Below are 57,671 nucleotides of genomic sequence, written 5' to 3' on the forward strand. Positions count from 1 at the left end.
AGATGCTTTTACGCCCATAGCTTCACTGAACTTCAGAAAGATTTGTTCCAGCTTCAGGTAGTCACGTTCAACAGTAAGGTCTCCCGGGAAAAAACCTGCAAGTAGTCCCGCCCTCAGGATGTGAATGTCCAGAATAGCGACATCATCCGCACAGAGCCAGTTACGTGCTATCCATGATGCCGTTTTATGACCAATACCGGGAATGGAGGTCAGCCAGTCTCTGAGAGCACGGCCCGAATCCGTCGGCGGCATCTCTACATCCAGCCTGTTTAGCGCAACCGAGAGATAGCGCGATTTTTGCCGAGCGAAGCGGTAACGTACTGATTTTTTACCAGTTTTAATGGGCTCTGATAGCCATTCGTAAAGAGTGGCTTCAGATGGTGGCTGAGCATCAAACGCACCGCAATCCTTCAGCTTATTGAATGCGGCAAGGCCTATCGCAGCTGGTATGCCGTGTCCACCCAGCAGGCAGGCACCCACTTCCTCTTTGAGCGTTCGCCCAAGCTTGTAATTGACGGCGTTGACTTCCAGACGACGGGCGAGTATTTGATAGGCCCAGTACGCTGGCGATGGGAACGCCTCAATTCTTCCCCACTGAACACCCGGCAGGATATCCTGTTCCGGAGCCGGAAAGTCAAGATTGATAATTGTCGGTCCAATGAAGACCGCTCCGCGCTGTGTCATACAGCCTCCAGACCATAAGTTGCGTTCAGCCAGTTGATCAGTTCGTTGCGCTCTGCGGGTTCCATTCGTTCTATGCGGTCATAAAGCCGAGTGCGTCTGCGGGCCAGAGTCTGTCTTTCCCGATAACTGCTGCCCATGTATCGCGCGTCATGCAACCTGTCAGGAACATCAAAGTTCATCCATACGCATTCTTCACGCACGTTCGTATGAGTCTTGGCGTTAAATCGCTCGCAGCGCCATCCGCTGAGCATTTCGTCATAGATAGTATTTCCGTAACCGGATATCATGACCATGCAGGGCAACTTGGCAAGCACTTGCAGCAGCCGGCGATGATCGTCATCTGAATATTCATGACGATAGATTTTGCTACGTTTACGCGTGCTATGAACATAGGGTGGGTCGGCGTAAACTAGCTCACTACCCTGATACGGAAACGTACTGAGATACGCTATAGCGTCATCCTGAATGAGTTCGCAGGGAATATCCCCGCCGCGCCATACATCAATAACCTGTTGATCAATATCGATTCCAATATTACGGGCTGCGGGCCGTTTGTTGCGCATCACAGCTCCTCCACCAAGGTGGGTTTCAATATATGTCTCATGCACTGGCATCAGGTTGATGAGTCTCTGATAGCACTTGCCTTTACCACCGGGATATCTCATGCACTAATCATCGTCATTTCTGACGATGATGTCAATTTCAATCGATATTGGTGTTCGCGCTCCTTTACTACAAAGTACATAATCAATAACCTGATAGTTCGTTTTTTATAAACTCTATTGCAGAGCTGTTCACACTAACGCATAGCAACGTGATGATTTTAAAAAATAACTTTTCTCGTTACAGGAATAGATGTGATAGATAATTTATTCTGCTCAATGATGTATGCGACGGATGCATTTTCACTTCCAGAGTGCAGCACGGACGATCGCTCGCCCGGAACTCTTTAACGATGATAAAACCTGGGTAGTTTGCTGGCACAGAGGATTCATTCCGAATAACAGGGACGAAACTCAGCCCCGGGTTTACATTTCTCACGTCTGCACTTAAGCAGGCTGATTGCTATATCCTGCCCACAGGAGCCTGTATGACACACAGCAAAGAACAGATCTGGTCTGAACGCCAAGGGAGCAATACCCGTAGGCCAGATGAAATAAGGTCGGAATACGAACGCGATCTTTCCCGACTAATCCACTCTTCCGCGTTCAGGCGATTACAGTCGAAGACGCAGGTGCTGGGTCTGGGCGAGAGCGACTTCTACCGCACACGGCTGACTCACTCTATGGAGGTAGCGCAGATTGGCAGCGGCATCCTGTCGCAGCTGAATATACGCTATCCCGTTGGGATAGCGACTGAGGCGGAATTCCTGCCTCACCCAAGCCTTATGCAGGCTATCTGTCTTGCCCACGATATCGGCCATCCCCCCTTCGGTCATGGCGGTGAAGTTGCGCTTAACTACTGCATGAGAGCCTATGGAGGCTTTGAGGGTAACGGACAGACGCTGCGTATACTCACCCAACTGGATAAGTACACCGAGTCCAACGGGCTGGATCCCACGCGCAGGCTTATTCTAGGCGTGCTGAAATACCCGGCAAGCTACTCTGAGGTAGTCAACGAGAGCGCTTACGGCCAGCCACAGGCAGGAAGCCGTGAATGGCTGTTTAAATCCTCCGGCTTTAAGCCCCCGAAATGCTATCTGGACTCCGAAGCGGATACTGTCAGCTTCGCACTCCGACCTTTTGATGATGATGATGCGCTGTTATTCAGATCCGGAAGAAAGACCACCAAGCCGGTTGAGCACAGAAAAACGAAATATAAAGCGCTGGACACAACGATTATGGACTTAGCTGATGAGATTTCCTATTCACTCCATGATCTTGAGGACGCGATTTCGCTGAGAATGATCGACAAAAGCATGTGGATGGACTACTTCAGTGACAAGTCACACCTGTTTGAAGCATGCCAACGCAGCTCGTTTTACCTGACCGCTGAAGACGTAGCCGATAAGCTGTTCGGCAGAAGCTACCTTCGCAAGGAATGCATCGGAACGCTGGTCCACCTGATGATCACAAGCGTCACGCTTCAGGTGCAGCATCCTGATTTCAAGTGCGGAATGCTTCGCTATAAAGTGGCACTACCTGCCGAAGTCGAAGCCCTACGTGAGGCCATTTTCAGTCTGGTTGAGGACAAGGTGATCCGGCACGAAAACGTTCAGCTACTGGAGTTCAAAGGTCAGAAGCTGATTGTAGAACTGTTCAATGTGCTGGCAAGCGACCCCACACGTTTTCTCCCGGCTGAGACGTGCAAGAAGTATAGAGAAGCTGAAAAAGCTGACGATAAAAAAATGCGGGTCATCAGCGACTATGTTTCAGGTATGACGGACGAGTACGCGACTCGGCTGTATGAGAAAATCTTTGTTCCGCGCAAAGGATCAATCTTTGACAGACTCTGATGTTCCCTCTGCACATGGCAAACCGTGAGCACGATGAAATAGAAGTTGACCCTGGCCCTGTTTTCAGGGGGGCTCAATCCTTATCAGTATTGTCGGGTTTTATGGTTTTTTTGGATAGCATAAGCTCTATTGCTAACTCAGCATCCTGCGCGTCACTGGGCCGAAAGTCACGGTTACTGAATAAGTACCAGATACAAAAAAAGCGGGGGTAGCACCCCGCTTTGGTATTTTTGGTAAGTAGCAACCCGGAGGCGGGAAGCTTTGATTATCCTAACCTCAACTGCGCTATGTATACAAATTTTTGAGCCTGTCTGTAAGTTTGTGTAGATGTTCATTTGTTAAATGGTGATCGATCAGGAGGTTTCGGCACCGCAAGCCACTCCATTAAAAATCATTTTCCCACTACAGCACATCTGACTTTTTTCATCTGTTTTAACTTAAAATCATTTCTAATCAATTAGATACTATTTGGTTCGGACGATGTGCTGTAGCGGGATGTATCAATTATCTATTAATAAAAGATAGTTGAATTATTTTTACTAATACTGATTAGTGGAATGATGCGTACTAAATGGTTTGAAATCATGTGATATAAGTTGTTGATATATAAGTATAGTTATAGAAATGATGTGTGATGGTACTAGCGGGGGAGCTCCAATGATCCAGACAATTATTGAGAAATGCGGAGATAGCCCGGTATTCAAAATACCAGAAGCAATTATGGAAAAAGCTGGCTTCAGTATCGGCGATGCTATTGATATTGAAGTCAAAAATGGCTGTATCATTATTGGCCCAGCGGAACTGGTTAAATATTCCCTTGAAAATCTTATTGAGGGAATTTATGAGGTTAATCTTCACAACAGAGTTGACTTCAGGCTGCTAATAGGCAAAGAGTTGCTCTGATTCTCTTTTAGACTAATTCCAGAAAATTGGAATGATTGCGGTGAGCAACAGCCAAGAGAGGAAAGTAAAGTTTTTAGTCGTAATAAAGGCTATTTTTTACTAAAAACTTCACATAGTTAATAACTTATTATATAACAATATGAAATTATTATATTTTTTGTTTTATTTTCCACTATCAGGTAATTAGAACCGTTCTAGGATTTGAATAATTTCAATTGCGCCTGAACTGGACTGCGCCCCAAAAGTTGGATACCCGACTGATTAAGGTGCAGTTTTTTTTGGGTAAATCCGAGATTTATATATCGAAAAAAACACGATATTTCACATAAAATCAGCGAGATAAAGGGAAGATACCTGGTCAGTCTGGTATGGGGTGAGGTATAATGGCTGTGGCGCTTGAGGCTTTTTGCCTCATGACGTTTCAGATGTTGTGTGGCAGAAAGAAGAAAGCCCCGTAGGAAGTTAATTAAATTAACCAACACACGAGGCGATCTGCTTGACTAGACACCAACAGAATAGCCTCTTAGATGCCGCAAGGCAAGGAGAAGAAGGCTATGAAACTGCCACGAAGTACCCTGATTTGGTGTGTATTGATAGTGTGTCTCACATTGTTAATATTCACTTACCTGACCAGGAAATCGCTCTGCGAAATCCGCTACAGGGACACGAACAGGGAGGTGGCGGCTTTTATGGCTTACGAATCCGCTAAGTAGCTAACCCCGGCGGGGGGAAACCCCCGCCAATCAGGGGCTGTGGTGGTTTGGTTATGCCTGAAGCGCCTTTATGAAGGGGTTGCCGGTTCGCTTGCAGCCCCTTTTTCCTCTTCTGGTGCGATCGCAAGCATGAACAGCCAGGAAGGACGGTTCCCTCCGGGAACGGGGCAGGGCGGCAGCGCCTGCGGCGCGCCCGCTCTCTTCCCGCCCTGTCCATTGTGATTTACTGATTGCGGATCATTTATCTACTGTCTGCATGGTTCTGTTCTATTCCTCTGGTCTCAGTAATAACAGACTGATGGCCCCCTTCGGCTCCTGACCAGCTGACGCTGTCCAGTCGTCGAGCCCCACTCCGCCAGGGCAGCTGCTGCGCACCTGCCAGTCTCCGCCGAACCCCTGCGGGTTTCGGGCCATACGGCTAGGGTCTGATGGCGAAGGTCAACCCCTGCGGCTTGCTGCGCCCGTGCCGGTCGCGCCGCCTCCACCGCGCCGGCGATGCCGTCGCTCTGATGCCGCCACGCCGTTCCGACGTGTCGGGTGTGTGCATCCTGTTCATCCGGTGAGGTCATCGCCCTGTGTGTCCTCACGCGGAGGGCTGCTTGTAGCACCGTCATCCGCCTGCCCGCAAGGGTACGCTTCGCCGTTCCTCGCCCGTTCGCACTCGCCTGTCGGCTCGCTTGCGCTGCGGCCTGCGGTGACGCCCCTGCGTTCATTCGTCAGCCGTTGCTCCTTTGCCCTTTGCCGCGAGAGAACTCACCAGGGAGATGGAAAACCATTACCACAGGAGAAAACCAGGATGCACACACAAAACGTCAACGTCAAAACCGCCGCTCAAGAATCTTCCGGAAGATGGATGAAAAAAATTGCGTGGATCATCGACAGAGCGCACTACAACGTAGCCTCAGCTCAGGAGGCTCATGCTCATTATGCCGACACATTTACCCGCACTGATGCCTGTCTGTACTTCATTCGTGGCGCGCTGTCTGCAATTTTTCATAAATCCTGAACGATAAGGTGAACAGTTATGAACCGTAAAAATGTAACTCTGCGTACCGATGGTTTTGTGCGGAATTTGCAATCTAGTAACCCGTTTGACGTTATTCGCTCAGATGTGGTGCTGGCCCGTATGGAAAAACAGGCTAACCGGGGTTGTGGTTTGCACTATGAGATTTATGAATCCCGTCTCTTGAGTATGGCCATGAATTACCTTGTAAAGCTGCCACTGAAAGATCGTCCGGTATTCATGGGTGCTGCAACAAAAAGAGGCTACATGTTGACGATGTCAGAAGCAGAACGTGCAGATCGTGAGTGTGGGTCGCTGATGAACGAACTGGCAGCCGATTACTGATCCCGAATATGGTCGTTATGACCATGCCGGAAAACGCAGCGGTAATAAATCCTGCCGCTGCTAAGGAGTACTAAGATGGCAGAAAATACAATGTATAATGCACCCGCTAATCTACTGAAAGTAATAGGCAATATAGATACTGGAACCGCAGGGCAATGGTGTGTTAATTCAAATCAAAAAGCTCCGGCAGAAGAGGGGCACATCATTGCGCTGCAGGTGAATGCAGAAATTGACCGAATCGTATCCGAACGCCAGTTTGTCTGGATTTGCGATTACGACTATAAGACAGAATTAAGGCGTCTTGTCAGTATAAAGGCTTTTCCTCTTCGGGCTGACCGACAGGCCTTTTATGGCCCGGATTTCCTCGGATGGATACGGCAGACAGCGTTAAGCTTGTGGGAAAAAGGATATGTTCCAAAAGATTGATTGTCTGACAACATTCCCCCTTAAAAATAAGGCTCCTTCGGGAGTCTGTATAAAGTGAGGGAACCTTACGGTTCCCTCATGCTCACACTCCCCGCCTTATGCAACATAAGGTTGTTAAATATGAAATTGATTTCCCCGTTTTATTTCTGGTAGCAGCATAACTGCTGGTCAGTTTTTCTCTGCAAAAAACTCCGGGTACTGGCCCCCTTCGGCTCCTGACCAGCTGGCGCTGTCCAGTCGTCGAGCCTCACTCCGCCAGGGCAGCTGCTGCGCACCTGCCAGTCTCCGCCGAACCCCTGCGGGTTTCGGGCCATGCGGCTAGGGTCTGATGGCGAAGGTCAACCCCTGCGGCTTGCTGCGCCCGTACCGGCCGCGCCGCCTCCACCGCGCCGGCGATGCCGTCGCTCTGATGCCGCCACGCCGTTCCGACGTGTCGGGTGTGTGCATCCTGTTCATCCGGTGAGGCCATCGCCCTGTGTGTCCTCACGCGGAGGGCTGCTTGTAGCACCGTCATCCGCCTGCCCGCAAGGGTACGCTTCGCCGTTCCTCGCCCGTTCGCACTTCGCCTGTCGGCTCGCTTGCGCTGCGGCCTGCGGTGACGCCCCTGCGTTCATTCGTCAGCCGTTGCTCCTTTGCCCTTGGCCGCGAGAGAACTCACCAGGGAGATGGAAAACCATCACCACAGGAGAAAACCAGGATGCACACACGAAACGTCAACGTCAAAACCGCCGCTCAAGAATCTTCCGGAAGATGTGAATCAGAAATCACAGCTGAACAAATCGTTGATCTGTTTTGCTTGGTCATGGCTGCGACGGAAGGGGAATTACAACCTCTGATTTTTGAACCGCCAGTCGGGAGTTATGAGTTGTCATTAATCAATGAGAACTGCATTGATTATCTCTCTGTCTGGATCCTGGACGGCTATCCGGTAGCTGTTGCTGCACCAGTAGATAATTTCTTTCGCACAATTACGCCAGTAAGTATTAACTAAAGGGGAATGTTATGATCAGTTTTGCTAATCGTTATCGCGCACCGTCCTCTATTCGTCAGAATCGTCCGCTGACTAATGATGAATTACAGCGCATTGTACCCAGTGCATTTTCTTCCGAAAAACATGATTCACGTTCAGAACGCTATACCTATATTCCAACTATTGAAATACTGGACCGTCTTCGTGAAGAAGGCTTTCAACCTTTTTATGCAACACAGTCCCGTACACGCGATATTGAAAAGCGTGAGTTCACAAAACATTTATTACGTCTGCGTCGCCATGATCAGATTGCGGGGAAAGAAGTACCAGAGATTATTTTGCTGAACAGTCACGATGGTTCCAGTAGCTATAAAATGATTCCAGGTATGTTCCGCCAGATTTGTACCAATGGTCTGGTAGCGTGGAAAGATTTTGGCGAAATTAGAGTACCGCATAAAGGTGATATTGTCGGACAGGTGATTGAAGGCGCATACACTGTGATGGATACGTTCGATACCGTGATTGAAAATATTGATATCATGAAAGGTATTCAGTTGACTGAGCCGGAGCAACGTTTGTTAAGCGTTGCAGCCCTTGAGTATAAATATGATGGCACTCATTCACCTGTGACACCTGACCAGTTATTACAGGCTCGCCGTTGGGAAGACAGAGGTTTGGATCTGTGGAGTACATTTAACCGTATTCAGGAGAACGTCATCAAAGGCGGAATTTCAGGAAAGACAGCAAAAGGAAAAAGAACAAAAACAAGAGAAGTCACTGGTATTGATGGTGATGTAAAACTTAACCAGGCACTCTGGAAAATGGCAGAGGAATTCGCAAGACTTAAAGCCTGAATAATAGCCGCTCAAGTGAGCGGCTTTTTTTATTGGTTTTTACTTACATCGATTTCTTTTATCTCTTCAATAGATAGGGAGTCTCGATCTCCCGATGAGCCTGCAATGATTATTTTTCTTGCAAGGAGAATTCGATAGATGTTCTTAATGTCTGTGGCGTAAGCTTTTCGTTTTTTTATCATCTCATCACGAGGTCCCGTGTTATATATTCCTACGCTATCCCAGTTTCGCCCATAAGACTGAAAGTTACGTGCTAGAACCCATGCACCTGAATACACACATATACATGGATCGCTTAATAATCTTTCGCGGGTAATATTAAACTTTTTAAGTTTTCCGTAATGAGAACTGTTTACCTGCATACCACAGACATCTTCCGTTCCATTACCATTAGATCCATTAATCGCTGCAGGTTTAAGACGGCTCTCTTTAATTGATATTGCCATAAGTAGAAGTGGATCTATTTGGTAATCTCTCCCCGCCTGGTCGAAACACATTTGAGGAGTAGCCGTTGCTGAGAGCGAGAACGCCAGCAATAAGGCCGGGGTTTTAGTTATTTTCATCTTGTGGCCCTTATGTCTACCATAAGCCTGTGCATGCTATGCAATAAAAAATATCCCGCCAGATCATTTTAATCAAGATAATTTCCTACAAACGCGCGGAAGCGCTTCAAATCATGCATTTAGCCACAGCCTCAAATAAGGGAATCAACCATGACACGGTTATTAACTTGCCGCTCTTTGCTCACCCATTAAAACATCACACCCCACGCAAGATTTCATCTTGCAGTTTTTCTCTTTGAATTCAGTGAAATAACTTATGCCGTTATGCGGAAAGTTGGAATATGTGGGAAAAAGGTGTGTGGATTACCACACCTTGCAGTGCCTGATTACCACACATTGCAGTGCCTGATTGCCACACCTTGCAGTGCCTGATTAGGCACTGTAAAGTGTGGGGATTGTGTGTATCCTGATAATAGAGTAGGTTAGTGATATGCAGTGCCTAATCCACACACCTGATGGTGCCTGATGCACGCACATCACAGTGCCTAATCCACACACCTGATGGTGCCGGATGCACACACATCACAGTGCCGGATTAACACACACATTTAAGTCAGAACAGGCTTTATATGAACGCATTCTTCAGGTTGAGGGTGAATTTACTCACATGAAAAATGGTCGACAGTGCCGTATCCGGCACTGCATGAAAAAATCAGGGAAATATTATGCCGCGCAAGAACATATACTTCAAAGATAAAATCGACAGGGAAATACAGGATATACTGGATATTGAACTTCAGAAGGGCGCAACCACCTCTGAAATGAACTATTCTTCAATAGTCAATGAACTTGTCCGGCTTGGTCTTATGGTTTATAAATCCAAAGAAGAGGGGTCAACCTTCGACCTTGATGGATTCCGCCGCGACCTGATAAAGAAAGTATCAGGCTCCCGGGAAGGTATTATGATTCTGACCGCACTGGTCTCTGAAATCTATGTTAACCTCAAGGGGCAACAGGCGGGAGTTTCACTTGATGACCTGATAAACAATAACATCAGCGCCATTAATGTTGCTGAAGACGCAGCAGAGAAACAGCACTTCATTATCGATGATAAATAGCACGAGAGGCCGGACGACCCGGCCTCCGTCGATCACTGCGCGCCATCCTTATCCCACGGAAGCGCGCTTTTTTCTGCCTCATTAATTTTTTCTTTTAAGTAACTCTCAAATTCCATGCACAGCACTTTCAGGGCTTGAGCATCCTCATTCTGTTCAAGTACCCGCCCTGTAAAATATTTCAGTGTACTCATCAACCTCGTCAGCATTTCATCATTCAGACTGCGCCTGTGAACCCTGGCCATTGTGCGAATCTCTTCGGCAAGATTCCCCGGAATACGCATACTATATCCTGTTGTCTTACCCGGAAGTAATATTCGCTCACCCTCACGCCACACCCAAAGATGCTCCGCAGGGGGACTATCCCTTTTATTTACCTCCCCGCAACGTGTATCCACATCAAGCAGGTTATGCAGCCAGTCTTCAAACTTCACCGCCAGAGAAATCAGTCTCTCACCTTTCGCCGTTTTAATAACAGGAATATCCGGCTGATAATTCAGAGACAATAACAGGCGTGCAATAATTTCGTCATTAACACTTCTCTTTCCTGCTCTGGCACATACTCTCAGCTCCATCAGTAAATTATCCGGCGCCCGCAGTCGCCACTCAACAGCCTCACCCGGGCGGAACTTACGCGGCCTTCCCCGGGCACCCCACATTTTCTCTTTTACTTTCATTGCTATAGATCTCGCATTCAACACTCCAACAACCTGAATGACCAAGCCTACTCACTTATATATTCAGAAAAATCCTAAATATTTTAAATAATGTGACATGCGTCACAGTTTTTTTTTTTTAGAGTCATGGGACAATATCGCGTGCGTAAACAAGCACTTACGTACACTCATTTTGTTTACATCCGGAGAAACAAGCATGTCCACAAACGGTAATGCCCTTAATATCATGAAGGGATGGGCGGTAGCGTCTTTATTTCGTAAAGCTCGCGAAAACCGACAGTTAAAAAAATTTATTAAAAACGGAGGGTTGATTTTAATTTCACTTATGGTCGCACACCCAGCTCTGGCCAGCGGAACTGATTTACTTGCATCACAAAACACAACCGTTAACTCAACCTTCGGTTCTGGCTCTTCCATTGTAAAATGGTTTTATATTGCCGAAATTATCATGGGCCTGTTTATTTACATCAAAGTACGCTCGCCGATGGTCTTTGTCGGTATTGTTATGTGTATCATTTTCACCCGCGTTGCTTTCAGTATTGCGAGCTGACCATGAACGGGGAAGAGGATAAATACTACTTCCCGGAAACACTCAATCAGCAGGAACGCTATTTCGGTCTCCCTCTCGATGAACTGTTAATTGTCGCACCTTTAATTATCCTGGGTGTGCTGAACAATATGTCACTGGAGCTTTCTGTTATCGCGGGCCTGCTGTGGGCAACCATCAGATATCTGAAAAAAGGTCAGGGGTCATTCTGGCTGCTGAATTTCTGCTACTGGCATCTTCCCTCTTTTTTATTCAGGGTGACCTTCAGGCAGATACCTGATTCAAGTTTCCGGCACTGGAGAGCGTAATTACTATGAAGCTTAAAATTAAAGGTGAGCGCGATAAACAACTCAGTTATGCGTTTATTGCGCTGGCCTCATTGCTTCTGCTGAGTGGGGTGGGAAATGTGCTGACCGGCTCTCTGGCGTGGCATTTTGCCACCACACAGAAAACCGTCACCACGCCCATGTCTTTTAATCAACCCTTCACCTCAGATGCTTCCGGCGCAGATGCCACCGGTATGACCATGTTCGCCTCTGCCTTTATATACTGGCGACTGAATGTCAGCCCGGAGAACGTCGACAATAACCAGAAAATGCTGCTCGGTTTCGTCCCCTCCGTCGAACGGGATGAACTGAAAAAAGCGCTCGATATTGAAGCTAAAAAAAAAAAAAAAGGGGGGATAACCACCCGCTTTGATACGAAAGAAATCCGTGTCATGGATGCGCCTGGTGTGGTCGAATTCAGCGGTACGCTGAAATCCTCCACAACAAACGGCGCCATCACCATTCCGCTTAAAGACCTGGAAAAAACATACCGACTGAAAATCCGTTACATCGACGGGCTGGTCACACTTCACCAGTTCGAAGAACTCCAGCCGGTCACCACCACAAACTGACAGGACTGCCCATGAAAAACGCAATTTCACCGGCAGCTGCTGCTGTGTTACTGGCAACGGGACTTTTTACCAGCGGCCTTCTGGCCGCTTCCGCTCCCGCCGCCATTCCGTTTGAGAACGACGCCGCCTTTAATGTCACGCTCAGCAACACCAACCCGACCAAAGTTGTTGTTAACGGAGAACTTATCACCAGCATCAGCGGCCCATCCGGTGCCTATGACCAGAGCCAGACCGATGACGGCGCCCTTATTCTGTCGCCACTTGTCGGCCAGAACTTCACTGTCTTTATCCAGACCGACCACGGGTCTTCCCTGAGCCTGAACGTCCGGCCTCAGCCCGGAAACGGAAAAACACTGCGCTTTACCCCGATGTCACCGCCACTGCGCAGGAATGACGATGCAAAAGCCTGGGAAGAGGGACAGAGCTACGAAAAAACGCTGGTCTCTCTGTCCCGTGCCATCGTTAACGGCCAGGTGCCTGATGACTATCAGGAATACCCGGTCAGCCGCATGACGGCATACCACCCGGGCGCAACCGTTCGTCTGACGCCGGAACGTCAGTTCGTGGGCAACCATCTGCGCATTGTGCGTTTTCGGATGAGCAATCCCGGCAATATCACACAGAGTCTGCGAGAGCGTGATTTCTGGCAGAAAGGGGTCCGCGCCGTCATGCTCTCACAGCATCAGCTTTATGCGGGCGGAGAAGGATATGCCTGGATTGTGTTTTCAGATGACGGAGAACCACGTTCATGAGTCTGAATGAAAACCTGAAAACCCGCCGCAAACAGATCGCCATCCTGGCGGCAGTAGTTGCCTCCGGGGCCGCGATGGCCGGTGGCGTTGCCTGGTACGGGCATTATCAGGAACAGCAAAAAGCGCCTCCGCCCGCTGCTGTGCCGAATATGACCGGTGTGGTGACTGCCACGTTTAATGAACAGGTGAACGATGCTGCACTGGCACAACAGCAGGCCAAAACGTCAGCGCTGGAGCAGAATTTCGCCACATTGTCACAACAGTTTGAACAGAACAAACTCGACACGAACGAGAAAATAGCCCGGAAGGACGCTGAAATTCAGCGCCTGACTGAGCAACTTAACCAGCGACCTGCCGGCAGTAACCCGCAGACACCACCTGCAGACCAGAACGGAACACCGCTCCCGGGTCCCGTTGCCGCCGGCCAGTCCCGCCCCGCAGAATACTCCGTGACCCCGACAGGAGCGCCCCCCGCCAGTGGTGCAGTCAATATGGGACAGGGCGCAGCGTTCTATCCGGGGGGCTCCGGACAACGTATGACCGGAGGTCTTACCACCTCAAAATTTACCTACGAGAACCTTAAAAAGAAAACCACGAAACTGCCGTGGATACCTTCGGGGTCGTTCTCTGACGCCATTATGATTGAAGGGGCTGACGCCAACGCCAGCGTCACCGGTCAGCAGAATACCCGCCCCGTGACTATCCGGTTGCTGGGGAATATCCAGATGCCCAATAACAAGGAATACAGTGCTGATGGCTGTTTCGTTGTGGGGGAAATATGGGGGGATATTTCCAGTGAGCGCGGTGAGGTCAGAACCCGGTCTATCAGTTGCGTGCTGAAGAACGGCAAACATATCGATATGGAGTTTGACGGACACGTCAGCTACCAGGGCAAAGGGGGCATCAGAGGGAAGCCGGTTATGCGTAACGGTATGATTGTCGGTTATGCCGGTGCCGCCGGGTTGCTCTCCGGTTTTGGTGAGGGGATTAAATCGGCCGCCACGCCATCGGTCGGCCTCGGGGCCACTGCCGATATCGGTGCCGGTGATGTGTTTAAACAGGGGCTGGGTGGCGGTGCGAGTAAAGCCGCTGACACCCTGAGCCAGTACTGGATAAAACGTGCTGAACAGTATCATCCGATTATTGATATCGGGGCCGGGAACCGCGTCACTGTGGTGTTCCAGAAAGGCTTCCGTCTTGAAACGCTGGAAGATGCTGAGGACGCGAAGGCGAAAGAAGAGCTGCAGAAAGCCGGTAACGCCGCACAGGGTTCTGTGACTCCGCAGCCTGTCAACCAGACCGCCACGCACAGCACCACATCGGTGGGCAACATCAACCCGGATGACGTTCTGCGCCAGGCCAGCCAGCTGCGGCTCGGTGACACAATAAACTGAGGTGGAAGATGGATACAAACCGAAGACTGCTGAACGATATTCGGGTGGACCTGCATATGTGGCAGGCTAACCATTATCCCCCACATCAACAGTGGGTTTACACCTTTTCATTGATATTCGCTTTTGCGAACGGCGGGGTATGGATGTATCTGGACATCACCTGGTGGCTTCAGTGTACAGCCAGCTTTGGGGGAATAATCTTATTTCTGTGCTTATTCAAGCGGCTTTTCGACAGTAAACCCCGGACATGGCCTGATGCTCTGGACAGGAAACTGGCCCGGTATAAACCGCTTGACCCTGTGGCATGGCGGGAGTTACAGGCCTCGGTTGTGGAGAACCGGGTACTTACACGTGAAGCTGTGGAACGCTGGTATGAAAAGGAAAAAGCAACTCAGGTGGAAAGGCTGTCTGGTAAATCATCCGTAACGGGTCGCTTTCAGTTCCTTCATAACCATCCCGACAGCAACCCCGGCAAGGAGAGGAACCAGTGACGTTAAATTCCGAATCCTCCTGCATCATGAAATGTGCTTCTGACCTTCGCCATGTGTTCATTCCTTTTATGGTCTACAGCACTGAACTGACTGTCTGGGCGGTACTGATACGTAAAGGGGTGGTGACGTATGAGTGGAGTAGCTGGCGTGTTGGTCTGCTTGTTGCGCTGTTCCTTCTTTTCTGTACAGCAGCCGTTACTTTCGGGGAACGAATCGAAGGGATTATTTTCACATCCCTGGGGGTTATAGCGCCTTGGCTGATACTGCTTTGCTGTTCTTTGATTTGGGCGTTTATTGATATGAGCATGGCGCGTATGAATGTCGACCTCTTTCTGGCTGGCACTATTTTAAGCGCAGTGGCCCAGGCTGTTTTTATATTAGTCCTGCACCAGAAAAATTAAATCAACCTTATCCGCCCCCATTCCTTACTGGTTCTGCCATAAATTAACCGGAGTTATCCCATGAAAAAACTGATGGGCGCTGCACTGCTGTGCAGCGCGCTGACCGGCTGTGCCGGCATGAATTCTGATTTCGACTGCAATAAAACTGCAACTGACCAGTGCCTGACGACCGGCGAGGCCAACAAACTCGCCGCTCAGGGCAAAAGCCTGGACGAACTTAACGCCGGTAAAACCGCAAAAAAGCCTGCGGGTGAAACCCTGCCGGCACTGCGTAACGTGGCACCTGTCGTGAATGCGTCACGTCCTGTATCAGTCGCAGCAACCGGAACCCCGGCTACTCCGCTCATCGCGCCACGTCCGCTGGCCACGGCACCGGCAGGCACCATGCTGGCGGGCGTGATACCTCGCGTGAGTCCGCGTCCCGTTGTTCCGGTCACCCCTGTTAATACGGCCGGACGCGTACAGGTCCAGCGTATCCCGGATGCGACCCAGCGTCTGTGGATTGCACCGTGGGTGGATACGGACGACAACTTCCATCAGCCTTCTGTGGTTGAGTTTGTGAAAAACAAATCCCACTGGGACGAAAGCTTCCGTGTTATCGGGGAGGGCGGGGAATGAGCAGTGTCCTGGACAGCCTGATGGGGCTGATTGAGAGCGGGCGGCGTAAGGACGGTGCCGCGACCGCGCGTGCCAACCTTGAACAGACCTGGGATTATCCCTCCCTGGTGGCCAGTCTTCCTTATCGCTATTACGATGAAAAAAATGAGCTTTTCATCAATACCGGTACTGCAGGATTTGTTCTGGAACTGGCGCCGTTGCCGGGTGCCAATGAGCAGGTGATGGCTGCGCTGGATGACATGTTGCGTAAGAAACTCCCACGTAAAACACCGGTCACCGTTGTTCTGACCGCCAGTAAATGTGTGGGCGAGCGCATTGCGCGGGGTGTCAGTACCGACATGTGGAAAGGTCAGATGGCCGATCATCTGAATAACATTACCCGTGCGTTCTGGGAGCGTTCGGCACTCCACGGACTGGCCAATGAGCGTGAGTACCCGCTCTATCTGCGAAATTACCGTATCTTTATCGTCTACGGTAAAGCGGTGAAACGGTTCTCCCAGCAGGTGATGGATGACCTGGTTCAGATACGCAACACCATCCGTGTCTCCCTGGGGGCGGCGCGGATCGATTCCGTTAACACCGATGTGAATGCCTTCCTGTCGGTCATGCGTGAGCTGATGAACTACCGTCATGAGCAGGTCATGATGTCGCCGGGCGACTATAACGAGGACGAGTTGCTCAATCGCCAGGTGGTTGATCCTGCCATTGACCTGAGTGTTCACCCGTCACATATCCGTATCGAATTACCGGAAAAAATCGAAACAGACGGGACACGGCTTCCGGCCTCAGCCTGCCGGGTGGTGAATATGCAGCTAAGCAAAAATCCCCGCCGGTTTGCCCTCTGGCAGGGAGCCGATAATCTGCAGAATCTCCGCTTTCCTGATCTCGGTATTCCGTGCCCGTTTATGATCACCTGGACCACTGAACTGGAGGAGCAGACCAGAAGCCAGAGTGAGGCCTTTCGCAAGGATACGGACCTGTCCAAAAAGGCCAGCTCAGCCTACGGGGCGCTTTTCCCCGGGACCAAAAAAGCGGCAGACGAATGGCGTAAAACCCGTGAACAACTGTCGACCAACGAAATCGCCCTCTGCCGGACCTACTTTAACCTGACGCTGTTCACGCCCGACAATAATACGGAGGCGCAGAAGTGTGAGCTGGCCGCCATTAACGTCTTCCGTAAGAACGAGCTGGAGATGGTTACGGTGCAGTACCAGCAGATGCGTAACTGGCTGGCCGGCTTCCCGTTCGTGATGCAGGAAGGGATGTGGGAAGATCTCAAAATGACGGGGGCCACCCTGCGGGGGAAATCCTGGAACGCCGTGAGCCTGATGCCTGTGGTGGCTGAGCGCCAGTTGTCGCATGTGGGCATGCCGTTGCCGACCTACCGCAACCAGGTGGCTTTCTTTGATATGTTCGGGGAAGAAAACGGCAGCACCAACTTTAACATCGCTGTCACGGGAACCTCGGGGGCCGGTAAGTCATTCCTGACGCAGGGTGTTCTCCGTGATGTCCTGAATGCAGGCGGTTTTGCCTGGGTCATCGATATGGGTGACAGTTACAAGAACTACTGTCACCAGGCTGGCGGGGTTTATCTCGACGGTTCGAAGCTTCGCTTTAACCCGTTTGCTAACGTGAAAGACATCAGGCACTCCGCTGAAGGTATTGTGCGTCTGCTGACGGTACTGGCGAGTCCGACCGAGCCGCTGGATGTTGTGTGTGAAGCGATTCTGCAGAAAGCGGTGATGGATGCGTGGGAGAAAAAAGGCTGTAAGGCGCGTATTGATGACGTTTTCAGTTTCCTGACCAGCGCTGATGTTAATCAGCGCTTTGCCGAAAAACCGACCATCACGGCGCGTCTGGCTGAACTGGCCATGCTGCTGGAAACCTACTGCACCTGGGGACCGGATGGCGAATACTTCAATGCGGACAACCCGACGCTGGATGGTGACACACGTTTTGCCGTACTGGAGCTGCTGAGTCTGGAGAACAAACCGAAACTGCTCTCGTCCATTCTGTTTTCGCTCATCCTGGCGATTCAGGAAAAGATGTATCACAGCCCGCGTGACCTCAAAAAAGTCTGCATCATCGACGAGGCCTGGCGACTGCTCGGTGGCTCCAATCCCCATGCAGCCCGCTTTATTGAAACCGGCTACCGTACTGTGCGCCGTCACCGTGGGGCGTTCATCACCATCACGCAGGGCATCAGGGACTTCAGCGCCAGTAAAGAAGCGGAAGCGGCCTGGAACAACAGTTCGACCAAAATCACCCTCCTGCAGGATGCCAAAGCGTTCAAACAGTACCTCTCCGACAATCCTGACCAGTTCTCGGATATGGAAAAGGAAGTTATCCGGGGTTTCCAGCCTGCACTGCAGACCGGTTACAGCTCGCTGCTTATCAGCGCCGGGGAGTACAGCTCGTTTCATCGCCTGTTTGTCGATCCTGTTACCCGCGCCATGTTCAGTTCCCGTGGGGAGGACTTCGCTTATATGCAGAACGCACAGAAAGCCGGTGCCACGGCAGATGAGGCCGCATATCTGCTGGCCGAGAAGAAGTTCGGTGACGAACTTCGTGAACTTGAAGAATGGGTAAAAGCCGCATGAGTGAACAGAATGAACAACCGTATGAGGCCGCCACTGTCCGCGCAGGTATAAAGCCGCGGGACTGGCTGAAAGCCCGGAGCGTGAAAATAGCCGCCTGTGTGCTGATTTCACAGTTGGTCATGACCGGAATAACATGGGTATATATGAAATCCACGTCCCCGGACGTGGTGGTCTTCGACATGAAAGGCACCATCGACCTCTTTATGCAGCAGTCGGCACAGCTGCAGCTCGATGAAGGAAAAGCGAAAGTACTGACGGCCCGTTTCAACACGGCAATGTCTGACAGCCTGGCGGCGTGGCAAACCTCGCACAACGCCATCATTCTGGTGAAACCTGCGGTGGTCAGTCCGTTGCCGGATATCACACCCGATATTCGCCGCGACATTGCCCGGCGCACGCAGGAGGGGCAGTGAAGAAACGTCAGCCACTGATGGCATTACTGTTGCTGGCACTGTCAGCCGGCAGTGGTGCCAGAGATCTCGGTACCTGGGGGAACGTCTTTGAACCCGCAGAGCAGGACATGCTGGACTTTATTCAGACCCGACTGAAGGGGATGGAGCAAAGCGGGGAACTCGACCGGTTGCGGGAAGAAGCTACGGCGCGGGTGAAAAAAAATGCCGTTCGCCCGGCCCCGGTTGAGGGGCTGAGCCGGGCCGTGAAATACCGCAGCTTCCCCTGGGACCCGACATTTACCGTGAAAGAAACCATTACGGATATGCAGGGGAAAGTGATTGCCCGTAAAGGTGACACGATCAACCCGCTTGATAAGGTGCCCTTCGCCCAGGTGCTCTATTTCATCGATGGTGATGACCAGGCACAGGTGGAGTGGACCCGAAAGGAAATCGCCGGACAGACGAACAGCAAAGTTATCCTGGTGAACGGCAATATAAAGGAAACCAGTGATGCGCTTAATGAACGTATCTACTTCGACCAGGCAGGTATCCTGACCCGCAAGTTTGGCTTCTCACACATCCCCGCTCGGATATCCCGCGACGGTCGCATGCTGAACGTTGAGGAGATCCCCGTAAAAGGAGCAAAGAAATGACAGCCACAACGTTAGGTGATCTGTTCCCGGAAATGCGTCATGCGGTACCGGGACGGGAAAGAAAAAGCCATCCCACTCCAGAATCGCCGGGGAAACCCGCCCGTCATGTTACCCGTCAGGGAACGGCGGACCGGCTCAAAATGCTGTATCCCGAGATTGAATCCTGGAACCCTGTGCTGGTTACCCAGGCCTGGTTTAACTGGCTCAGGGAAAATCAGATGGCGCTGGTCGAACCGCAGGCGCGTGACGAACGCTTCCCGGACTATCTGGTCGGTCTGATAGTCAGGCATATGCAGGAGACGGAAGCATGGATTTAACGTCGTTCGGCTACCTTTTATGGGCCCTGCTGGTCGGGCTGCACTGTCTGGCGTCGGGCGCACCGGGAAAAAGGATGCACAGGTATTCCGGTCAATGCGAAGACAGCGGGGCACTGCCCCCGCAGGAGGAAGATGAACAGCCGTCCCCCTTTACGCAGGTAACCGTCAGTGTGGATGCACAGCCGGGCATGTTAACGCGCGATCTGGTGTATTGCCTGGCGCGCGCGACCGGCGCGTTGCGGACAAACGGACTGCCTGTGAGCACCGACGGATGCCACTATCACGGGGATTATGGTTACACCGGGGTCGCCGTCCCTCAGTATTCAGTGCACTGGCGTGTTCATGCCCGCCTGTGCACTGACCAGCAGGCTTTTTTTCCTGATAAGGACGGTCCGTCACTTCCGCCCTGGCTGGAAATGGCGGGGCGGTTGTCGCAGGGGAGTCTGGCCCGCCATATTTATGTGATCCTCCAGGGGACACCCCGCACCTCCTGCGACACACTGGCCTGGTTTCTGACTGAGGCGGCAGACGCGATTGCGGCGGGCGCGTCAGAGGGCAGCAATTTTGATGAGCACCGCTGTGGTTACGCGTTCCTGGTTATCCGGCCTGCCTCGTTCTGATGTTTCAACCGCCCAGGCACTCAGGCTCTCCGGTGCTCACTGCGTGGCGCTTCGCCTCAGCCGGGCTCCCCTCCCGGTATCTCTTAAAACCCTGACAAGGTAATGCCATGAAAAAAGACCCTGAAGGTGAAAAGGGCCGGAATGTTGCCATCTCGTCATTACGCCACGATGAAGGTTCAGCCAGACAGCTGGATGAGATCCTCAATGAAAATCCGCTCTACAAACCTTCTGCCGTAATGCGCGGCGGCATTCTTGCCCTGTATGAAATGACCCGGGAACAACGGCTGGTCATCATCATGAAAGCGGCCAGCAACGCCCGGAACCACTGATTTTTCCCCACGCCCGCCATCATCCCGGTGGCCCGGGCATATCCGGAGATACCCCATGACCCATTCAACAGCGGTCGGACCGGTGGCGGTGACCCGTGACCGTAACGGCTTCTGGACTCACCCTCGCTATTTTAAGCCTGCTGGCGATGAAGCCTCCCGGGCTGATTTCAATAACTGGCTGCGCCGGAACAATCTGGTCTGCGCACTTTGCTGGCTGGAGAACGACGCCCCTCCCCATGTCACTGACGCCTGGGAGCATGGCGCCTGCGACATCAGTGAGTGGCAGCCCTCCATGCCTGCCGGCGAGGGCTGGTTTACCGGCTCCATTCACGACACGGAAGACGGACCCGTCTGTGTCTGGCTGCGGGAGGCACCATGAAACGCGGTGTCTGGTTTGCCGCGCTGATTCTGGCGCTGACGGTATGGACGCCGGGGCAGGTATCTGCAGCCAGCAGTAATGCCGGGGAGGGGCGGTGGGTAAACCCCATCTCGGATGTCTGCTGGAAGTGCCTGTTCCCGATGTCGGTCGGGAGTATCAAACTGGCGTCCGGACCGCAGCCGGATACCAGCAACCCCTCCATTCCCATTCAGATGTGTTCATACGGTGTGCTGTACCGGATAGGGCTGGCAATTGGCTACTGGGAGCCCACAGCCATGACGGATGTGACCCGCGAGCCCGGGGTGATGGTCAACATGGGGGGATTTAAGATAGACCTCGGGCGGACGGGAACCGGCACCGCCGGTCAGAGCGATCGACCCGCTGCCGGCGCGTTCTACCATGTTCACTGGTATAAATACCCGCTGATTTCGTGGCTGAGCATCATGACCAGCACCGGTTGTTTTCAGGGGGGCGACATGGATATTGCCTACATGTCTGAAGTCGACCCGCTCTGGAATGACAGTACGCTGTCCATGATGATTAACCCGGAGGCCGCACTGTTTGGCAACCTGATTGCGCAGGCGGCCTGTGCGGCCGATGCGGTGGCCAGTACCGCTGGCGTACCGTTATCTCCCCTGTTCTGGTGTGCCGGCAGCCAGGGAAGCATGTATCCCTTTACGGGGTATACCAGCGGGGAGTTTTCGCCGCTGGAATCCTCACTGCTGGTCAGTGAGAGAATGGCCTTCAAGCTACACCGGGAAGGTCTGGTGATGAATACGGTGGGGGCTGATTATGCCGTGTGTTATCAGTATCCCTCACCCATCGCGCCGAAAGAACGCTGGCGTTACCAGATGGTGAACATGTATCCCGAAACCAACAGTTGCCACGCGTTTGGTGCCAGTACCCAGACCTGGGGGACACCGCACAACGCGCCCCATTCAAAGAAAAATTTCGGTTATCTGCTCTGGCGCAAACGCAACTGCGTCTATACATGAGGTTCCTCCCATGAACAAGACTCTGTACCGGGTACTGCTTGCCAGTGCCCTGATGGCCTGTACGTCGCTGGTCTCAGCCAGCGAGCAGGCAGGTGTGTCCCCACGGGATATGACGTGGATGAAAAAACAACAGCAGGCGATGGACGCGTTTAAACAGAATCTTCAGGGCCAGACCCTGTCTCTGCCGCCGGAACAACAGGCGCTGATAAACCGGATGCAGGGGGATGTGGCCCGACAGCAGGGAGAACGCCCGGGGGGCGAAAAAAAAATGTTCCCTGCCATCTACTTTGTCAGCCTGGGGCTTCCCCGGGAAGGTCTGTTACCGATGCTACGGGACGCAAACCGTTACGGTATTCCCGCTACGCTCCGTGGACTGGTAAATAACGACCTGCGACAGACCGCCAGCGCGATGTTTGAACTGTCCAAAGAGGATAAAAACATTGGTGTTCAGATTGACCCGACGCTGTATTCCGAATTCCACATTACGACCATACCGGCTCTGGTGGTGACCTGCCCGGGCCATTTTGATGTGATTCGCGGCAGCCTTCCGCTGAAACAGGCTCTGGAAAGAGTGGCTGAAAACGGGGACTGTGCAGCAACAGCCAGACAACTGTTGAAGGAGGGAGAATGAAAGCTCGTCTTGTCGGGGCGCTAATCCTGTTGCCCTCACTGGTGCTGGCAGATGCAACCAGTGATGCCTTTAATACCGGAGCGGAATTTGGGAAAGGGAATAAGGGACAGGGGACCAGTAGCCTGAAAAATCCGGACGCGGTCACGGGCGATATTCCTGGTTATACCTCAAACCCGCCGGAAAGTGGTTACTACGGCGGCGTGAAAGGCGGTGACGGCGGGCTGGCAGAAAAAGGGCAGAACGCCCTGCAGGACAGCCAGGCTGGTCAGGCGATTATCGACTCCGGGATCAAAAACCCGCTACCGGTGATTGACCCTGAAGCCCCTTTTATTACGGCAGGTAAAAGTGCGGAGTCGAATGCGGGCAATATGATCAACGGGACAGGAAACCCGCAGCAGTGCCAGGAATCGACGGTTTCAAAAACGACGTTTGAAAATTTCACCTGCGAACGTGACGTTAACTCTTCTTCAACCTGCTCCAGAACCGCATCAATCCAGCTCAGCAAATCAGGCAAAACAAAAGCAGCAGACTGGGTTCTGGATGCAAAGCAGTCAATAAAACGAAGCCTCACCGCTGGTTACTGGTATCAGTTCGATTTCGTTGCGCCGGACGACATGATTGTAACGAAGGGGAAAATTGAGGTTCGATATCCTTTAGGAACAGAGGGAGTAACAACTAACGATGACGTGCGCGTTAATGGCCTGGTTGTCCGCCCTGCTAAGAATATACCTATGCCAGTAACGTTTCCCAGAATGGATATTAAAAAAGGCCAGATTGTTTCATTTTCGACCCGACAATATTTTGGAAATTCTGTCAACCAGATGCCGGATGCTTGCAATATGTTCGGTTCGACGTGCGCCGCACTGAACTCCGGATTACTTGAGATAAGAGTAACGCTGGAGGCTGAGAAAGCACAGCCAGAATTGGTCTGGAATGAGGCGTGTGATTTTAATAAAACTACCGCGATTTCAATGAGTGGTTCTGTCTGTACTGAACCGGGAGGGGATAAAACGGTTTCCATTGACGGGCAGAACTACACCATGCACAGCGACTGCTGGAAATATACTGATAACTACATTGTATCGACTGATTCGGCTGGCAATTGTGGCAGTCTGATGAATGACAAAAATTGTACGAGAACAGGGCACACCTGTACGGAGATTGAATCCGGTTATTGTATTCATCAGAAAGAAACATGGCAGTGTCAGCGAACGTTCACGTCTGGTGGCGTGATTTGCGGGGGTGAGTACTTCTGCAAAACGGGGGACTGCAGTGATACCGGCGGGGCCGGGGATAGCGGGTTTGATACGGCGGTGTCAAAACTGGCCGGGCTGGCATCAGCGGCGGATGACGTGAAAAACACCCAGGATGGTATGGATGTTCGCGCTTTCACCGGTCAGGTCACGAGCTGCCGGAAAGCGGTCGCAGGCTTCTCAAACTGCTGCAAGGATTCAGGCTGGGGGCAAGACTCGGGACTGGCGGCCTGCAACAGTGATGAGATGGCACTGGCGAAGGCGAAAGCGAAAAAAATCACCGTCAGTGTGGGAGAGCGATGTGATCGGGCGGTGATGGGCGTCTGCCTCCAGAAAAGTAAGGTGTACTGCGTTTTCCAGGGCAAGCTGGCGCGCATTATCCAGGAGCAGGGGCGCCGGGATCAGCTGCATGTCGGCTTTGGCAGTGGTAAAAACCCGGACTGCCGGGGGATTTCGGTCAGCGAACTACAGGCTATCAACTTCGACCTGATCAATTTTGCTGACTTTTACGAAGACCTGATGAACAACCAGAAAATCCCGGATACCGGGACGCAGGTGAAGCTCATCAAGGACCGCATTGCCGCGCAGGTCAATCAGCAGAAGAGTCAGGGAGGCCAGAAATGAAGCCGTGTTTTTATGCGCTGGCGTTACTGGTCATCAGTCTGTCCGCCACGGCTGAGGACATTGTGATCCCGGCTGACCCGTTTACCGGCTGGTTCTGGTACAACGAGCCGAAAACGCCGCCTGAGAAACCACAAAAGACATCACCACCGCCCCCGCAGGCGGTTCTCGACCTCAGTAAACTGTCGGCGCAGGAGCAGGCTAAGGTCCTCCGGGGGTACACGATGGAGGCGCTGAACCGCGCCATCCTGTACCCCACGCGGGAGAATACGGCGACGTTCCTGCGCTGGCAGAAATTCTGGACGGACAGGGGGTCGATGTTCAGTCAGTCATTTGCGGCGGCGCAACTCAGCCACCCGGACCTGGATTACAACCTGGAATATCCACACTACAACAGTATGGCCCCGTTCGTGCAGACCCGTGACCAGCAGGCCCGGCAGAATGCGGTGGAACAGATAGCGCAGCGTTACGGCCTTTTCTACTTCTATCGTGGCAGTGACCCGATTGATATCCAGATGGCCGGCGTGGTGGCTGACTTTGCCAAAACCAACGGCATATCGCTGATCCCCGTTTCGGTGGACGGCCAGGTCGCCGCGTCGTTGCCACAAAGCCGGTCTGATTCGGGACAGTCCCGCACCATGAATATCACGCATTTCCCGGCACTGTTTCTGGTTGACCCGAAGGGTAAGACCTTCCGCGCCCTGTCTTACGGCTTCATGACACAGGATGAACTTTCCAAGCGATTCCTGAATGTGTCCACCGGTTTTAAACCCCAGTCTTAAGGATACTCCTGTGAATAAATTTGCCTTTGCGCGTGCCTCCCGGGCACTGCGCCGTGCCGTTTTCTTTTCCCTGGTGACGGCCCCTTCCCTGATGCTGTTTGTCCTGTTCATCATGCTGTCCTTCAACGAGTCGATTGCCGGTCGTTTTCTTTCAGAGGCGAGAACGCTGGTTGCGGATACTCCGGAAGGAAAAGTGAATATGTCCGTGTGTCAGGTCGTGCCGTTACCCCCCGAAGAAACCGGGGCGGAAACCGTGAGGCAGATAAAACCCGCCCCTCCGGTCATCTGCACCCGGGAGACTGTCCATGTGGATGCAATGGGCTGGCAGAAAGAGACGGACAGCGCCATTCGTTCCCTGTATCTGACGTCCGCCCTGCTGGGGCTGGTCATCTGGCTGCTATTCAACGGGTTCCCTGGTGTTTCCATTCCCCATAACGTTTTCAGGAAAATGAAATCATGAAATCATGTGTTGTAAGGCTGGTTCCTCTTTTCTGGTGGGGCATGGTGGCGAAGTGCCTCAGTGAGTTAATTTCGGTGTCCGTGACGTTCACCCAGGGCCTGCTGCTGTGGGCCGGGTATCTGATGTGGGCAGTGGCGGCTGTTTTGCTGGCCATCACCGCCGTGCACGAATGCCGGCTGAAATGGCTCGCCAGACGAGCCCGGGAGGTGACGCATGGCCGGTAAATTCGCTGTTAGTCTGCTTCTTATGTTTCCTCTGCTGGCCGGCGCAGGTGTCCGTGATGAGCTGGCCGCGCTGGATGCCGCAAAAACGAACGTTCCGGCCGGGGTATCTGCCAGACCGCAATCCGCCGTATCACCACAAAGCCTGATGGCGTTACCCGATGGTCGTCAGGCAAATATGAAGGACTATGCGGTGGTGTTGTTTATGCAGGCTCACTGCCAGTACAGCGCAAAATTTGACCCACTGGTTAAAGGCTGGGCCGATCAGCATCAGATAAAAATCTATCCGTATACGCTCGATGGAGGCGGTGATACATCGTTTCCCACACCGCTGATCCCACGAAAAACCGATCCGGCGTCTCCCATAGCGGATGAAATTATCACGTTCTTTGGCAACGGGCTGCCGATTGCCACACCAACGGCGTTCATGGTGAACGTCAATACGCTCAAAGCCTACCCGCTGACCCAGGGGATGATGGATATTCCCGCCCTTGAAAGCCGTATGGCCAGTCTCATTCAGGCTGACCTGGACAATGTTGACCCGAAAATGCTGCCACCCATGCCGGCAAGCAGCCAGGCTACCCCTCAGTAAACCAACCGGACTACAAAATGACCTCACATTCGTATGCGTTATCGCGTACCGGGCGCGTCTGGCTTTCATCCAGCTTGACGTTGCCTGTGTCCGCAACATGTTCTGGCTTCCCCGTCGGCAGGCTGGCAGAGACGTTTTTAGCAACGGAGCTGAAGCTACAGACGCCTGAACCAAAGGAGAATGCTAATGATTAAGCCACTGGCGGTCGCTGCCGGTATTTTTTTTACCGGTCTGTCCGTGTCCCCGGCACAGGCCGACGTCAATGGCGACCTGAACGGATTTTTTGGCAGTCTCGGCTACAACGGTAACGTCTCCCAGGCACAGGCCTGGCAGGGACAGGCGGCCGGTTACTTTTCAGGTGGGTCAGTCTACCTGCGTAACCCGGTGAAAAATGTCCAGCTTATCTCGATGCAGCTCCCGTCTCTGAACGCCGGATGTGGCGGGATTGATTCCTATCTTGGGGCTTTCAGTATGATCAGTGGCGAGGAAATCCAGCGCTTTGCCAAACAGATTATGAGTAACGCCCTCGGATATGCCTTCGATCTGGCACTGCAGACAATGGTGCCCGAGCTGAAGCAGGCCAAAGACTTCCTGCAGAAACTGGCCAGCGATGTGAACTCGATGAACATGAGTTCGTGTCAGGCGGCACAGGGCATCATCGGCGGGCTGTGGCCGGTGACGCAGGTATCCCAGCAAAAAATCTGTCAGGACATCGCCGGAGAAAACCACTTATTTGCTGACTGGGCTGCGTCGCGTCAGGGGTGTACCGTCGGGAAACAGGGCGACAATGTAACCAGCAAAGCCAGTGATGCTGAGAAAGACCAGGTACTGAAAAACAAAAATCTCATTTGGGATTCACTCAGTAAAAATGGGTTACTGGGCGGTGACAGGGCTCTGAAAGAGCTGGTCATGAGCACGGTCGGCTCCATCATATTTAACAAGGACGGCGACGTCACTATCCTGACTCCGCTGGTTGATAACCGCGACCTGATCAAAGTGCTGATGCGCGGCGGGACGGCAAAGGTGTATGGATGCGATGAAGCCTCACAGTGCCTGGGGCCGGTGGTGGCTAATCTCAGTATCTCCGAGTCACATGCCCTTGTCACACTGGTCAAGAACCTGATGCTGTCCATGCAGAACAAGCTGGTTGATGACCGGCCGCTGACCGACCAGGAAAAAGGGTTTGTGAACACCACGTCGGTACCGGTGCTGAAATACCTGACCAATGCCCAGAGTATGGGAATGAGTGCCACCTATCTGTTGCAGGTGTCCGATTTTATCGCGCAGGACCTGATGATCCAGTATCTGCAGGAGCTGGTTAAACAGGCCAGCATGTCACTGGCCGGAAAGAACTTCCCGGAGGAAGCCGCCGCGAAGCTGCGTGACAACGTCATTCATGCTCAGGGGCTGCTGGCTGATATGAAACTGCAGTCCGCCGCAGACCAGAATGCGCTGGATGGTATTGACCGCAACATGCAGTACCTGCAACAGCAGGTTTCCACGATCGTTTCGGGCTCATACCAGAGCAATTACCATTGGGGGGTGCGCTGATGCTTGAGATTTACACCATCTATGGCGGGGGGATGTGGAAAACAGCGCTGGATGCGATTGTCACCCTCATTGGCTCCAGTACCTTCAGTACACTTCTGCGCATGGCCAGCACCTTCGGGGTGCTGGCCGCCCTTGTCCTGTTTATCAAACAGCACAACCCGATGGTGTTTGTGCACTGGCTGGCTGTCTTTATGATTATCAGCACGGTGTTGCTGGTACCCAAACGCTCTGTGCAGGTTATCGATATCTCTGACCCGGGCGCGGTCTGGAAAACCGATAATGTGCCGGTCGGGCTTGCCGGGATTGCCTCGCTGTCGACCAGTATCGGCTACAGGATGAGTTCGCTGTACGACTCCCTGATGGCCAGACCTGACTCGGTGACTTACAGCCGGACGGGGATGCTGTTTGGCTCGCAGATTGTGGCCGAAACCAGTGATTTCACCACGCAGAATCCTGAACTGGCACAGATGCTGCCGGATTATGTGGAAAACTGTGTGATAGGAGACATTCTGCTTAACGGCAAATATTCGATCAACGAATTGCTGAATTCCACTGACCCTCTGACGCTCATCACCAGCAACCCGAGTCCGTTACGCGGTATTTTTAAAATGACGTCCTCTTCACGGCAGTTTCTGACCTGCCAGCAGGCGGCAGCGGAAATCAAAACCCTGGCCAATATTGAAGCGAACCTGGGGAGCGCCACCTTCACCTGGCTGACACAGAAGATATTTGGCAACAAGGTCAACGGGGCGACCCTGCTCGCGAATGCCATGGGAGACAGTTATGGTTACTTCTATGCCGGGGGGATGAGTGCGGCGCAAATCATGAAGAACAACATCACCAACACGGCAGTGCGCCAGGGGATAAAAGGATTTGCGGCACGGTCCTCGGATACAGCCAACCTGCTGAATCTTGCAACAGAAAACGCGGCGACCAAACAGCGTCTCAGTTGGGCATCCGGGACGGAACTGGCCACAAGGACGCTGCCGTTTGCGCAGTCACTGTTGATGCTGATCCTGGTGTGTCTGTTCCCGCTGATGATAGCGCTGGCAGCAACCAGCCACAGTCTCTTCGGCCTGACCACACTGAAGATCTATGTGGGTGGGTTCATCTATTTCCAGATGTGGCCCATCATGTTTGCGATCCTCAACTACGCCTCGAACTACTGGCTGCAGTCAAAGACCGGCGGGACACTTCTGGTCCTGGCCAACCGGGATATTGTGGCACTCCAGCATTCGGATGTGGCGAATCTGGCCGGTTATCTGTCGCTCTCAATACCGGTACTGTCGTATTACCTGACCCGGGGGGCCGCAGTCATAGGTTCCCAGGTGGCGGGCGGAATGCTCAGCTCGGCGGCGTTCACGGCAGCCGGCGTGTCATCAACCACGGCAGACGGGAACTGGTCGTTTAACAACATGTCGATGGACAATGTTAACCAGAACAAGATGGATACCAACCTGGTGCAACGTCAGGGCCAGCAGACCTGGCAGGCTGATAATGGTTCCTCGCAGACGATGACTGCCGGTGGTCACACGGTGATAGATGGTTCAGGGGCGATGTCAAACCTGCCGGTGAATATGCGGCTCAGCCAGCTGGCCAGCAGCGGGTTCCAGGAGTCCGCGCGGCAGTCGCAGGTTCAGGCGCAGACCGCGCTGGATGGCTATAACCACAGTGTCACCAGTGGCTGGTCACAGCTTTCGCAGGTGTCAAACCAGACCGGTACCAGCGACAGTCTGACGCAGGGCAGTGAGAACAGCCAGGTGGCTAACGCCACGCGTGGTGCCAGCATGATGATGTCGGCAGCGGAAAGCTACGCGAAAGCAAATAACATTTCCACCCAGGAAGCCTATAACAAGCTGATGGATATAAGTAATCAGGGTTCTGTATCTGCAGGTATTAAAGGTACTGCAGGGGGCGGTGTTAATTTAGGTGTCGTTAAATTAGGTGCTGAAGGAAGTGTTTCAGGCGACATAAGACATTCAACTGGCAGTTCTAGAGGGATTCAGAACTCAGACTCTCATTCACAAGATACGCGCCATGACCAGAACAGCCAGACTGTTAATGATTTCCGCCAGGGGATGGATATGGTTACCAGCAGCCGTGTGACGGACGGTTCAAGTCATGCACAGAATGCAGCGACCAGCAATGTCCAGCAGTTTGCCGCCACACTGAATGATGCGCAAAGCCAGTATCATCAGTACACAACCAGCTCCACCAACAGCAGCGAATTCAGCCGGATGGCAACGCTGGCGCAGAACCAGAGTGCCAGTCTCGATACCAACTACACCCAAGAGTTTGTGGACTGGGCTGCGAATAGGTATGGCGATAAGGCACAGAGTATGCTGACAAGTGCTCCAAGCGCGCGCGAAGCAGCGATGGAATTCGTCAATGAACGTCTTAAACCTGAAATTATGGGGGATTACCATCAGGGGCGGTCTGACCTTGAAAGTGGGGCAGAGCATCCTGCCTTCAGTGGCGCCCATATAGTTCACTCGTCATCGATGAGTGACAGTGACTCTGGAGCCCAGGTGCCTGCAGGCGGACCGTACTCTCCTGCTAACACGCAGACCGCAGGGCAGGGTCATGAAAGCCCGGGTGGTGGCTATGATGTACAGCATGATCGGGTGTATCCGTCAGGGACTCAGAGCGGTCAGGAGTATGAACAGTCAGGTTCGCGAGTCACAACCCGAACTTATACCGGGCAACCTGAACAACATTATGACCGGGAGGGGGGGAATAATCGCGGCATTTCTGGTACTTCAGCACCGTATTCTGGTTCAGGGGCAGATGTAACAGAGGCCCCGTCTCAGGGCCAGGGTCATGTGATTAAAAATGGCTCGCCAGGTGACATCCAGACGCGGGGTGGCACTGTTATCAGAGGGGGAAATGTTACCGGCAATGATATGCAGGACGTCTACAGAGAGAATGAGATGAGGTTACACGGTCAGTCCGGGCAGGGTTTTGGAGCGCAAAATGATTTACAGCGGCAGGTTGCGGGACAACGATCTGAAATTGAACGAAATATGAATAAATCTGCTGGCGAAATTGACAAAAAACAATCTACTGTTCAGGCATCCAGTGATATTCTGAAGGGAGAGAGCTTAATTGGTCAAAGTAGATTTAAACTTGGTCGTACTGAGGCTGAACTCGACCAATCAAGTAAATTAAACCCGTTTAATGATCTCCAACCTGATGAGTTACAGAAAAAAGTAGTTGAATTAAGGAAAAGAACAGGAGTGTAGGGTGAACAAAAAAATAAGTGCTTACTGTTGTTTCATACCAATCTGCATTTATGCGACTTATTCATTAAGCGAGCAACTGCTTTATGATGCGCAGTTCATGGCCAAAAGTATGGTCTTATCAATAATTCCCAGCTCGATATATTTGATATGCTTTTGGAAGTTACTAAGCGGTAATAAAGGTAGTGGCTTAAAAATCACCCTGCTTAGTAACATCCTGCTTACTCTGTTACTTACATCCTTAGTTTGTTTCGTGGGAAGCGATGCAGACAGTGTACTAATAGCTGGGATTGTCGTTCATTCGCTCATAGCTTTCGGCTATGCGGGTGTAGTCCTTCGTCCAACCAGCAGATATAAGAATAATATCATTCTAAGGGATGAAGAGACTGGCAGGTTATATGTCAGCAGAGGTGGAATGGTTCAACCATTTGCTGATAATGACACCCAATACATACTCACGGAAGACATGAAAATAGTTAGCTTTTCAGGTGGTGAAACGAGCTTTCAAAATAATGGTTTTAGCATTCCTCTAAATAGTTCCTCGAATGATGCTTTCGATCATGGGTTAGTTGTAAACCCTGCCTCGGGTATGCCAATGGCTGGAGGTATCTCAGGTTTGGATATACACGGGAACAGTTGGGGAACAAACTTCAATGAACCTTCAAATACGTATGACCCTAATCGTGGTTACTAAGTGAAATGGGAGTGATTGACTCCCTTTCCCACGTTTAGTTACGAATTCCAATTATTTAAAACCTAAAATATTCATCTAATCTGCCGATAACAGTCCTGTTAGCGCTCCGCCGTTAGCAGGACATTTTTTTATGCAAAGGAAAATACATGAAATTAAAACAATATGCCGTTGTAACTTTAATTGCCTCCACCCTGGCACTGTCTGGTTGTGGCGCCATGTCCACCGCGGTGAAAAAGCGTAATCTCGAGGTTAAAACGCAGATGAGCGAAACCATCTGGCTGGAGCCTTCATCTGAAAAAACAGTTTACCTCCAGGTCCGCAATACTTCTGACAAAGATATGTCCGGCCTTCAGTCTCAAATAACCAACGAACTGGCAGCAAAAGGTTATCGTGTCACCAGTTCACCTGATGGTGCTTATTTCTGGATTCAGGCAAACGTACTGAAAGCTGAAAAGATGGACCTGCGTGAAGCCCAGGGATTCCTGAAAACCGGTTATGAAGGGGCGGCAATGGGCGCTGCTCTGGGGGCTGGCATCACTGCCTACAATTCCAGCTCAGCAGGTGCGACCCTGGGTGTCGGGCTGGCCACTGGCCTGATTGGTATGGCCGCAGATGCGATGGTGGAAGATGTTAACTATACAATGGTGACTGATCTGCAAATCTCCGAACGCAGCAAAGCCAAAGTTACGACGGATAATATTGCTGCCCTGAAGCAGGGAACCTCCGGTATTAAGGTGCAGACCAGCACAGAAGAGGGAAACAGGGCAAAATATCAGACCCGCGTGGTATCCAACGCCAACAAGGTTAACCTCAAATTTGAAGAGGCGAAACCCGTTCTGGAAGCGCAGCTGGCCAAATCCATTGCCGGCATTATGTAACCTCTTTCAACTTCCCGTTGTCAGGAAATCTACCGCGCTGACGATGATGTCTCTCATCTCAGGGCGGTAACTGTGAATATCCTCCTCATCCAGCTCATGAAGATAAACCGTCTGAATCAGCTGTGTCATCAGAATGTATCGCTCACCATCGATGTTAACAACGGGATTGATTTTGCTCATCCCGGGTAATGACCGACGCCACCGGACAAAAGGAATAATGACCCGGGTGTTGAGATCGATAAGTTGATCGGACTGAGCGATGACGAAATACGGGTATTCCGGATTATCCGGCCTTCTGAATACTGTTCCCTGATTCATTTAAACACTCTCAGTCCTGCACTGCTGCGGGGAATACTATGTTCAGCGGTGAACTGATTCATGGCATCAATAGCCGCTTTATTCTCCTGTCGCCATCTGGCCTGACGTTCAGCACGGACCACGTGTTCAAGCGCAGAGTTAAGAGCAGCTGAAAGATTGATGTTAAGCATCTTCGCTTCGTCCACCAGGGCGGCATCCAGCGAAATGTTGGTGCTTCTTTTGCGCGACCGCATAGTCGTATTCATTGTCAAATCCTCTGCGCATCATCTGTGCGCATAAATATAGCGCATTTCTGCTCCTGAGCGTAAGTGCCCGTGGTTATCCCAGTGATATTTCGCTTCCTCACATGACTGCACAGGCGCAGTCCTGTCTGCGGCGAGCGCTGAATTATTAACAGCCAAAGGTCAATCATCATGAACTCATACAACTCCCGGACTGCCTTGTCCGTTCTGTCTTACGTCTTAATCACAATTGTCTCGACAATCCTGCTCCTGGAAATGTACGCCCCTGACATTATTAAGTATCAGTTGTCACACTCAATGTTCTTCTCATACCTGAATGCGTTGAAATACAGTGGGTTTCCTCAATGGGATGTTCTCCTCCCACTGACTACTTTCCTGCTCTGCCTTACTGGTGGTTTATTCTGCACCTGGTTCTGCGGATTTCTTCTGAAAGCCGGGGATGCAGTCTTATACGCGCTGCGTTGTCTTACTTCCGGTGCCCTTAAATCTCTGAGAACCCGGTTATCTGCCTGACAGATGAGGAATAACACAATGAAACCCTGTGTGAATGAAGGCTGTTCAGAGGAACTCTGGTCGCTCATTCAGCTGGAAAGCGAGCTGGTCAGAGCAAAGGCGTTTCTGAGCGTCTTTGATTCACTCCCCGAATATCATCGCATGGCGACCGTAGCCTACTGGGCAGGCTATGTGTTCACTTTCCGGGGCATGGAAGCCTGTGAACGCCATACCGTGGGTTATGTTGATGTGGCCGCATCGGTCCGTTTTCTGGCAATGCTGGTCAATGAAAAAGACTGGCGGGCCGGATGTCTGCAGGCGGAGTATGAACTGAGCCTGATCGAATAACCCGGATATTTTTTCTCCGGTTCTCTGTCGCTGCGACGGCGATAGCCTGTTTCCCCCCTTTTTATCACAGACCACGTCATCACCTCACTGGTGATGCGATGACTGTCGGACAAAAATCTATGAGCTTCGCTGGTAAAAATCTCACTCAGGGTGGGCAGATGACTGCCTACCGGTGGCGCATGTTCTTTCAGGTTAACAACTGGATAGGATTCTGGATCTTCATTCTGTTTGCGGTACTGGCCTCGGCCATCTTCTTCTGGCGTATACCCCAGGATACCTTTGATAACGGCTCATTGTGGTGGTTTGCCAGTATTAACAGCAGTTTTATCGACCTCATGCCGGCAACGGGCACACCGAAAATCTATGACGTCCATTACTGGTATGCCCCCACACAGACGCACATGGTTCTGAAAATGACGCTGCCACAGATTTACGGCGATGCGTATATGAAGGCAATGGGCGATCAGGTGTTCAGTGAACTGCAGTGGGCAGTGCTGGCCAGTGGTACGTTCAGCCTGAGCGTGTTCGTGGCCATCGCCTGGTACATTGCCGGCATCGGGCGCAGGGAGAGCGAAGACCAGTACATTTCGGGTATGCAGCTGACAGAAAAACCTGCCGAGGTGAACAGGCTGCTGCGTAAGAACGGCGAACTGTCCGACTTGCGCGTGGGCGAACTGCATATGGTCAGAATGGCCGAGGTGATGAACTTCCTGATCCACGGCACCATCGGTGTGGGTAAATCGACACTGATCCGCTGGCTGCTGGACTTCATCCGGAAACGCGGTGACCGCGCCATTATCTATGACTCAGGCTGTACGTTTACCGAGACACACTATAACCCCGACACTGATTTCATTCTCAATGCCCACGATGAACGTTGTGCTAACTGGCATATGTGGGGGGAATGTGTGGATGCGGTGGATTATGACAACCTGTCAGCGAGTCTGATCCCCGTGGAAGGGGAGTCTGACCCCTTCTGGGTGTCCAGTTCGCGCACTATTTTTGCTGACCTCGCCATACGAATGTCTGCCGACCCGGACCGCAGCATTGAGAAGTTCCTCAAAACGTTGCTGTCACTCAGCATGAAAAGTCTGCGTGATTATCTGGCCAACACCCCGTCGGCTAACCTGGTCGAAGAGAAAATTGAGAAAACGGCCATCTCGATCCGCTCCGTGGTGACCAACTACGCCAAAGCACTGCGCTACCTGCAGGGACTGGATGACGGGACGAAGCCTCCGTTTACCATCCGGGAATGGATGACCCAGGAGCGCTATGACAACAGCTGGCTGTTTATTTCGACGCAGGCCCGGCACCGTAAAAGCGTCCGTCCCCTGATATCCCTCTGGTTATCGCTGTCCACCCTGTATCTGCAGAGTATGGGGGAGAACAGTGACCGGCGGGTGTGGTTTATCTGTGACGAAATTCCCAGTCTGCAGCGTATCCCCGAGCTGGCTGAAACGATTGCCGAAGCCCGTAAATTCGGCGGCTGTTTTGTGCTGGGCATGCAGAACACGGCGCAGATGATCCACGTTTATGGTCGGGAACTGGCCAGAAGTATCTTTGACCTGATGAACACCCGCATGTATGGCCGTTCCCCGAGTGCGGAGATGGCCAAAGTGGTTGAGGATGAACTGGGGCATCAGCGTAAACGAAAAATCCGCGAACAAAACAGTTACGGTCTGGACCAGGTTCGTGACGGGGTGTCGCTGGGCAAGGACGAGGTTAACGATCCGATTGTCGATTATGACCAGGTCATGCGTCTGCCGAACCTGAGCTTTTATGTTCGTCTGCCCGGTGAATACCCGGTTGTCCGCCTGAAGCTGAAATACCGGAAGGTGAAGAAGCATCACCCCGGCCTGATGGCGCGGAATATCCGCGATGTGCTGAGCCCGGAACTCGAGAAGGTGATTCAGGAAAATGAGCGTGCAGCCTCTGCTGCAGGGCTGACCTTCCCGACCGGGGACGAGGTGCTGGAAGGCGCAGGCTCTGGCGCAGCAGTTGCCACTGCCACTGCCACAGCGGGGACGGCTCAGCAGCCCGTGGTCGTGGAGGTGAAAAAGACCATACTGCCTGAACCTGTCCAGGCTCCGGAGTCAGATTGCCAGACGTCACCGGTCATCACCCCGCCAGTTGTTAGCAAAAGTGCAGTGAAGCCCTCTTACTCAGCAGAAAAGAATCATGCAGATATTCCCGTACCAGCCCCGGGCACTTTACCTGCATCCACCACTGTGGCAACGGTTTCACCGGAACCCTCTGTTCCGGCACCTGACGGACAGCATGTTGCATTACCGGCAGCACTGCGTGCACTCCGCCATCGCCATCCTGAGCCCGAACCGCCAACCACATCCGGCCTGAGTATGTTGCACAGGGCCCGCCAGCGCCCTGCTGTTACAGGTGCAGGTCCGCAGGAAGACGGGGGGGCAGGCGGTGAGTCCATGAACCTGGATATGCAGGTGACCGTCCGGCCAGACGGGGAACTGACCGTGACGACGGCCGGAAAACCGGTGTCACCGGACAGGCCGGATGAGGAACACCGGACGAACCGCCTGCTGGCCCGGGACGAAGAAAACATTCTCCGTCATCGCGATGCAGACGACCCGGGGTACGACGAGAACGATCACCATTACTACGACAGAGAGCCTGAACTATGATGTCAGTGGCCCCCATTGCGTCGGCAGCGGATGCTGCCGGCTATTACAGCAATTCCGATAACTATTATTTTCTCGGCAACCTGCAGAGCCTCTGGATGGGCGAAGGCGCGGATGCGCTGGGTCTGGACGGACAGGTCCGGGGCGCTGACCTGACGGCAGTGCTGGAAGGCCGTCTGCCGGACGGGTCACGTCTCGGTAAAGAGATTAATGGCAACCATGTTCATCGTCCCGGTCATGACCTGACCTTCTCTGCCCCCAAAAGTGTCTCCATCCTGGCACTTATCGGAGGGGATAAGGCAATGCTGGAAGCCCATAACCATGCTGTCCGTATTGCGGCAGGGTATGTGGAGAAACTGATTTCGGCCCGGGATACGAAAGACGGCGTCACCTCCATCGTGCACACCGGTAAAATGGTGGCCGCGGCCTTCACCCACGACACCTCGCGAAACCTTGATCCCCAGCTGCACACCCACCTTCTGGTGGCCAATATGACAGAGCAGGACGGGAAGTGGAAAGCGCTGGCCACCGACTACATCCACAATGCCGGTTTTATCGAAACCGTCATGAAAATGCAGGTCACGCTCGGCAAAATCTACCGCAGCGCACTGCGTGAGCGCGTGGAGGCGCTGGGCCATGAGGTGGAGGAAGTGGGCAAGCATGGCATGTGGGAGATAAAGGGCGTGCCGGAAGCGGTCCGGGAAGAGTTTTCATCGCGCGGCCGGGAGATTCAGGGGGCTATCGGCGCAGAAGCCACATTGCGCAGCCGCGATGTAGCGGCAAAAGACACCCGCCGGGCGAAGGTTGATCCGTCCCGCCTGCGCCTGATGGAACGGTGGCTCGGTCAGATGAAGGATAAAGGCTACGATTTAAAGGCCTATCAGGAAAGCGTGGTACCGCGCGAGGATACGATGCGGGACGGACGTCGGGAGCCGGAGCCGTCAGCGCCGGAGGTACCGGGAAGTGGGGCACCTGAACATTCTGCCAAAGGGGAAGAGAAAACCGGTGTTCCTGCTGAACGCAGCGAGGCGTCTGCAGGCTCCTGGTCCCGGCAGCCTGATGCGCAGCAGACTCACAGTAGCCCGGTACAGGCGGCACCGGACGTCCCGTCCGTTCAGCGGTCAAAAGCCATGCCGTCCAGACAGGTGCCGGAACTGGCGCCGGAAGTGAAGGACGCCGTGAAAATGGCCATCTCGCAGCTGAGCGACAGCCGGACCCGCTTCACCTTCGGGGAGTTGATGCTGACGACCGCCGAACTGAGTGAACAGTTGCCGGACATGAATGTCATTCGCCAGGCCATCGACGCGTCCCTGAAGGACGGTATGCTTGTGCCGCTGGACAGCGAGAAAGGCGTGTTCACTTCCCGCATCCACCTGCTGGACGAACTCTCCATTCAGGCGCTGAGCCAGGACCACCTGAAATCCACGCAGGTGGTCAGCTTTACCCGACCACAGCAGTATGCGCCGCCGGCGCTGGCGGTCGTGGAGACGGACCCGCTGGTCCTGATGAATGCCCCGTCCGGCGTGGCCGGTATCCGGGATCTGACCACACAGCTGACCGGTATCTCCACGGCCAGCGGTCGCGACGTCCGGGTGCTGGCCAGTTCTGCCGAACGCGCCATTTCGCTGGCCAAATCCGATGACCTCCGGGAGCGGATCATCAGCCGGCAGCATGTGCTGAGCGGTGAATTCCAGCTGAAACCGCAGAGCACGCTGATTATTGAAGGGGCTGAACGTCTGGGGCTGAAGGAAACGCTGGTTCTGCTGGGCGAAGCCCGGGCGCAGGATGCGCAGCTGGTCTTTCTCGACAGCGCCGGTCGTCAGGCGAATGGCAACGCCATGTCGGTGCTGGAGTCTGCCGGCGTGACGCGCTCCCGCCGCACCGAACCGGCACCGGGGCTGGAGGCTGACGTGGTGAGTATTGCCAACAAACGTGACCGCTATGAGGCGCTGGCCACCCGATTCGCGGACCTGAGCGGCGGGGATGAAAACGTCACCGCCGTGGTGGTTGGTAAACGTGAACAGGCCCACCTCACCGGCCTGATACGGGATGCGCTGCAGAATGCCGGGCAGCTGGAGCGCAACGGCATCAGCATTGAGGCCCGTTCCCCGGTGTGGCTCGACAGTAAGACCCGGCGTATGCCGGGCTCGTACCGTCCGGGCATGGTGCTCGAGAACCGCAGCGACGCGAAAGAACGCCATTCATTTGTTATCGACCGTATCCATGAGGACACGCGCATACTGTCCCTGATTGACGGTGACGGCGTCCTGACCCGGATGAAAATCAGCGATGTCACCGCCGACTGGCGTCTCTTTAACCGTGAGACGCTGAACGTCGCCAGTGGGGAGCGGCTGATAGCCGTTGCCGGCGACCGGGAGCATGGGCTTAAGGCAAAAGACCGCCTCGGGGTCACTGGCATCAGTGAGAAAGGTATCCAGGTCACGCGCGGTACCGACACACTGACTCTCCCGAAAGACCGGCCCCTGTATGTCACGCATGCCTACGTCAGCGCCCCGGGGGGGCGTGATAACGACCGGGGCGTGGTCCTGGCAGCGCTCAACAGCCGGGATATTTCATCGCAGACCATGAACTCACTGGCACAGAGCGGGCATCGCGCGGAGGTGTTTACCGCCGAAGTGCAGGACCGGGCTGAAGCCCGCCTGCAGCGAATGAAGACTAACGTCTCCCCCGTGCAACTGGTGCGCAGCCTCAGTGGAAAAGAGGATGTGAGTGAGGCGGTCGGAAGCCTGCACGACGGCGTGCGGACCGATGCCAGCCTGGCCGTCTGGCGCGCGGTGAATGACCAGCGCAGCGTGGCGTTCAGCGAACTGGCGCTCACGGAGGCTGCAGGGAAATACCATCCTGACATTGAGCAGACAGAGCATGAAATTGCCGCAATGGTAAAGGCCGGGGAACTGCTGCGTGTGTCGGTCCGGGGGGAGCCACTGTTGATTGCCCGCTCAACGTGGGAGATGGAAAAAGCCATTCTGCGCACGGTGGAGGAGGGTAAAAACACCCAGCTTCCGCTACTGGATCAGGTTCCCGATGTGGTGCTGAACGGGCTGACAGAGGGGCAGAAACAGTCCACCACCCTGGTGCTCGGTACCACGGACCAGTTTATCGGGATTCAGGGTTATGCCGGGGTGGGGAAAACCACGCAGATGAAGGCGGTGGTCGCGGCACTCGATACGCTGCCGTCAGATGTCCGACCGCAGCTGACGGGACTTGCCCCGACACATCAGGCGGTGAAAGAGATGAGCGACGTTGGCGTCCGGGCGCAGACCATTAAATCCTTTATTGTGGAGTATGAACAGGCCACTGCAGGCGGTGAAAAACCTGACTACCGGGGCCAGGTGTTTCTCATCGATGAGTCCTCGATGGTGGGTAACCAGGACACGGCCGCCCTGTTTCAGGCCATTGCTGCCGGGGAGGGCCGCGCAGTCTCGATGGGGGATATTGACCAGTTTGAGTCTGTCGATTCCGGGGCACCGTTTAAGCTGATGCAGGAGCGCAGCCCGATGGATGTGGCCATCATGAAGCAAATCGTGCGTCAGAAGGATGTTCATCTGCGGGGGGCGGTGCATGACATTATCGATAACCGTATCGATGCGGCCCTGAATCGTATAGAAGCGCAGCCCGCTGACCGTGTGGCACGTGAGGCTGGCGTGCCGGTCCCGGCCAGTGCATTTCAGGAAACGGCCACGCCGGTGGGCGATATTGTGGCGGACTGGACAGGCCGGACCGTGGATGCGCGGGCGCAGACCCTTATCATCACGCAGCTGAACGCTGACCGCCGGGCGGTGAATGCCGGCATTCATGACACGCTGACCGCGCGGGGAGAGCTGGGGGGGCTGGCGGTCAGGGTGCCGGTGCTGGAGAAAATCACCCACACCCGCCATGAATTCAACCAGACGCAGGCCTGGCAGGCGGGAATGGTGGTGAAACGTGGCGACCGCTATCAGGATGTGCTGGCTGTAGACCGGCACGGCAGCACGGTCACCGTCCGTGATGAAGAGGGCAATATCGGGCTGTATTCACCGAAGGAGCTTATCACCGGCGATGTACAGTTGTTTCAGCGCGAGGAGAGGGAAGTCCGGGCCGGTGACCTGCTGAAATTTACGCTCACGGACCGCGAGCAGGGACAGACCGGTAACCAGCGTTATACCGTGGAGTCTGTCAGCGAATCAGGGGATATCCGCCTGACGTCAGAAAAAGGCCGCATTATCATTAACCCGAAGGCGGTCCGTGCTCAGCAGCATATCGACTATGGCTGGGCGGTGACGGGTTACGGCGCACAGGGGGCGAGCACGGATTACGTTATTTCACTGGAGGGTACGGACGCCGGGCGTAAGATGCTGGCCACTCGTCGGGCCTTCTATATTTCCGCATCGCGTGTGAAGGAGCATGTGCAGATTTATACCGACGGGAAAGCGGACTGGGTCCGGGCGGTGAAAACCCCGGAACGTGATATCAAAACGGCCCATGATGCGCTGGCCCCGGAGACGCAGCGTAAACAGGCGAAAGCCATCTGGTCAATGGGGCAGCCCGTCAGTAAGACCGCCATCGGGCGGGCCTGGCTGCGGCATCAGGGAATGCAGGAGACGTCGCTGACGGCGAAAATTATCCCGGCGACGCGACGCTTCCCGGAGCCCGCACTGGCCCTGCCTGTTTACGACAACAACGGTAAAGGTGCCGGTCTGGCATTGGTCTCACTGGTTGCCAGCCCGGAGGGGAGACTGACGCAGGGTGACACCCGGATGGTGATGAGTGAGCGGGGGCGCGGGGCGCTGCTGCAGCGAAGCCGGTCGGGTCACACCCGTGTGGTCGGTGAACTGGCCGCCGCGCTCGACGCTGTCCGTACTCATCCGCAGGACGGTGTGGTGTGGCAGACCGGGGATGAATCCGTGGCGGCTCAGTTGCTCAAAATCAGTGGTGGCGAGCGTCGGGAGGTCGAAGAAAGCAGAGTGCAAATCATCAGCCAGAGAGACAGCGAAATTGCCCTGCCCGGGACGGACAATTTACGGAATGAAGAGAGCCCCCCGGTGGACATCAGTACGGTAAAAGAACAGGAAGCAGAGCGTCGTCACGCAGAAGAAAATCTGGCCATCAGCGCAGCAAAAGCAGGCAGCGAAACAGCGGAACAGATACCTGGCAGGATTGTTTTCCCCGCCGAAGAGGAATTGAATGTCAGAGCCTCTTTTAACGATATGCAGGGGCAACAGGGTGAGCCTGAACCGGACCAGAATACACTCAGAAGGATTGCGGGCGGAGAGGGAAACTCTGACAGTGATTTCGCAAGAATACGACGTACCGATAAGGAGCACGATGCGGGACGCGTTGCTGAGGTTTCCGGTGTCTCCCGTCAGGTGACTGAACTTGCCCGTAATGAGCGGGATATAGCACGGCAGACAGACACGCAGGAACGTGGCCGGATGCCGGAACACGAAGAACAGACCCTCAGCCGTACCATCCAGAAAGAACGTTAATCCAGCCTCTACCACAATGAAATCAGGCATATGCAAATGAAAAGCACAAGCAGAACAGTTTTAGCCTCACTAATAGTTACAACATTCATTATTTCTGGTCCGACAGCACGCGCAGCAACCCCTCAGCCGGTGTTCACACCGGCGCAGGAGGCCAGAATTGGCGAAGTGGCCGCAGACTACCTCGTCGCCCATCCGGAGGTACTGGTTAACGTCAGCCAGAAACTGCAGGAAAGGCAGATGCAGGCCATGACGGCGGCTGTCGCTGAGCATCAGGGGGCACTGCTGGATGATAAAGGCACCCCGTCGTATGGTCCCGCTGATGCGCAGGTGACGGTCGTCGAATTCTTCGATTACCAGTGTATCTACTGTGCCCGACTGGCTCCGGTGCTCCAGAAAGTCATGGCGGCCAACCCGGACGTGCGTTTTGTGTTCAAGGCACTCCCGATATTTGAGACGCGCTGGCCGGAATCCGGGCGTGCAGCGAAAACCGGGCTGCAGATATGGTTGCAGAAAGGGGCTGAGGCCTGGCTTCACTATCACAACACACTGTATGCCACCGGCCATAACGAGGGCCGGCTGACGGATGACGATATCCGTGCGGCGGCAACCGCCGTGAATTTCGACGCCGGGCAGGCGGCTGATGTACAGGGCACGCTGGACGGAATTCAGACGCTGGCGCAGCAACTGGGCTTCAGCGGGACGCCTGCCCTGGTGGTACTTCCTTCTGCCGGGGCCCGTGCCGGCAGGGTGACCGTCATCCCCGGACTTACCCGCGCAGATACCCTGCAGAGGGCAATTAATACCGCCGCGGGTAATCCGAAACCGTAATCATCAGGCGCGGCCAGCCGGCCGCATGACACAGGCCAGGGACCGTGTCGCCCGGGGGCACAACGGTCCGGTCAGATAAGGAAAGAGCATGTCAGAAGACAACCGAGACAGTCAGAAAGAAAACGAAGAAGCCTGCGCAATTTTAAAAAGAGCGCTAAGAAACCTGGTGGGGCAGGGCATTATCCGTTCACGTGATGACCTTATCCGCATTCTTTCGGAGGAAAACTTTGAAATCACAGACGTTACAGCGCAAAGCATTACGCTGTGTGCGCCTGACGAACCTGAAAACCGGGTCACGCTGGACGGCTGGCTGTTCTCCGCCGGGTTCTCCCTGAGCGTCCCTGCTGACCACCCGGAGCTGCGGACCGTGCCCGGGAACACCACATCCGCCGGCGAAGGAGAGCACCCGTGAATACAACCATTCTGTGGTTTATCCTCCCGCTGATGGTCATGCTGGCGCTATTTTTCCGCGTGATAAAAGCGAACAGCCCTCAGTCTCCGTTCATCAGAACACTGAGGGAGGCGGGCATCCGGCCGGGAGAAACAGAGCATCTCATCGCCGGCGGCGTATTCCTGGCGCGTCAGGCACACCTGATGACGGACCGGGAAGTGAATTTTATGCAGGGACTGTTCCGCACCGTGGACATGAATCGCTGGTATCTGTGTCCGCAGGTGCGGGTGGCCGATATTGTGCAGATAGCCCCCCGCGTCAGGGCGCGCAGCCGGGCGTGGTGGAAACTGTTCAGCCTGGTGTCCAGGTGGCACTGTGATGTGGTCATCGTGGACCGGCTGTCATTCCGGATTGTGGCCGCGCTGGAGCTGGATGATGCCTCGCACCTGAAAAAAAGCCGTCGCCGGCGCGATATCCTGCTGAATGAGGTCATGCGCCAGGCCGGTATTCCGCTGCTGAGAAACCGTGACAGTCAGGCGCTGCAGACAATGACCGCTGAATTTCTTGCCTTACAGAGTACCGGCGGCTGCCCGCGCAGCTGAGTCAGTGACCGCCCCGGTCACGTACCGGTAATGGGACTGACAGCCTTTTCCCGCCAGAAATTGCTGTCAGGTGGCCCCGGTGCGTTCCTGCCCGGGCCGGCCTTTGCGCCCTGGCGCTTCCTCAGTCAGACCAGAGGTCTGACCCTGCGGCGGGCGCTGCGATGTTTTCTCTTTCCCGTCTGTCCCTTTTCTTTGCTGTCGATCCTGCGGTATCCCACCATGATCCGGGATCATTTCGTATGGCAAATTCAGGTGTGAGAAGGTAGAATGTCAGCGTCTTCAGGTGTCTTGTGGTGGGGCAGTCTGTTGATTCAGTTTAGTTTTGTGACCTGACCCCAGTTTATGTGGGCGGCTTTGTGGTGAGGCTGGCAGGTGGCAGAACGTTTTTCGGAAGAAATGCGGACTTCCGGAAGCAGGAACATGGACGGGAGCGTGTCCGGAAAGACGCTCAGGAGCAGGTGACGGGGAGTTCCCGGAGCCTGAATGCACAAACCCCCCGAAATCTGTACGAAACTTGGCGGAATCATCAGATATCAGGGGGTCCAAAAGCAGGCGCGTGGCCTGTGAAGGATTATAACGCATGCACCATAGAAAACAACACCCGGCCGCCATAAGAACAGGCCGGCGTGAATGAAATACTGATCCCCCGCGCCGACAGGCGTGCCCGTGGCCTTCATTCCACGGCCTGTAAATGCCCGGCCCCGGTCTATATCCGGCCGTCGCACTACAAACCCTTAAGCCGGGAGCACGGTCGTGCCCTGCGTAACCTGATGAGCCGGGATAAAACCACCGGTCAGTGGGTGGTGCGCCGCCGGGTTTCTGCCGATCCCGTCTTTGTGTTCCTGCGTAATACTGCCGGCCGCCGGCGGGCATTCCGTCCGGAGCGCCGGCAGCTGCTGGATGCGCTGTTCATCCTGTTCATCAACAAAGTCGATCTGGCCACCAGTGTGGTGACCATCAATGTCTCCGCCCTGGCGGCCGCGCTCAGCCCGCGGGATGCGGATGACCACATCATTGCGGAGCAGGCTGTGACAACGTCACGCGTTTCGCGCCTGATCCACGAACTGGAGCGCTTTGGGGTGGTCAAATGCCCGCCGGCGGAATGGGACTGCGTGAACGGCTGCCGTTTTCCGAAACACGTCATTATCACTGACGCAGGCTGGCAGCTGACCGGGGTGAACATGGACAGGCTGCGCGCGGAGCAGGAGATGCGTCTTCAGGCCATCGACGATGGCCAGCTGAAGCCCGGCGAAACCCTGTCCCTGAAAGCCGCCCGTCGCCGCTGGTACGAACGCTGCCGGCATCAGACCCTTCTCAGCCGCCGGACCCGGGCCATCGAAGGTAAAATGCGTCAGAAACTGTCTGACCTGCCTTTTGATGAACGCAAGCGCCAGGTGTCAGAGCAGCTCTGGCGCAGTCTGAAGGGCCGGACGCAGCACCTGACGCCCCGCCAGTTTGAGAAAATGGTCTGGTCACAGCTGTACCAGCTGGAACTGGTCGACCTGGCCATTCCGGGCGCTTCCCCGCCGCACTGACCCCTTTTCTGGTTTATCCGCCTGACGGCGGAGGCCTTCTCACGTCCCGACATTATCCCTGCCTGTTTTATGAACACCTGCCCCGTGAATGCCTCCCTTTTTCTGCGACAGCCTGCACGATATCCCGGCGGGGATGTCATACCGTCCCGTTTATCCACAAATACCCGCAAACAGGGAAAAGCAGTTACCTGCAACTGACATCCACATACCTGCAAAATATTCAGGGTTTCACCCTTTACTTATATTCATAAAAGAGACCTCCTGTTCACTGCATAACTTCCGTGGATAACGGGGAAAACCGGTAATGCCTTCGCATGCAGCGGCCCCCGGCCGCGCGCTCAGAAAAAAGACAAAAGTACCTCCCGTCGCCAAGCGCCGGGCCCCGGTGGCGCAAAAAGCCACCCCAGTGCACACCCCTTACCCCTGCCAAACCGACGCCGCCCCGGCCCAAAGGGCCGGAACACCCCCGTTTTGTAAGGGATGTTGTAACTAGAATTCAGTGTCGCTGTGGGTGGTGCTGCTGACAGTTTTCCGTACACGCCCGTAAGCGGCCCTAACGGCCCGCTAACGCGGAGATACGCCCCGACTTCGGCCATGCCTTGTCGTGACCACTCCGACGGCGCAAATCATCAACCGGAGTAGCTTTTAGTGGATTTGGCTTTGCAGGGAATGGGGTGGGCAAGGCAGAAACTATCAATCCGTAACGGCTGCGCCGGTCACGACGCCTCCCACCGACTGCGCTCAGTGTGACTCCTGCTGGCGTCTCCATGCCGCTACGCGGCATAATGAGCATGCGCCGTAATTTTGAACAGATTCGCAGTGGAGAAAACAGGATGGACTATTCAGGGGTCGTCTCAGAAAACGGAAAATAAAGCACGCTAAGCCGGTGGCAGCGGTCGCAATGGCCTGAACTTCCCCGCACCGACCTTGGCACTGCTGCGCCATAGGTAATCGCCGGTCAGGTTGATATGCTCCCACCCCAGCGGTGACAGATATTGCAGCAACGTGTCGTCCAGCGCCTTGCCGTGGGCACGCAAAGCACTGGTGGCACGCTCCAGATAGACCGTGTTCCACAACACGATGGCCGCCGTCACCAGATTGAGGCCGCTGGCCCGGTAGCGCTGCTGCTCAAAACTGCGGTCGCGGATTTCACCCAATCGGTAGAAGAAGACCGCCCTGGCCAGCGCGTTGCGCGCCTCGCCCTTATTGGGGTCCGCTTGGAAAACGGAATCTATGGTCACTCCCGTTTTTGCAACACTGATTTTGACGACAAGTTGGCTTGCTTGAATCTATCCGGCGTCTGAATGGGATTTTATTCCCGCGCCTTGATGAGTTCCGCGCCTGATGAACCTCCAGAAAATATACGGCTTCAATGAGCCTTTCCGTTTTACAGGTTCCTCAACAGGCCGGTGGGCCGTTAGTATCATCAATATCAGTATTCGCAAAACCAGATCAGTAATTCTTTAAACCGGTGTATTTCTGCCGTTATGCTACATAAGTTTGCTGTCGTGCCGTTAGGGCCCAGGCTATTCTGGCCAGCTTGTTTGCCAGAGCACAAGTGACGACAAAGTTGCTTTTCCGGCACAGTAAATCCCTGACCCAATCGGCCAATTTGCCAGACTGGTGTTCCAGTTTTTGTATGAATACCCTGGCACATTGAACCAACAAAGTTCGGATCTTTTTATTACCTCGCTTACTAATTCCCAGCAATGTCGTCCTACCTCCCGTGCTGTACTGCCGAGGTACAAGCCCTGTTGCCGCCGCAAAGTCACGGCTGCTGGCGTACTGCTTCCCGTCGCCAATCTCAGTTGAAATAGTACTCGCTGTCAGTGTTCCGACGCAGGGAATGCTCAGCAAGCGCTGTCCAACCTCATCTTCGTCCAACTTTCGTTTCAACTGGGATTCCAAATCTTTAATCTGCTCAACAAGATAGTGATAATGCTGTTGTAATTTCAGCAATAACTGGCTGAGGTAAAGAGGCAAACTATTATCCTCAAGAATGGTACTCAGTCGGCTAATAACGGCAGCTCCTCGGGGAACGCTAATGCCAAATTCCAGCAGAAAAGCATGCATTTGATTGGTTGTTTTTACCTTATCCTGAACCAGGGATTCACGGACACGATGCAGAGCCCGCATTGCCTGCTGAGATTCCGTTCTGGGCTGCACAAAACGCATAGACGGACGCGATGCAGCTTCACAAATAGCTTCGGCGTCGACAAAGTCGTTTTTATTGCTTTTAACGAACGGGCGGACAAATTGTGGTGATATCAGCTTTGGGGAATGCCCCAACTCTTCCAACTTGCGTGCCATAAAGTGAGAACCGCCACAGGCTTCCATTGCGATGGTTGTAGCGGGGCATGTCGCCAAAAATTCGATCAACTTTGGCCGGGTAAATTTTTTACGGTAAACAGCCTTCCCGCGACGATCCTGGCAATGAATATGGAAAGAGTTTTTACCCAGATCGATACCAATGAGCGCAATGTTTTCCATGATAGTTCTCCGAATGAAAGCCTGTCCTCAGCATAGTACCGGGAAGGAGGGAGTGACCATCTCATTAATTATCCCACGCTAAGACTATATTTTGTACAGCAGTGGAGAAGGATGAGAGACCAGCAGTTCATTAACAGGGACTCCTTTTTGCTTAAGCGGCTCAATGGTTCTTTCTATATAAACCGTATTCCAGAGTGTTATCGCCGCCGTATGTAGTGTCAGCGCCGGTGGCGTGGTAACGCTGATCCTCCCACCCCCAGATCCCTGATTTCATTCAGCCGGTGCATGAAGGATGCTCGCCCAAGGGCCTCACCCTTATTCAGCCCCGCCTGTATGCATCGGCCTAAGCCTTTATCGCAAAATCAGTCCAGCATAAACAGCGTCCGATCTCTGTAGAAAATCGCCCTCAGCGCTACGAGTTTGAACGCATTTACTCTGTTTATAGGTAACATTCGCTCCACGATATAATGATATCGGCAACGTATTCAGCATCCTGAGCATGTGTCAGAAGGTGATCAGCCTTACCCAGGGAAATGAAACTCTTGGGATGCTTAGCTGCTTTGAATATTTTCTCGGCCTGCTCAATTAACACGGTATCATCTTCAGTCGCATGAAAAATCAGCAGAGGTTTGTTCATGGCGAACACCTTATAGGCTCCGTTTGGGAAACGGAATCTATGGTCACTCCCGTTTTTGCAACACTGATTTTGACGACAAGTTGGCTTGCTTGAATCTATCCGGCGTCTGAATGGGATTTTATTCCCGCGCCTTGATGAGTTCCGCGCCTGATGAACCTCCAGAAAATATACGGCTTCAATGAGCCTTTCCGTTTTACAGGTTCCTCAACAGGCCGGTGGGCCGTTAGTATCATCAATATCAGTATTCGCAAAACCAGATCAGTAATTCTTTAAACCGGTGTATTTCTGCCGTTATGCTACATAAGTTTGCTGTCGTGCCGTTAGGGCCCAGGCTATTCTGGCCAGCTTGTTTGCCAGAGCACAAGTGACGACAAAGTTGCTTTTCCGGCACAGTAAATCCCTGACCCAATCGGCCAATTTGCCAGACTGGTGTTCCAGTTTTTGTATGAATACCCTGGCACATTGAACCAACAAAGTTCGGATCTTTTTATTACCTCGCTTACTAATTCCCAGCAATGTCGTCCTACCTCCCGTGCTGTACTGCCGAGGTACAAGCCCTGTTGCCGCCGCAAAGTCACGGCTGCTGGCGTACTGCTTCCCGTCGCCAATCTCAGTTGAAATAGTACTCGCTGTCAGTGTTCCGACGCAGGGAATGCTCAGCAAGCGCTGTCCAACCTCATCTTCGTCCAACTTTCGTTTCAACTGGGATTCCAAATCTTTAATCTGCTCAACAAGATAGTGATAATGCTGTTGTAATTTCAGCAATAACTGGCTGAGGTAAAGAGGCAAACTATTATCCTCAAGAATGGTACTCAGTCGGCTAATAACGGCAGCTCCTCGGGGAACGCTAATGCCAAATTCCAGCAGAAAAGCATGCATTTGATTGGTTGTTTTTACCTTATCCTGAACCAGGGATTCACGGACACGATGCAGAGCCCGCATTGCCTGCTGAGATTCCGTTCTGGGCTGCACAAAACGCATAGACGGACGCGATGCAGCTTCACAAATAGCTTCGGCGTCGACAAAGTCGTTTTTATTGCTTTTAACGAACGGGCGGACAAATTGTGGTGATATCAGCTTTGGGGAATGCCCCAACTCTTCCAACTTGCGTGCCATAAAGTGAGAACCGCCACAGGCTTCCATTGCGATGGTTGTAGCGGGGCATGTCGCCAAAAATTCGATCAACTTTGGCCGGGTAAATTTTTTACGGTAAACAGCCTTCCCGCGACGATCCTGGCAATGAATATGGAAAGAGTTTTTACCCAGATCGATACCAATGAGCGCAATGTTTTCCATGATAGTTCTCCGAATGAAAGCCTGTCCTCAGCATAGTACCGGGAAGGAGGGAGTGACCATCTCATTAAATATTGTACTATAAGGACTTCCCCGGCATGTCAAAGCCGGTATTTATGGTTTCTGTCTGCTCTTCAGTAAAAATAAAGGGGAGAGACTGCGGTACTATAAACGGCCATGATGAATCGTCATCGATTCGGGCCCTGATGAAAGACGCGCGTGAGGTTCTTGTTCGTTAAGCGGATACGTATATCCTGTACAATAGCCAGATAGGCCTCACGGGGTCTAACCCTTTATCATCAACGAATTGCAGGTCAGATGGTTATACAGCTTCGAGCTTTAGTTGACTGAGTACAGCCGGAAATCATCACCGTAATGTAGTGATGCCCAACACAGCCGCGCATTTTTGGCGGCGATGGCCACAACAGCCCGCCAGTACCCTCTGCGCTCAACCAACATACAAACCCAACGGCTGAATGAGTCAGTCCTTTTCCCGGCGCCAATAAGCACTGAACGAGCCCCCTGAACCAGAAGCGTTCGCAGATACGAATCACCGGCTTTTGTGATCCTGCCGAGTTTCGACTTTCCCCCGCTGCTGTATTGTGATGGCGTCAGCCCCAGCCAGGCTGCCAGTTGACGTCCATTTTTAAAATCATGTGCATTACCGATACTGGCGACCAGTGCACAGGCCGTTGTGGGACCAACGCCCTTTAGCTCCATCAGCCGCTGACTGCGATGATCTGTTTTGGCTATGTGGGACAAAATTCGGTCATATTCAGTGATGTTAGCTTCAATGCGATCAACGTGTTCCATCAAATCATCAACACATTGCTGAACCTGAAGCGGTAAAGAGCTCTTCTGCACAGAAACCATGTGGCGCAGGGCATCAGCACTTTGTGGCGCGATGACACCGAATTCAGATATCAATCCTCGCAGACGATTATACGTTGCTGTTTTCTCTTCGATAAAACCCTGACGGGTACGATGTAAACACTGCATGGCCTGCTGGCTTTCGTCTTTCACTGGTACGAACCGCATATGCGGACGACGAACAGCTTCACAGATAGCCTGAGCATCAGCTGCATCATTTTTTCCTGATTTTCCGGCCATACGATAAGGCGATACAAACTTAGCAGCCATCAGACGTGGCTCATGACCATACTGCCGAAACAATCTTGCCCAGTAGTGAGCCCCGGAGCATGCTTCCATCCCGATAACACAGGGAGGCAAACTTGCAATTAACTCAGGAAGTGCAGCACGCGATACTTTAGGCTTAACCAGAACAGTTCTACCATTTTGATCAACACCGTGAACAGCAAACACATTTTTAGCAAGATCGATACCGACAGTCGTGATAGTCATAACGAATTCCTCCGGGACGATGTGTACCCCATGATTGCACAAGAGTTAATCAGGCGCATAATCAGGGGAAGTCCCTTCCATTCGTTAAGGTTAATTTTTGTTCAGCCCATCATCAATGGTGCGCTTGTGCCTCAGCTCCATAAAGCAGCCGTCTGCCAGATACAGAACCCGGTCTGCAGAGGCTATGGTTTCCGGGCGATGGGCTATCAGCAGGACAGGAAGCCCCAGCTGACGTAGTGTCTGGCTTATCTGAATTTCACTTTCAACATCAAGATGGCTGGTCGCTTCATCCAGTAATAAAAATCCCGGTTTCTTGTACAAAGCCCTGGCCAGCAGAATGCGTTGTTTTTGCCCTCCGGAAAGCCCTCCACCGGTTTCACCAATCAGCGTCTGATACCCCATCGGCATAGACATGATATCGCTGTCGATAAGTGCCAGTCTGGCGCACTGGATCATTCGTTCATGATTGCGGTCTCCACTGAAAAAAATGATGTTATCTGCAATGGAGCCCCTGAAAAGATGGTCATCCTGCAGTACGGTACCGATTCGCTGACGTACCTGAAAATAATCCGGGTGGGTATGCGGTATGCCAAATGCCCTGATTGTTCCCTCATCCGGGATGTGGATCCCCAGGATAAGCTTCACCAGTGTCGATTTCCCGCATCCGGATTGACCGGTAATGGCCATCACCTCGCCAGGATGGAGTGTCAGCGACACCCCGCGGAGTATCGGTTTATTCCCTCCCTTGTGGCTGAAGGTTATATGCTCAAGGGATAAAGGAACACGGGCACCGTCGGCCACATCCCCCCGGAATACGGACGGGAAGACAGAAGTATCATTGTCTTCCTGAGCGGGTTGTTGCTGATAGTCTTCTGTCGGGGTCAGCACAATGTCAGCCAGGCGTTCGTTGTAGATATCAAGCATACGCCAGGAAAAATACTTATCGGTCAGGCTGCTGATACTGGATGAAAAACGCATCTGGTAGGACAAATAAGCAACCAGCATGCCGACGGTGAAGGTACCGTTCAGTACTTCCCCGGCACCTTTCCACAAAATAATCGCTGATACCACGCTGCCGGTCAGGGTGTGTGCAATGTCATAGCACATCAGCTGACGGCTCTGTCGCAGCTGCGTATTCCTGCGAACAATGTTGAGGTTCAGCCAGGCGGCCTCACGGTGCGCTGTCACGCCGTTAATTCTCAGGCTCAGAATACCGTTGAGGGTTTCAAGAAAATGCCCGGACTCCCTGGCACCTGCGTCCCAGGCATCTTCTGCCGACTGTCGAAGGGACGGATACCACAACGCCCTCAGCACACCGTAGATAATGGCTGCCAGTACGGCTATCAGCGTCATTTCCGGACTGTACAGCAGCATCATACAGAGCGCAGTTATCACGAGCAACACGTCCAGAATACCTTCCAGTACCTGCGTGGTCAGCGCCTCCTGGATGGTATCCACGGCCTCAAAACGGGCATTGATACTTCCCTTACTGCGCGCATCAAACCAGCCCAGCGGGAGACGCACCAGATGATGGAAAACCCGGGCTGTCCACTGCATGTTAAAATTGACGGACAGAGTTATACTGGCCCACTGGCGTGCCAGCGACAGCAGCATCTGGGTCATTGACAGCAGCAGCAGGGCAATGATTATAACGGTCAGGAGACTTCGATCGGCGGCAACCAGCACTTCATCAATTACCAGCTGGTTGAGAAGTGGACTACTCAGCGTCAGGATTTCCAGCGCCAGGGCAAAAATGATGATGCGCGACATCGCGGCCAGCAGCCCGGGTGTCCTGCCTGTCAGTTGGCGCAGGCGAATTTTTTTTCTTTCATCCCGGGCGGTAAAATCACTGGCCGGCGTCAACTCCAGCGCGACACCGGTGAAATGTTTTCCTGCATCCTGCAGGGAGAGCGTTATCTTCCCTTTGTCCGGGTCGTGGATAACCAGCCTGCTCCCGCGAACTTTATAAAGCACGACGAAATGGTTCATGTTCCAGTGGAGAATGCACGGGAGAGAAAGGGATTTCAGGTCTTCCGGCTCCAGCCGGACGGCCCGGGAGGACAACCGGATACCGGCTGCACACTCTATCAGCCTCTGCAGGGTCATCCCCTGTGTGCTGATACTGAAACGTTCGCGCAGGGTGGGTAAATCTGTCTGCAGACCATGCCAGCAGGCCATCATGACCAGACATGCCAGACCACATTCCGCAGACTCTGTCTGCCTGATGAGGGGGAGCTGTTTTCTCCCGGTCCATTTAAGGGTATCCATTACAGTTTTCCTTTCAGGCTCCAGAGTGGCTCGGTCAGCCACTCCCACAAATGGCGGGTATCCAGGCTGACATCCCCCTCAAGGGTCATGCCGGGGCGCAGGGGTTCCTGTTTTCCATAAGCCAGAATGAAGGTATTCTCAGGTTCGACGATGACGCGGTAGTGCCCTTCATTCTCTTTCCAGGTCACAGGGGATACGGAGAGTAAATCCGAAGGGGTCAGCGTTGTACGGCTTATCTCTCGGATAGTCCCGTACTGAACGCCAAACTTCTGATAGGGGAATGCGGCGAACCGAAGTGCAACACGCTGCCCCGGCTGAATAAAACCGGCATTCTGACTGGTGGCATAGAGTTCTATCTGCAGACGAGCATTGTCGGGAACCAGAGTCATGACCGGTTCAGATGCCCTGACAGACTGTCCCTGTCTGATCAGCACGGCAGCAACGGTTCCGGATACCGGTGACGTCAGCGTAAAGTTCTCCTGTCCGGCCAGTTCGTCCTGCTGTTGCCTGATCCCCTGCAACTGCCTGTCCAGCTCAGCTTTACGGCTTTCCCCCTGAACGATGAGATGGTTAAGATCTTCTTCAGCAGCCTCCATTGCAGTGTGTAGTTGCAGAAGCCCCTGACGCTGATCCTCAACGTTTTGCAGTGACGTAGAAACGTCAATTTGCTTCTGCTGGTATTCGATATCTGATACGTAATGCGTTCCAGCCAGTTTTTTATAGCGCTCCATGACGGACACGGCCAGCGTGGCCTGATGCCCGGCAAGCGACAGGCGCAGCTCTGCACTTTTAATCTGTGGTTTCAGGGAGGCAATTCGCTGTAGTATGGCCTGCTGCTGCTGACTGTTGTCACGCAATTCCAGAGTCTGCTGGGAAGACAGCATGGCATACTGAGTCTTCAGGGACATGCTCATGGCTGCCAGTGTACCTGTGCCCTGCCCGTTGTAATGCTCGCCGCTGATATGGTAAACAGGCTCACCGGCAGCTACGTGCTGACCTTCTGAAACAGTCTGTCGGGTGACGTATCCGGCATATTGCGGTGTGATTTTCACCAGTCCTGATGAAGGCATCACTATACCTGTAAGATGAGCCTTGCGGGTATAACTACCATAATAAACGAATAATGAGACGCTCAGAAATATAAGTAATGTAGCAACGGCGCATACTGACATGCCAAATGACGCGGGTAAGACAATATCTCCGTACTCTGTATCACTGTTATGTTCTAATGCTTCCTCCCTGAATATACTCATGGTTATAAAATATTTTGAATATTTAATAATATAACAAAGGTATTCATGCCTGAATGTATTAACATAGGATAAAAAAGGGATCTGCTTTTAATTCTGACCCCTAATAACAGCATAGATACAACAAAAAGGACTGATTGATCCAGAACATTATAATACTGAAAGTGCATCAGAGAGAAAAACAAAGATGTTATCACACAGGGAATGATAATGTTTTCCTTGAAAATTGAACGCAGAAATCCAAAGGCACAGGCTCTGTATACGATCTCCTCATAGTAGGGTACGACCAGTGTCATCACTAAAACTGTTATCCAGTTTATCTGTGATGGTTCGTAATGATATAAATAGTCTCTGTAGCAGTAAACAGCTAACTGTATCAGAATAATTATAAGGAATGACAGGGCTGAAAATTTAACTGTAGCTGAGTCTGTTCTTATTTTTATTCTACACTCAGGAAATTCCTTTAGGTAAAATAAGTAAACAAGAGTTGAAATTAGAATCTCTGTAATGAACACAATGAAAAATGCAATATCCAGTCCAACATAACGCAGTGTAAAGGTTGGCGATAATGTTACAATAGTTGATATAATAACCACTGCAAGAAAAATAATAGCGCTGTATTTACTATATCTAAACTGGCTCGAACGTTCATCCATTACAAAACATCACTTTATGAAGGTTATTATTTTTGCTAAAACTATATCTGTAAATTTAGCAGTGGAAAACAAGGTGATCAATGTAATTACTATTTTTGAAAATTCCTCAGGCAACGAAAACCATGACAAATCAATAATGGAGGAACCACTTAATAGCGCAAAACCCAGTAATAAACTTAATATAAAAGACAATAATTTAATAAACACTGCAGTATCCTCCGTTGATACTTACTTATCGACTACAGGTACCACCGACGTTACTTCCTGAACAATTACTGGAACCAGCTCTGTTTCCGCCTCCGTTACCATTTCCTCCACCGGAGAGACACTGGCCGATAACTGCCCCACCAATAGTTCCTCTGGTCATTCCTACAGGACCACCTTTAATGGCACCACCAACCATTCCACTAAAGACAGCATTAGCACATTTAACTGTGCTCGGGTCACTGTAAATGTGTGTCGGTGCATTTCGTCCCAGTGAGTTACGGGCTCCGGTGTTACGACTACGACTTCCGCCTCCTTCATAATTACTGTTTGCGTTGCCACCACTGACTAATGCAATTTCATCAAAACTCAATTCTCTGATATTTGACATAAAAATCCCTCTTATAAATTTTAACATAAAGTGCTGTTTCACTATTACATGACCAAAATGTATGCACAAAGTGAATTTATGTAAATAAATGTAAATTTATTATCATGTGTTATTGAATGGAACTTGCATTATTTATTACTTATTGATTTAAAATCTAACTTATCTCGATGATATGCCTGGATTCGGCAAACCTGTGAAGTGCTGTAGCCTGTTGCTTCTGCCGTTTCACGGATGCTCAGTTTCTTGACCTCCCGGTAGTACAGAACTTTCTGATGTCGTTCCTGATCAGCCTGTTTGCCTCGATATTTCCCCAGTATATGGGCCCGTTCAATTCCCTGTTTTTGCCGCTGGCGGCGGCTCAGCCAGTCCTTATGCGACATCGCAGCCATCAGGTCGATAAGCATATTATTGATAGCTGTTATCACTGCGCAGGTGATTGGGTCAGTCTGTGAAGGGTCTTTATCTGACAGCGCCTGCCATGACGTGGGGACATCCAGGCTGACAATCCGCAGCTCATGTTGTTCTATCTGCTTTTTCAGCGTCATCCAGTCGCTGTTACTCAGACGGGTCAGGCGGTCTATCTGCTCGACCAGCAAAATATCACTGTGGTGACTGTCCATCAGTAAGCGTCCCAGTTCCGGGCGGTCAAGTTTTGTTCCGCTGATGTTCTCCCGGTAGTAACTGGCTATTTTATAGCCTCGTTCCTGAACGAACTGCTCCAGCATCTCTTTTGCCCGATCGGCGAACTGATCTTCCGTCGATGCCCTTAAATAAGCTCTGATGAACATTTTTTCACCGTGTTATCGCATTTAGGTTATTGCATTTAATCTATCGCATATAGGTTATTTCATTCATGATGTGCCGTCACGTTTTAGTTATAGCGTCAGGGTGTACCCTTATGCGATAAGCATTTTTGTTAAAAATACCGCACAGAATAATTTATGAAGGAAACTATATGGCAAGGAGGCAGATTCTTTCTCTGTCGGAAAGAGAATCATTACTGGCATTACCGGACGATGAGTTAACGCTGACACGAATGGCCTATTTCAGTGAACATGATCTGGCGCTTATCAGTGCTCACCGTAAACCCGCCAGCCGTTTTGGTTTTGCTGTCCTTCTTTGCTATCTGAAAAATGTCGGCTTTGCACCGGATAAAAAAATCCCACCCTCTGATATGCTGCTGAAGCATATCGCCAGCAGGCTAAAACTTACCGGGGATCTCTGGCCTGCTTACCTTTCCGGCAGGGAAACCACGCGACGCGAACATTTAACCG

56 protein-coding genes and 5 pseudogenes (2 of these 61 cut by a window edge) are annotated in these 57,671 nt (G+C 52.8%); 45 read left to right on the forward strand and 16 right to left on the reverse strand.

All coding sequences use genetic code 11. The features are described 5' to 3' along the window. Together HV345_RS25650 and HV345_RS25655 are read right to left on the reverse strand one after the other, a co-directional pair. On the reverse strand, nt 1-684 hold the 5' portion of the coding sequence (locus HV345_RS25650) for an 8-oxoguanine DNA glycosylase (RefSeq protein WP_048216955.1). 162 nt of this gene lie to the left of the window's left edge; the window shows 684 of its 846 coding nt (coding positions 1-684); the start codon lies at nt 682-684; its stop codon lies off the left edge, out of view. Then, nucleotides 681-1,349: a DNA adenine methylase gene (locus tag HV345_RS25655; protein ID WP_048216954.1), complete on the reverse strand. Its 669-nt coding sequence runs from the start codon at nt 1,347-1,349 to the stop codon at nt 681-683. The genes HV345_RS25650 and HV345_RS25655 overlap by 4 nt, the downstream gene beginning before the upstream one ends. A gap of 425 nt (nt 1,350-1,774) precedes the next feature. On the opposite strand from HV345_RS25655, the gene HV345_RS25660 reads away from it, so the two are divergent. From HV345_RS25660 to HV345_RS25695, 9 genes and pseudogenes are all read left to right on the forward strand, one after another. Then, nucleotides 1,775-3,139 (forward strand): anti-phage deoxyguanosine triphosphatase, encoded by a 1,365-nt coding sequence (locus HV345_RS25660; RefSeq protein WP_048216953.1) that lies wholly within the window; start codon nt 1,775-1,777, stop codon nt 3,137-3,139. Between the two features lie 657 nt (nt 3,140-3,796). Continuing rightward, the gene (locus tag HV345_RS25665; protein WP_048216952.1) at nt 3,797-4,042 is read left to right on the forward strand and encodes a hypothetical protein; all 246 of its coding nucleotides are present in this window, start codon (nt 3,797-3,799) and stop codon (nt 4,040-4,042) included. A 496-nt stretch (nt 4,043-4,538) separates the two neighbouring features. Beyond that, a pseudogene (locus tag HV345_RS26610) lies at nt 4,539-4,688 on the forward strand (DUF5431 family protein); the annotation flags it as partial. Next, the gene (locus HV345_RS25670) at nt 4,633-4,755 is read left to right on the forward strand and encodes a type I toxin-antitoxin system Hok family toxin (RefSeq protein WP_224776414.1); all 123 of its coding nucleotides are present in this window, start codon (nt 4,633-4,635) and stop codon (nt 4,753-4,755) included. The pseudogene HV345_RS26610 and the gene HV345_RS25670, both read left to right, overlap by 56 nt. 796 nt (nt 4,756-5,551) lie before the next feature. Then, nucleotides 5,552-5,761, forward strand: coding sequence for a hypothetical protein (locus HV345_RS25675; RefSeq protein WP_220132123.1), 210 nt, complete (start codon nt 5,552-5,554; stop codon nt 5,759-5,761). Between the two features lie 18 nt (nt 5,762-5,779). Next, on the forward strand, nt 5,780-6,103 hold the full coding sequence (locus HV345_RS25680; RefSeq protein ID WP_137366953.1) for a hypothetical protein: 324 nt from the start codon (nt 5,780-5,782) through the stop codon (nt 6,101-6,103). A 75-nt stretch (nt 6,104-6,178) separates the two neighbouring features. Further along, nucleotides 6,179-6,529, forward strand: coding sequence for a hypothetical protein (locus HV345_RS25685; protein WP_137366954.1), 351 nt, complete (start codon nt 6,179-6,181; stop codon nt 6,527-6,529). 697 nt (nt 6,530-7,226) lie between these two features. After that, nucleotides 7,227-7,520, forward strand: coding sequence for a hypothetical protein (locus HV345_RS25690; RefSeq protein ID WP_181636735.1), 294 nt, complete (start codon nt 7,227-7,229; stop codon nt 7,518-7,520). An 11-nt stretch (nt 7,521-7,531) separates the two neighbouring features. After that, a complete protein-coding gene (locus HV345_RS25695) occupies nt 7,532-8,353 on the forward strand; it encodes a DUF932 domain-containing protein (RefSeq protein ID WP_133085549.1) in 822 nt (273 codons plus the stop codon). 29 nt (nt 8,354-8,382) lie between these two features. Here HV345_RS25695 and HV345_RS25700 read toward each other — a convergent pair whose 3' ends face one another. Further along, on the reverse strand, nt 8,383-8,916 hold the full coding sequence (locus HV345_RS25700) for a lytic transglycosylase domain-containing protein (RefSeq protein ID WP_061548394.1): 534 nt from the start codon (nt 8,914-8,916) through the stop codon (nt 8,383-8,385). A 665-nt stretch (nt 8,917-9,581) separates the two neighbouring features. On the opposite strand from HV345_RS25700, the gene HV345_RS25705 reads away from it, so the two are divergent. After that, nucleotides 9,582-9,974 (forward strand): relaxosome protein TraM, encoded by a 393-nt coding sequence (locus HV345_RS25705; protein WP_104652441.1) that lies wholly within the window; start codon nt 9,582-9,584, stop codon nt 9,972-9,974. 32 nt (nt 9,975-10,006) lie between these two features. On the opposite strand, the gene HV345_RS25710 is transcribed toward HV345_RS25705, so the two are convergent. After that, nucleotides 10,007-10,648, reverse strand: a complete 642-nt coding sequence (locus HV345_RS25710) for an Arc family DNA-binding protein (protein WP_137366887.1) — start codon at nt 10,646-10,648, stop codon at nt 10,007-10,009. A 196-nt stretch (nt 10,649-10,844) separates the two neighbouring features. Between HV345_RS25710 and HV345_RS25715 the strand changes: the two genes are divergently transcribed. The 26 genes from HV345_RS25715 (at nt 10,845) to traT (ending at nt 32,956) form a co-directional block, all read left to right on the forward strand. Then, nucleotides 10,845-11,198: a type IV conjugative transfer system pilin TraA gene (locus HV345_RS25715; protein WP_137366886.1), complete on the forward strand. Its 354-nt coding sequence runs from the start codon at nt 10,845-10,847 to the stop codon at nt 11,196-11,198. A gap of 2 nt (nt 11,199-11,200) precedes the next feature. Beyond that, complete coding sequence (traL, locus tag HV345_RS25720; protein ID WP_008324958.1) at nt 11,201-11,503, forward strand: type IV conjugative transfer system protein TraL; 303 nt, start codon at nt 11,201-11,203, stop codon at nt 11,501-11,503. A gap of 5 nt (nt 11,504-11,508) precedes the next feature. Further along, complete coding sequence (locus HV345_RS25725; protein WP_181636728.1) at nt 11,509-12,093, forward strand: TraE/TraK family type IV conjugative transfer system protein; 585 nt, start codon at nt 11,509-11,511, stop codon at nt 12,091-12,093. Between the two features lie 11 nt (nt 12,094-12,104). After that, complete coding sequence (gene traK, locus HV345_RS25730) at nt 12,105-12,845, forward strand: type-F conjugative transfer system secretin TraK (protein ID WP_117343945.1); 741 nt, start codon at nt 12,105-12,107, stop codon at nt 12,843-12,845. After that, nucleotides 12,842-14,239: an F-type conjugal transfer pilus assembly protein TraB gene (traB, locus tag HV345_RS25735; RefSeq protein WP_137366885.1), complete on the forward strand. Its 1,398-nt coding sequence runs from the start codon at nt 12,842-12,844 to the stop codon at nt 14,237-14,239. Before traK ends, traB begins: the two co-directional genes overlap by 4 nt. Before the next feature lie 8 nt (nt 14,240-14,247). Continuing rightward, nucleotides 14,248-14,730, forward strand: coding sequence for a hypothetical protein (locus tag HV345_RS25740; RefSeq protein ID WP_137366884.1), 483 nt, complete (start codon nt 14,248-14,250; stop codon nt 14,728-14,730). Continuing rightward, entirely contained in the window at nt 14,727-15,131 is a 405-nt protein-coding gene (locus HV345_RS25745; protein WP_008325085.1) for a hypothetical protein, read from the forward strand. The genes HV345_RS25740 and HV345_RS25745 overlap by 4 nt, the downstream gene beginning before the upstream one ends. A gap of 60 nt (nt 15,132-15,191) precedes the next feature. Continuing rightward, nucleotides 15,192-15,749 (forward strand): type IV conjugative transfer system lipoprotein TraV, encoded by a 558-nt coding sequence (gene traV / locus HV345_RS25750; RefSeq protein WP_008325086.1) that lies wholly within the window; start codon nt 15,192-15,194, stop codon nt 15,747-15,749. Then, on the forward strand, nt 15,746-18,349 hold the full coding sequence (gene traC / locus HV345_RS25755) for a type IV secretion system protein TraC (protein WP_008325087.1): 2,604 nt from the start codon (nt 15,746-15,748) through the stop codon (nt 18,347-18,349). The genes traV and traC overlap by 4 nt, the downstream gene beginning before the upstream one ends. Then, the gene (gene trbI, locus HV345_RS25760) at nt 18,346-18,762 is read left to right on the forward strand and encodes a type-F conjugative transfer system protein TrbI (RefSeq protein ID WP_008325088.1); all 417 of its coding nucleotides are present in this window, start codon (nt 18,346-18,348) and stop codon (nt 18,760-18,762) included. The genes traC and trbI overlap by 4 nt, the downstream gene beginning before the upstream one ends. Continuing rightward, complete coding sequence (traW, locus tag HV345_RS25765; RefSeq protein WP_137366883.1) at nt 18,759-19,394, forward strand: type-F conjugative transfer system protein TraW; 636 nt, start codon at nt 18,759-18,761, stop codon at nt 19,392-19,394. Before trbI ends, traW begins: the two co-directional genes overlap by 4 nt. Next, entirely contained in the window at nt 19,391-19,711 is a 321-nt protein-coding gene (locus tag HV345_RS25770) for a hypothetical protein (protein ID WP_008325090.1), read from the forward strand. Before traW ends, HV345_RS25770 begins: the two co-directional genes overlap by 4 nt. Then, nucleotides 19,702-20,331: a hypothetical protein gene (locus HV345_RS25775; RefSeq protein ID WP_008325097.1), complete on the forward strand. Its 630-nt coding sequence runs from the start codon at nt 19,702-19,704 to the stop codon at nt 20,329-20,331. The genes HV345_RS25770 and HV345_RS25775 overlap by 10 nt, the downstream gene beginning before the upstream one ends. Nucleotides 20,332-20,438: 107 nt before the next feature. Then, nucleotides 20,439-20,660 carry a hypothetical protein gene (locus HV345_RS25780; protein WP_008325098.1) on the forward strand — a complete coding sequence of 74 codons (222 nt, stop codon included), beginning with the start codon at nt 20,439-20,441 and terminating at the stop codon, nt 20,658-20,660. A gap of 55 nt (nt 20,661-20,715) precedes the next feature. Next, the gene (locus HV345_RS25785) at nt 20,716-21,039 is read left to right on the forward strand and encodes a hypothetical protein (protein WP_008325099.1); all 324 of its coding nucleotides are present in this window, start codon (nt 20,716-20,718) and stop codon (nt 21,037-21,039) included. After that, a complete protein-coding gene (gene traU / locus HV345_RS25790; protein ID WP_181636729.1) occupies nt 21,036-22,034 on the forward strand; it encodes a conjugal transfer pilus assembly protein TraU in 999 nt (332 codons plus the stop codon). Before HV345_RS25785 ends, traU begins: the two co-directional genes overlap by 4 nt. A gap of 10 nt (nt 22,035-22,044) precedes the next feature. After that, entirely contained in the window at nt 22,045-22,665 is a 621-nt protein-coding gene (gene trbC / locus HV345_RS25795) for a type-F conjugative transfer system pilin assembly protein TrbC (protein ID WP_008325101.1), read from the forward strand. Continuing rightward, nucleotides 22,662-24,542 (forward strand): type-F conjugative transfer system mating-pair stabilization protein TraN, encoded by a 1,881-nt coding sequence (gene traN, locus HV345_RS25800; protein ID WP_008325102.1) that lies wholly within the window; start codon nt 22,662-22,664, stop codon nt 24,540-24,542. The genes trbC and traN overlap by 4 nt, the downstream gene beginning before the upstream one ends. Then, a complete protein-coding gene (gene traF, locus HV345_RS25805) occupies nt 24,539-25,321 on the forward strand; it encodes a type-F conjugative transfer system pilin assembly protein TraF (RefSeq protein WP_137366882.1) in 783 nt (260 codons plus the stop codon). Before traN ends, traF begins: the two co-directional genes overlap by 4 nt. Nucleotides 25,322-25,331: 10 nt before the next feature. After that, nucleotides 25,332-25,781, forward strand: a complete 450-nt coding sequence (locus HV345_RS25810; protein WP_137366881.1) for a hypothetical protein — start codon at nt 25,332-25,334, stop codon at nt 25,779-25,781. Beyond that, nucleotides 25,778-26,005: a hypothetical protein gene (locus HV345_RS25815; protein WP_008324899.1), complete on the forward strand. Its 228-nt coding sequence runs from the start codon at nt 25,778-25,780 to the stop codon at nt 26,003-26,005. The genes HV345_RS25810 and HV345_RS25815 overlap by 4 nt, the downstream gene beginning before the upstream one ends. After that, on the forward strand, nt 25,995-26,594 hold the full coding sequence (gene trbB / locus HV345_RS25820; protein ID WP_008324897.1) for an F-type conjugal transfer protein TrbB: 600 nt from the start codon (nt 25,995-25,997) through the stop codon (nt 26,592-26,594). Before HV345_RS25815 ends, trbB begins: the two co-directional genes overlap by 11 nt. Before the next feature lie 186 nt (nt 26,595-26,780). Further along, nucleotides 26,781-28,145, forward strand: coding sequence for a conjugal transfer pilus assembly protein TraH (gene traH, locus HV345_RS25825; protein ID WP_008324895.1), 1,365 nt, complete (start codon nt 26,781-26,783; stop codon nt 28,143-28,145). Further along, entirely contained in the window at nt 28,145-31,387 is a 3,243-nt protein-coding gene (gene traG / locus HV345_RS25830) for a conjugal transfer mating-pair stabilization protein TraG (RefSeq protein ID WP_137366880.1), read from the forward strand. The genes traH and traG overlap by 1 nt, the downstream gene beginning before the upstream one ends. A gap of 1 nt (nt 31,388) precedes the next feature. Continuing rightward, nucleotides 31,389-32,078, forward strand: a complete 690-nt coding sequence (locus HV345_RS25835; protein WP_137366879.1) for a hypothetical protein — start codon at nt 31,389-31,391, stop codon at nt 32,076-32,078. 146 nt (nt 32,079-32,224) lie between these two features. Continuing rightward, nucleotides 32,225-32,956, forward strand: coding sequence for a conjugal transfer complement resistance protein TraT (gene traT, locus HV345_RS25840; RefSeq protein WP_137366878.1), 732 nt, complete (start codon nt 32,225-32,227; stop codon nt 32,954-32,956). Nucleotides 32,957-32,962: 6 nt separating this feature from the next. Here the strand turns inward: traT and HV345_RS25845 are convergent, their stop codons facing one another. Together HV345_RS25845 and HV345_RS25850 are read right to left on the reverse strand one after the other, a co-directional pair. Continuing rightward, nucleotides 32,963-33,274: a CcdB family protein gene (locus HV345_RS25845; protein WP_137366877.1), complete on the reverse strand. Its 312-nt coding sequence runs from the start codon at nt 33,272-33,274 to the stop codon at nt 32,963-32,965. Then, nucleotides 33,271-33,519 carry a type II toxin-antitoxin system CcdA family antitoxin gene (locus HV345_RS25850; RefSeq protein ID WP_137366876.1) on the reverse strand — a complete coding sequence of 83 codons (249 nt, stop codon included), beginning with the start codon at nt 33,517-33,519 and terminating at the stop codon, nt 33,271-33,273. Before HV345_RS25850 ends, HV345_RS25845 begins: the two co-directional genes overlap by 4 nt. A 528-nt stretch (nt 33,520-34,047) precedes the next feature. Here HV345_RS25850 and HV345_RS25855 point away from each other — a divergent pair. The 8 genes from HV345_RS25855 (at nt 34,048) to repA (ending at nt 45,846) form a co-directional block, all read left to right on the forward strand. Continuing rightward, nucleotides 34,048-34,356, forward strand: coding sequence for a hypothetical protein (locus tag HV345_RS25855; protein ID WP_137366875.1), 309 nt, complete (start codon nt 34,048-34,050; stop codon nt 34,354-34,356). A gap of 119 nt (nt 34,357-34,475) precedes the next feature. Further along, a complete protein-coding gene (gene traD / locus HV345_RS25860) occupies nt 34,476-37,007 on the forward strand; it encodes a type IV conjugative transfer system coupling protein TraD (protein ID WP_137366888.1) in 2,532 nt (843 codons plus the stop codon). Then, complete coding sequence (gene traI, locus HV345_RS25865) at nt 37,004-42,490, forward strand: conjugative transfer relaxase/helicase TraI (protein ID WP_181636730.1); 5,487 nt, start codon at nt 37,004-37,006, stop codon at nt 42,488-42,490. The genes traD and traI overlap by 4 nt, the downstream gene beginning before the upstream one ends. A 36-nt stretch (nt 42,491-42,526) precedes the next feature. Then, entirely contained in the window at nt 42,527-43,318 is a 792-nt protein-coding gene (locus HV345_RS25870; protein WP_137366873.1) for a DsbA family protein, read from the forward strand. An 88-nt stretch (nt 43,319-43,406) separates the two neighbouring features. Then, nucleotides 43,407-43,730, forward strand: a complete 324-nt coding sequence (locus HV345_RS25875) for a hypothetical protein (RefSeq protein ID WP_137366872.1) — start codon at nt 43,407-43,409, stop codon at nt 43,728-43,730. 32 nt (nt 43,731-43,762) lie between these two features. Further along, nucleotides 43,763-44,311, forward strand: coding sequence for a DUF2726 domain-containing protein (locus HV345_RS25880; RefSeq protein ID WP_170975984.1), 549 nt, complete (start codon nt 43,763-43,765; stop codon nt 44,309-44,311). A gap of 30 nt (nt 44,312-44,341) precedes the next feature. Further along, a complete protein-coding gene (locus HV345_RS25885) occupies nt 44,342-44,569 on the forward strand; it encodes a hypothetical protein (RefSeq protein WP_159137294.1) in 228 nt (75 codons plus the stop codon). Nucleotides 44,570-44,937: 368 nt separating this feature from the next. After that, the gene (repA, locus tag HV345_RS25890; protein WP_137366871.1) at nt 44,938-45,846 is read left to right on the forward strand and encodes a plasmid replication initiator RepA; all 909 of its coding nucleotides are present in this window, start codon (nt 44,938-44,940) and stop codon (nt 45,844-45,846) included. 878 nt (nt 45,847-46,724) lie between these two features. On the opposite strand, the pseudogene HV345_RS25895 reads toward repA, so the two are convergent. The 10 genes and pseudogenes from HV345_RS25895 to HV345_RS25940 form a co-directional block, all read right to left on the reverse strand. Then, nucleotides 46,725-47,054: pseudogene (locus HV345_RS25895) on the reverse strand (Tn3 family transposase); the annotation flags it as partial. A 277-nt stretch (nt 47,055-47,331) separates the two neighbouring features. Next, entirely contained in the window at nt 47,332-48,336 is a 1,005-nt protein-coding gene (locus HV345_RS25900) for an IS110-like element IS4321 family transposase (protein ID WP_000427623.1), read from the reverse strand. 99 nt (nt 48,337-48,435) lie between these two features. After that, nucleotides 48,436-48,749: pseudogene (locus HV345_RS25905) on the reverse strand (Tn3 family transposase); the annotation flags it as partial. Nucleotides 48,750-48,775: 26 nt separating this feature from the next. Next, a pseudogene (locus HV345_RS25910) lies at nt 48,776-48,991 on the reverse strand (alpha/beta hydrolase); the annotation flags it as partial. Between the two features lie 273 nt (nt 48,992-49,264). Then, the gene (locus tag HV345_RS25915) at nt 49,265-50,269 is read right to left on the reverse strand and encodes an IS110-like element IS4321 family transposase (RefSeq protein ID WP_000427623.1); all 1,005 of its coding nucleotides are present in this window, start codon (nt 50,267-50,269) and stop codon (nt 49,265-49,267) included. 336 nt (nt 50,270-50,605) lie between these two features. Then, a complete protein-coding gene (locus HV345_RS25920) occupies nt 50,606-51,628 on the reverse strand; it encodes an IS110 family transposase (RefSeq protein WP_000156887.1) in 1,023 nt (340 codons plus the stop codon). Between the two features lie 90 nt (nt 51,629-51,718). Continuing rightward, nucleotides 51,719-53,896, reverse strand: a complete 2,178-nt coding sequence (locus HV345_RS25925) for a peptidase domain-containing ABC transporter (protein ID WP_001567324.1) — start codon at nt 53,894-53,896, stop codon at nt 51,719-51,721. Beyond that, nucleotides 53,896-55,149: an HlyD family secretion protein gene (locus tag HV345_RS25930; RefSeq protein WP_001567323.1), complete on the reverse strand. Its 1,254-nt coding sequence runs from the start codon at nt 55,147-55,149 to the stop codon at nt 53,896-53,898. The genes HV345_RS25925 and HV345_RS25930 overlap by 1 nt, the downstream gene beginning before the upstream one ends. A 2-nt stretch (nt 55,150-55,151) precedes the next feature. Beyond that, nucleotides 55,152-55,802, reverse strand: a complete 651-nt coding sequence (locus HV345_RS26765) for a CPBP family intramembrane glutamic endopeptidase (protein WP_001567322.1) — start codon at nt 55,800-55,802, stop codon at nt 55,152-55,154. 723 nt (nt 55,803-56,525) lie between these two features. Then, the gene (locus tag HV345_RS25940) at nt 56,526-57,185 is read right to left on the reverse strand and encodes a recombinase family protein (RefSeq protein ID WP_001567320.1); all 660 of its coding nucleotides are present in this window, start codon (nt 57,183-57,185) and stop codon (nt 56,526-56,528) included. Between the two features lie 167 nt (nt 57,186-57,352). On the opposite strand from HV345_RS25940, the pseudogene HV345_RS25945 reads away from it, so the two are divergent. Then, a pseudogene (locus HV345_RS25945) lies at nt 57,353-57,671 on the forward strand (Tn3 family transposase) (it continues 2,659 nt past the right edge of the window).

Source organism: Citrobacter sp. RHBSTW-00986 (assembly GCF_013783065.1).
Lineage (GTDB): Bacteria > Pseudomonadota > Gammaproteobacteria > Enterobacterales > Enterobacteriaceae > Citrobacter > Citrobacter braakii.

Coding starts and splice junctions, on each gene's coding strand:
- HV345_RS25925 (WP_001567324.1), bottom strand. CDS start 53,896: ATGGATACCCTTAAATGGACCGGGAGAAAACAGCTCCCCCTCATCAGG.
- HV345_RS25940 (WP_001567320.1), bottom strand. CDS start 57,185: ATGTTCATCAGAGCTTATTTAAGGGCATCGACGGAAGATCAGTTCGCC.
- traC (WP_008325087.1), top strand. CDS start 15,746: ATGAGCAGTGTCCTGGACAGCCTGATGGGGCTGATTGAGAGCGGGCGG.
- HV345_RS25680 (WP_137366953.1), top strand. CDS start 5,780: ATGAACCGTAAAAATGTAACTCTGCGTACCGATGGTTTTGTGCGGAAT.
- HV345_RS25915 (WP_000427623.1), bottom strand. CDS start 50,269: ATGGAAAACATTGCGCTCATTGGTATCGATCTGGGTAAAAACTCTTTC.
- HV345_RS25870 (WP_137366873.1), top strand. CDS start 42,527: ATGAAAAGCACAAGCAGAACAGTTTTAGCCTCACTAATAGTTACAACA.
- traD (WP_137366888.1), top strand. CDS start 34,476: ATGAGCTTCGCTGGTAAAAATCTCACTCAGGGTGGGCAGATGACTGCC.
- HV345_RS25885 (WP_159137294.1), top strand. CDS start 44,342: ATGGGACTGACAGCCTTTTCCCGCCAGAAATTGCTGTCAGGTGGCCCC.
- HV345_RS25690 (WP_181636735.1), top strand. CDS start 7,227: ATGCACACACGAAACGTCAACGTCAAAACCGCCGCTCAAGAATCTTCC.
- HV345_RS25785 (WP_008325099.1), top strand. CDS start 20,716: ATGACCCATTCAACAGCGGTCGGACCGGTGGCGGTGACCCGTGACCGT.
- traV (WP_008325086.1), top strand. CDS start 15,192: ATGAAAAAACTGATGGGCGCTGCACTGCTGTGCAGCGCGCTGACCGGC.
- traI (WP_181636730.1), top strand. CDS start 37,004: ATGATGTCAGTGGCCCCCATTGCGTCGGCAGCGGATGCTGCCGGCTAT.
- HV345_RS25815 (WP_008324899.1), top strand. CDS start 25,778: ATGAAATCATGTGTTGTAAGGCTGGTTCCTCTTTTCTGGTGGGGCATG.
- HV345_RS25710 (WP_137366887.1), bottom strand. CDS start 10,648: ATGAAAGTAAAAGAGAAAATGTGGGGTGCCCGGGGAAGGCCGCGTAAG.
- HV345_RS25900 (WP_000427623.1), bottom strand. CDS start 48,336: ATGGAAAACATTGCGCTCATTGGTATCGATCTGGGTAAAAACTCTTTC.
- HV345_RS25770 (WP_008325090.1), top strand. CDS start 19,391: ATGACAGCCACAACGTTAGGTGATCTGTTCCCGGAAATGCGTCATGCG.
- HV345_RS25725 (WP_181636728.1), top strand. CDS start 11,509: ATGAAGCTTAAAATTAAAGGTGAGCGCGATAAACAACTCAGTTATGCG.
- traF (WP_137366882.1), top strand. CDS start 24,539: ATGAAGCCGTGTTTTTATGCGCTGGCGTTACTGGTCATCAGTCTGTCC.
- HV345_RS26765 (WP_001567322.1), bottom strand. CDS start 55,802: ATGGATGAACGTTCGAGCCAGTTTAGATATAGTAAATACAGCGCTATT.
- HV345_RS25700 (WP_061548394.1), bottom strand. CDS start 8,916: ATGAAAATAACTAAAACCCCGGCCTTATTGCTGGCGTTCTCGCTCTCA.
- HV345_RS25850 (WP_137366876.1), bottom strand. CDS start 33,519: ATGAATACGACTATGCGGTCGCGCAAAAGAAGCACCAACATTTCGCTG.
- HV345_RS25740 (WP_137366884.1), top strand. CDS start 14,248: ATGGATACAAACCGAAGACTGCTGAACGATATTCGGGTGGACCTGCAT.
- HV345_RS25845 (WP_137366877.1), bottom strand. CDS start 33,274: ATGAATCAGGGAACAGTATTCAGAAGGCCGGATAATCCGGAATACCCG.
- HV345_RS25930 (WP_001567323.1), bottom strand. CDS start 55,149: ATGAGTATATTCAGGGAGGAAGCATTAGAACATAACAGTGATACAGAG.
- HV345_RS25675 (WP_220132123.1), top strand. CDS start 5,552: ATGCACACACAAAACGTCAACGTCAAAACCGCCGCTCAAGAATCTTCC.
- traG (WP_137366880.1), top strand. CDS start 28,145: ATGCTTGAGATTTACACCATCTATGGCGGGGGGATGTGGAAAACAGCG.
- traU (WP_181636729.1), top strand. CDS start 21,036: ATGAAACGCGGTGTCTGGTTTGCCGCGCTGATTCTGGCGCTGACGGTA.
- HV345_RS25695 (WP_133085549.1), top strand. CDS start 7,532: ATGATCAGTTTTGCTAATCGTTATCGCGCACCGTCCTCTATTCGTCAG.
- HV345_RS25715 (WP_137366886.1), top strand. CDS start 10,845: ATGTCCACAAACGGTAATGCCCTTAATATCATGAAGGGATGGGCGGTA.
- trbC (WP_008325101.1), top strand. CDS start 22,045: ATGAACAAGACTCTGTACCGGGTACTGCTTGCCAGTGCCCTGATGGCC.
- HV345_RS25705 (WP_104652441.1), top strand. CDS start 9,582: ATGCCGCGCAAGAACATATACTTCAAAGATAAAATCGACAGGGAAATA.
- trbB (WP_008324897.1), top strand. CDS start 25,995: ATGGCCGGTAAATTCGCTGTTAGTCTGCTTCTTATGTTTCCTCTGCTG.
- traH (WP_008324895.1), top strand. CDS start 26,781: ATGATTAAGCCACTGGCGGTCGCTGCCGGTATTTTTTTTACCGGTCTG.
- HV345_RS25775 (WP_008325097.1), top strand. CDS start 19,702: ATGGATTTAACGTCGTTCGGCTACCTTTTATGGGCCCTGCTGGTCGGG.
- traK (WP_117343945.1), top strand. CDS start 12,105: ATGAAAAACGCAATTTCACCGGCAGCTGCTGCTGTGTTACTGGCAACG.
- trbI (WP_008325088.1), top strand. CDS start 18,346: ATGAGTGAACAGAATGAACAACCGTATGAGGCCGCCACTGTCCGCGCA.
- traL (WP_008324958.1), top strand. CDS start 11,201: ATGAACGGGGAAGAGGATAAATACTACTTCCCGGAAACACTCAATCAG.
- HV345_RS25655 (WP_048216954.1), bottom strand. CDS start 1,349: ATGAGATATCCCGGTGGTAAAGGCAAGTGCTATCAGAGACTCATCAAC.
- HV345_RS25685 (WP_137366954.1), top strand. CDS start 6,179: ATGGCAGAAAATACAATGTATAATGCACCCGCTAATCTACTGAAAGTA.
- HV345_RS25880 (WP_170975984.1), top strand. CDS start 43,763: ATGGTCATGCTGGCGCTATTTTTCCGCGTGATAAAAGCGAACAGCCCT.
- HV345_RS25875 (WP_137366872.1), top strand. CDS start 43,407: ATGTCAGAAGACAACCGAGACAGTCAGAAAGAAAACGAAGAAGCCTGC.
- HV345_RS25665 (WP_048216952.1), top strand. CDS start 3,797: ATGATCCAGACAATTATTGAGAAATGCGGAGATAGCCCGGTATTCAAA.
- traN (WP_008325102.1), top strand. CDS start 22,662: ATGAAAGCTCGTCTTGTCGGGGCGCTAATCCTGTTGCCCTCACTGGTG.
- HV345_RS25920 (WP_000156887.1), bottom strand. CDS start 51,628: ATGACTATCACGACTGTCGGTATCGATCTTGCTAAAAATGTGTTTGCT.
- traT (WP_137366878.1), top strand. CDS start 32,225: ATGAAATTAAAACAATATGCCGTTGTAACTTTAATTGCCTCCACCCTG.
- HV345_RS25780 (WP_008325098.1), top strand. CDS start 20,439: ATGAAAAAAGACCCTGAAGGTGAAAAGGGCCGGAATGTTGCCATCTCG.
- traB (WP_137366885.1), top strand. CDS start 12,842: ATGAGTCTGAATGAAAACCTGAAAACCCGCCGCAAACAGATCGCCATC.
- HV345_RS25660 (WP_048216953.1), top strand. CDS start 1,775: ATGACACACAGCAAAGAACAGATCTGGTCTGAACGCCAAGGGAGCAAT.
- HV345_RS25855 (WP_137366875.1), top strand. CDS start 34,048: ATGAAACCCTGTGTGAATGAAGGCTGTTCAGAGGAACTCTGGTCGCTC.